The sequence below is a fragment of the Kitasatospora xanthocidica genome, assembly GCF_014656195.1.
Lineage (GTDB): Bacteria > Actinomycetota > Actinomycetes > Streptomycetales > Streptomycetaceae > Kitasatospora > Kitasatospora xanthocidica.
On record NZ_BNBY01000003.1, the window covers coordinates 1 to 56,302 of the forward strand.

Below are 56,302 nucleotides of genomic sequence, written 5' to 3' on the forward strand. Positions count from 1 at the left end.
GTCGGAGAAGGCGGACGGGCCGGTCAGGCCGTGGCGGCGAGGGTGCCGTCGAAGGTGGCGGCCGCGAGGCCGAAGGAGAGCGTCATGCCGACGCCCGAGGTCACGGTGACGGCCCGCACCCCCGGCGCCAGGTCGCGCACCAGCAGGGGGCCGCGCGGGCTGCTGGCGTAGACGCCCTGCCAGCGTTCGAGGATCCGCAGCCGCTCCACGCCCAGCACCCGGGCGATCTCGGCGGTCAGCAGCTCGTGGGTGCGCTCCTCGACGAACGGCGGGGTGGTGGCGTCGTAGTGGTGCGAGTCGCCGAGCAGCACCGTGCCGTCGGGCAGCCGGGTGAGCATCACGTTGGCGCCGATCTCCAGCAGGTCGGCGCTGTGCCCGAGGACCTCCTCGCGCAGCCGGGCGGCGGACGGGCGGCCGGCGAAGGCCTCGTAGCGGAGCATCGAGGTGGCCGTCAGCACCGCGGAGTCGGTGCGGAAGCCGGCCGGGGCCTCGGCCCGGGCCATGGTGAGGCGGCAGCGCTGGACCTCGTGGTCCTCGGCGACGTCGGGGAACAGGTAGTCCAGGTCGTGGCCGACGCAGACCAGGATCCGGTCGCCGTGGACCGGGCCGCGGGTGGTGTGGACCGTCCCGCTCTCGACGCCGGTGACGGCGGTGCCCCACAGCACCCGGCCGCCCGGCTGCCCGGCCACCCAGCGGGCCAGGCCGGGCGCGGCCTCGCGCGGGTTCACCCGCAGGTCGGCGGGCAGCAGCGCGCCGCCCACCAGGTCGCCGTCGGCGCCGTCGGCGCGCCCGAGCAGCGCGGCCGTCTGCGCGGCGGTGCGCAGCTCGACCTCGTCGCCGCCGCGCTCGGCGCGCAGTTCCTCCAGGACGGCCGCCTCGGTCGCCGACCGGGCCACCACCAGGGTGCCGGCCTCCTCGGCCCAGATGCCGGCGGCCTTCGCCGCGCGCAGCCAGCCGGGCCGGGAGCGCTGGGCGACGGCGAGCAGTTCGCCGTCCTGGGCGCTGATGCAGCAGTGGCCGAAGTTGCGGACCGAGGCGCCGACGGGCTGCCGGTCGCGCTCGACGACGGTGACGGACAGCCCGCTGCTCAGGGCTTCGAAGGCGTGGGCCAGGCCGATGATGCCGGCGCCGACGATCACCACGTCGCTGCGGCCGGGGTCGCCGGTCGGGTGCGTGCGGGAGGCGGCGGTGGCGGGTGCGGGTACGGTGCTGCTGCTCATGGCTCCAGATTCCGGGCTCGTCGACCTCGACGTCAAGAGGTGTCTATACAAGTTACCGTTCGTTCATCCACTCGACCACCATCGGAGGCGGGCGGTTGTTCTGGGAAACAACCAGGTCGTCCGCCTTGAGAAGTTCCGCCCCCAGGTGTCATAGTCGACTTGTGAAGACAAGTGAGGACCTTCCTCTCCACCAGCGGCTCGGCGCCGAGTTCCAGCGCCGCATCGAGTCCGGCGAGTGGCCCGAGGGCCGGCCGGTGCCCAGCGAGTCGCAGCTCTGCGCCGAGTTCGGCACCTCCCGCGGCCCGGTCCGCCAGGCCCTGGCCCTGCTGCGCAACGAGGGCAGCCTGGTCGGCGGCCGCGGCAAACCGCCCGTCGCCCGCCGTACGGCGCCCTCCCAGCCGTTCGGCACGTTCCTGTCCTTCACCCAGTGGGCCCGCACCATCGGCCGCGAGCCCGGGCAGAGCACCGTCGAGGTGGCCCGGCGCCGGGCCTCCCCGGAGGCGGCCGCCCGGCTCGGCCTCGCCGAGGGCGCGCCGGTCGTCGAACTCGTCCGGCTGCGGCTGCTGGACGACGTCCCGGCCATGCTGGAACGCTCCACCTTCATCCACGAGGTCGGCCGCATCCTGTTCGACTTCGACCCGGACACCGGCTCGGTCTACCAGGAACTACTGCGCCGCGAGGTCGACCTGCACCGCGCCCGGCACACCATCGACGCCGTCGCCGCCGAACCGCAGGACGCCGAACTGCTCCGGGTCTCCGTCGGCGACCCGCTGCTGCGCGTCCGCCGGCTCACCACGTCGAGCCAGGGCGTGCCGCTGGAGGACGCCGACGACCGCTACCTCCCGGCCATGGCCACCTTCACCATCGAGAACACCATCGAAGGCCGTACCGTCATCGGCCGCTACCGCACCGAAGAGGACTGACACCGTGATCGAGCTCGCCGCCCTGGACATGGCCGGTACCACCATCGACGAGGCCGGTGCCGTCTACCGGGCGCTGCGCACCGCCGTCGAGCGGACCGGCGTGACCGTCACCGAGGCCGACCTCCAGACCTGGATGGGCACCGACAAGCGCGAGGCCATCACCGCCCTGGTCCGCCTCGGCGGCGGCACCCCGACCCCGGAGCTGGTCGAGGAGGGCTACGCGGCCTTCGCCGGGTTCCTGCGCGAGGCCTACCGGACCACTCCCCCGCGGGCCATCGCCGGTGTCGAGGCCGCCCTCGCCGAGCTGCGCCGACGCGGCATCAAGGTGGCCCTGACCACCGGCTTCAGCGACGACGTCGCCTACCCGCTGCTGGAGTCGCTCGGCTGGTCCGTCGGCGAGGGCGGCAACCTGGACGCGGTCGTCACCTCGGACGAGGTCCCGCGCGGGCGTCCGGCCCCGCACATGATCCACCGGGCGATGGAGAAGACCGGCGTCATCGACACCCGCCGGGTGCTGACCGCCGGCGACACCGTCGTCGACGTCGAGGCCGGCGCCAACGCCGGGGCCGGGGTCGTCATCGGCGTACTGACCGGGGAACTCACCCGCGAGGCCTTCGACGGGCACCCCCACACCTACGTGCTGGACGGCGTCGCCGACATCCCCGCCCTCCCGGAGGCCCGGCCCGCGGCCTGACCCGACCGGGAGCCGGCCGGCTCCCGGCAGGACTGACGTCTCCTCAGCCGGGCCGCATCGACCCGGACCGGATCGGATCAGCCCGGACCGGCCCGGGGGCGGCCGGGTCAGGACGGGCTGGTGGCCAGCAGGGCGGTGGTGGTCACCTTGTTGTCGCACTCGGCGAAGAGGCCGTCGTCCAGGGCCACCTGGTGGGCGCCGGCGCCCGGCAGGCCGAGCACGAGGGTGGGGTAGGCGACCGGGGTCGCTCCGGAGACGCAGTAGCCGTCGGCCTCGCCCTGGACCTGGACGAAGGTGAGCTTCAGCCAGGCCTTCCCGCCCGGGCCCACCCGCACCGGGGCGGCGGCGCCGGAGTGGGTCACCGTGAGCGGGGCGTTGTGGTCCGGGGAGCCGTTGGCCGCCCCGGCCACCGTCGGGAAGCCCTGCGCGGTGCACGGGTGCGCGGAGGAGTTGGTGAAGGCGACGATCGCCGCTCCCACGCCGGTACCGTCGGGCCGCACCTTCGCCTGGTGGGCCTCCACCTTGAGGTCGCCGGCCGCGCAGGCCGGAACGGCGGTGCCGGAGGCGGACGGGCCACCGGTGGACGGTCCGCCGGTGGACGGGGCTCCGGCCTTGGTGGGGGCCGGGGCCGTGCTGCTCGGGGCGGTCGCCCCCGCACCGGGCGCGGCGCCGGGCGCCGAGGTCGGCGCCGCAGTGGGCGCCGCGGTCGGGGCCGCGGCCGTCCCCGCCCCGGCGTCGCCGGGCCCGCAGGCCGTGAGCAGCAGGGCCGCGGTGGCGGCCGAGACGGTGGCGACGACGGCTCTTCTGGCGTTCTTCCCGTACCGCGCGTTCAGCATGACGTTCCTCCGAGGGTGGGTGGTGCCGGGTCGGTGCCGGCATCTGCCCCCGATACACACCGCCGCCGCGGTGCCGGTTCCCGTCGGATCACGGTGATGACAGAACGGTGACGAAGCCCGAAAGCCCAGGTCCGGGCCACCGTCGAGCCGCCCGCGCCCGTCGCATGCTGACGAACGGTCGGCGGTGCGGACCGTTCGCTCAGGGGTGCGTCAGCTCGGCCCCGCAGCGCAGGTTCCACCGCCCCGAGCGCCCGGACAGTTCCGTGACGGAGAGCGGACGGACGTCGAGCCGCCAGAAGGCCGCCGCGGGGAGGTCGAGCGCGTGGACCACGGCCGCCCGGACCACGGCGGGCTCGGCCACCGCCAGCACCCGGCCCTGCTGCTGCCCGGCCACGGCCGCCAGCCAGCCGCCGACCCGGGCGCACAGGGCTTCGACCGACTCGCCGCCGTGGGGCGCCACCGTCGGGTCGGCCAGCCAGGCCGCGACCTCCGCCGGTTCGGTCGCGGCGAGCTCGTCGAGGCGGCGGCCCCGCCAGCCGCCGACGTCGAGGTCGGCCAGCGCCCCGTCCGGTTCGGCGGTGACGCCGAGCGCACCAGCGGTGAGCCGGCACCGGTTCGAGGGGGAGGCGAAGCCGCGGGGTACCGCCGGCAGCGAGCCGGCCGCCGCGCGGGCGGCCGCCAGGCCCGCCTCGTCCGGCGGCCCGTCGTCGCCGAACCGGGCCTCGCGCAGTTCCGCCCCCATCGCCGGTGCGACGAAGATCACCTGTACGGTCATTCGCCCTCCTCCTGTCCCCCAGCTGCAGCGTCGCGCGCATACGGACGAGAATTCGTGGCCCGTCGCGCGCCCGTCGCGCGCCCGCGAGCCGGTACGAAACCCTTGGCCGGGCACCCGCGACACGGTACCGTCCCTGCCACAACTCAAGACGACGGTACGTGGAAGCCCGGTGAGAACCCGGCACGGTCGCGCCACTGTGAACCCGTCCCCCGACGCCTCGTCCCCGGACCTGACGTCCCGGGCCGGTCGAGTCAGACCCACCTCCGTCGTCGGTGTGCTCCATCGAACGGGACGCGTGTTCCCCAAAGGAGGTCGGCCATGGCTCACCCCATCGCCACCGCAACCCCCGCCGCTCCGGCGATCACCCCCATCTCCGTCAAGGCGATCCTGCCCTGGGCCGTGTTCTTCGGCATCCTGCTGATGGCCCTCATCTACTTCGTCGGCGCCGAGCAGGGCGCCACCTCCCTCATCTCCGGCGAGGACGTGCACGAGTGGGTGCACGACGGCCGCCACCTGCTCGGTTTCCCCTGCCACTGATCAGGGGCCCCCGCACATGAACTCCGCAACCGTCAGATCCCTGCTCGTCCGCGGCATGCTGGCCGGCCTCGGTGCCGGCCTGCTCGCCCTGGTCGTCGCCTACCTGCTCGGTGAGCCCCGGGTGGACGCGGCGATCGCCTACGAGGACGCCCACTCCGCCGGCGAACCCGCGATGGAGATCGTCAGCCGCACCCTGCAGTCGACTGCCGGGCTGGCCACGGGCGTTCTCATCTACGGCGTCTCGCTCGGCGGCATCGCCGCGCTCGCCTACTGCTTCGCCCTCGGCCGGGTCGGCCGCTTCTCCCCGCGCGCCACGGCGGCCCTGCTGTCCGGCGTCGCGCTGGTCGCGGTCTACGTCGTGCCGTTCCTCAAGTACCCGGCCAACCCGCCGTCGGTGGGCGACCCGGAGACCATCGGCAAGCGCACCACGCTGTACTTCCTGATGATGGCGCTCAGCGTGCTGCTGGCGGTCGCCGCGGTGATCGTCGGCAAGCGGCTCGCGCCCCGTCTGGGCACCTGGTACGCGACCGTCGTCGCCGTCCTCGGCTTCGCCGTCGCGGTCGGCCTCGCCTACGCCTTCCTGCCCGCGGTCAACGAGGTGCCCGAGGACTTCTCGGCCACCCTGCTCTGGCAGTTCCGCCTCGCGGCGCTCGCCATCCAGCTCACCCTCTGGACCTCCTTCGGGCTGCTCTTCGGCCACCTCGCCGAACGTCTCCTCAACCCGAAGCCGGTCACCTCGGCCGTCCGGGAGACCAGCTCGGACCCGGCCCCCGAGACGGCCGCCTCGGCGAGCTGAGGCCCGTCACCGGTCCGACCGTCCGACCACGCCGGAGGCCGGTCGGGGCGACACCACGTCGCCCCGGCCGGCCTTCGGCGTTCCCCCAACCATGGCCCAGGGCAGCGGGGTTCACCTTTCTCCCGGTGCTTCGAGCGCGGCGTACGGGACGAAGGTGCTGGTGCCCTCGTCGACGGCCAGGGGGCGGCCGATGGCCGGGGCGGAGCGCTGGGGGCAGGCCGGGCGTTCGCAGACCTTGCAGCCGAGGCCGATCGGGGTGGCGGCGGCCTCGTCGCCGAGGTCCAGTCCGGCGGAGTACACCAGCCGTCCGGCGTGGCGGAGCTCGCAGCCGAGGCCGATGGCGAAGGTCTTGCCCGGGCGGCCCCAGCCGCCGGGTGAGCGGGTGACGGCGCGGGCGGTCCACAGGTAGCGGCGGCCGTCGGGCATCGCGGCGACCTGGACGTGGACCCGGCCGGGCGAGGCGAAGGCGTCGTAGACGTTCCACAGCGGGCAGGTGCCGCCCGTACGGGAGAAGTGGAAGGCCGTGGCGGACTGCCGCTTCGAGACGTTCCCGGCCCGGTCGACGCGCACGAAGGAGAACGGCACCCCGCGCAGGCCGGAGCGCTGGAGGGTGCTCAGGCGGTGGCAGACCGTCTCGTAGCCGACGCCGAAGTGGTCCGCCAGGTGCTCGATGTCGTAGCGGGCCGCCTCCGCCTGCGCGTGGAAGGCGGTGTACGGCAGCACGAGGGCGGCGGCGAAGTAGTTGGCCAGCCCGATCCGGGTGAGCGACCAGGTGGTGGAGGCCTCCGGGCTGTCCTGGGCGGCGAGTTCGGACAGCAGCCCGTCGTGTTCCAGGTAGGCGAGCTGGGTGGCCATCCGGAAGGCCTGCTGGCCGGGGCGCAGCCGGTCGGACAGGTGCAGGGTCCGGGTCTGCTCGTCGTACCGGTGCAGCTGTCCGCCGCCGGTGGCGATGCGGACCCGGTGCGCGCTGGCGAGCCGGTCGGCCAGCGCCTCCCTGACCCCGCCGCGCCTCAGCTTGATGCCCTCCGCCAACTCCTCGGCCGCCGTGTCGAGTTCGTGGAGGTAGTTCCGGCGGCGGTAGAAGAACTCGCGGACCTGCTCGTGCGGCGTACGGGCGTCGGCCCCGGGGCCGCGGTCCCCGACGAGGACGGCGAGCTGCTCGGCCGCGTCGCGGCGGCCGCGGGCCAGGTCCGTCAGCAGCCGTGCCACGGCGGGCAGTCGGGCCGCCAGTTCGTCGAGCTCACCGGTGCTGACCCGGCCGGCCGTCAGCTCCTCGCCGAGCGCGTCGCGCAGTTCGGCGGTGAGCCGGGCGCTGTCCGGCGGGGCGAAGTAGCCGGCCTCGACCCCGAAGGCCTCGGTGAGCCGCAGCAGGACGGGGACGGTGAGGGGCCGGGCGTCGTGCTCCAGCTGGTTGAGGTAGCTGGGCGAGAGGTCGATCAGCCGGGCGACCGCGGCCTGGCTGAGCCCGCGCTCCTCGCGCAGGCGGCGCAGCCTGGCGCCCGCGAAGGCCTTCCCCATGGCGTCGTTCTCCCCACTGTGCGTACCTGACGACCCGGTGCGGGCAGCCTAGCCGCACGACGGTCGGGCCGGCCTTCGCAGGCTTCGCAGATCCGCTGACGACCGTTCGCAGAAGTTGGCAGTGGTCCACCGGTGACGGCGGCTCCGGGGGCTGCCAGAGTCGGTGGTGCGGCCGGGAGGTGCGCAGGACAGCGGAGAAACACCTGGTCGGTCGCGGTCGGGTGGGCTGTCCGGGCGTCCACGTCCCGCGGTGTTCCACCGCCGCCCGGCACCACCCGGCCGCCCACTCACCCTCGCGGTGAGGTGCCTCACATCCTTCGCAACGAGCGCGCTTCACAGCAAGCACATCTCGCAACGAACACCCGGGAGCAGACCCATGACGCAGTCGGTTCGGCAGCAGCAGGAGCAGCAGGCGGCGGCGCTGGCCGCCCGGTGGGCCTCCGACCCCAGGTGGGCGGGCATCGAGCGCACCTACACGGCGGCCGACGTGGTCCGGCTGTCGGGCACGGTGCGCGAGGAGCACACCCTGGCCCGGCGCGGCGCCGAGCGCCTGTGGAACCAGTTGCACGAGCAGGACTACGTCCACGCCCTCGGCGCGCTGACCGGCGGTCAGGCGGTGCAGATGGTGAAGGCCGGGCTGCAGGCGATCTACCTGTCCGGCTGGCAGGTCGCCGCCGACGCCAACCAGGCCGGTCAGACCTACCCCGACCAGAGCCTCTACCCCGCCAACTCCGTTCCCCAGGTGGTGCGGAGGATCAACAACGCGCTGCTGCGGGCGGACGGGATCGACGCCGCCGAGGGCAACGACGGCCCGGACTGGCTGGTGCCGATCGTCGCCGACGCCGAGGCCGGGTTCGGCGGCCCGCTGAACGCCTTCGAGCTCACCAAGGGCATGATCGCGGCCGGCGCGGCCGGCATCCACTACGAGGACCAGCTGGCCTCCGAGAAGAAGTGCGGCCACCTCGGCGGCAAGGTGCTCGTCCCCACCGCCCAGCACATCCGCACCCTCAACTCCGCCCGCCTGGCCGCCGACATCGCCGACGTGCCGACCCTGATCGTGGCCCGCACCGACGCGCTCGCCGCCAACCTCCTGACCACCGACGTCGACGAGCGCGACGCCCGCTTCTGCACCGGTGAGCGCACCGCCGAGGGCTTCTACCGGGTCGAGCCCGGGATGGCCCCGGTGATCTCCCGCGGCCTCGCCTTCGCCCCGTACGCGGACCTGATCTGGGTGGAGACCGGCACCCCGGACCTCGCCCAGGCCCGGGAGTTCGCCGAGGCGCTCAAGGCGGAGTACCCGGACAAGATGCTCGCCTACAACTGCTCGCCGTCCTTCAACTGGAAGGCCGCCCTGGACGACGACCAGATCGCCAAGTTCCAGCGGGAGTTGGGGGCGATGGGCTACCGCTTCCAGTTCATCACCCTGGCCGGGTTCCACGCCCTCAACCACTCGATGTTCCAGCTGGCCCGCGGCTACGCCGAGCACGGCATGACCGCGTACGTCGACCTCCAGGAGGCCGAGTTCGCCGCCGTGCCGGACGGCTACACCGCGGTGAAGCACCAGCGTGAGGTCGGCACCGGCTACTTCGACCTGGTCTCCACCGCACTCAACCCGAACGCCGAGACCCTCGCGCTGACCGGCTCCACCGAGGCCGAGCAGTTCCACTGAGCCACCCCAGCGGCGCCCGACCGCCGACCCCGGCGGCCTCGTCGGAGACGAGCCGCCGTCCACCCGCCGCCCGGGGCCTCGTTGAGGGACGAGGCCCCGGGCGCCTTCCACCTGCCTCCCACCCTGCCCCCGCCTCCTGGAGAACCGGATGAGCCAGCCCAGCCGCGTCGAGATCCTCGGAGAACCCGAGGACCGCTTCGACGAGATCCTCACCCCCGCCGCCCTGGACTTCGTGGCCCGTCTGCACGAGGCCTTCGCCGACCGCCGCGCCGAACTCCTCGCGGAACGCCGTCGCCGTGCCGCGGCGCTGGCCGCCGGCGGCACCCTGGACTTCCTCCCGGAGACCCGCGCCGTCCGCGAGGACTCCTCCTGGCGGGTGGCCGGTGCGGGCCCCGGCCTGCACGACCGCCGGGTGGAGATCACCGGCCCGCCCGAGCGCCGGATGACCGTCAACGCCCTCAACTCCGGTGCGAAGGTGTGGCTCGCGGACTTCGAGGACGCCACCTCGCCGACCTGGCACAACCTCGTCTCCGGCCAGCTCAACCTGATCGACGCGATCGAGCGCCGGATCGACGACACCACCCCGGAGGGCCGGCGGTACTACATCGGGGACACCCCGGCCACCATCGTGGTCCGCCCGCGCGGCTGGCACCTGGACGAGCAGCACCTCCTGATCGACGGCCGCCCGGCCATCGGCGCCCTGGTCGACTTCGGCCTCTACCTGTTCCACTGCGGCCGGCCGCAGATCGCGGCCGGCTCCGGACCGTACTTCTACCTGCCCAAGCTGGAGAACCACCTCGAAGCCCGCCTCTGGAACGAGGTCTTCACCTTCGCCCAGGCCGAGCTCGGCATCCCGCACGGGACGATCCGCGCCACCGTCCTGATCGAGACCGTCACCGCCGCCTTCGAGATGGACGAGATCCTCCACGAGCTGCGCGACCACGCCGCCGGTCTCAACGCGGGCCGCTGGGACTACCTGTTCAGCCTGATCAAGAACTTCGCCCAGCACGGCCCCCGGTACGTCCTGCCCGACCGCTCCACCCTCACCATGACCCAGCCCTTCCTGCGCGCCTACACCGACCTGCTGGTGCGCACCTGCCACCGGCGCGGCGCCCACGCCATCGGCGGCATGGCGGCCGCGATCCCGCAGCGCGACCCGGCCGCCGACGCGGTCGCCCTGACCAAGGTGCGCGCCGACAAGGAGCGCGAGGCCGGCGACGGCTTCGACGGCTCCTGGGTCGCCCACCCCGGCCTGGTCGACACCTGCCGCACCGCCTTCGACGCCGTCCTCGGCGACCGCCCGCACCAGCTCGACCGCACCCGCGCGGACGTCGAGGTCACCGCCGCCCACCTGCTGGGCGTCCAGCGGCTCACCGCCGGGCTGCCCACCGAGCAGGGCCTGCGCGCCAATGTCGCGGTCGCCCTGCGCTACCTGGTGGCCTGGCTCGGCGGCTCCGGCGCGGTCGCCGTCTTCGGGCTGATGGAGGACGTCGCCACCGCCGAGATCGCCCGCTGCCAGATCTGGCAGTGGCAGCACCACTGCACCCGGCTGACCGGCGGCTCACTCGCCACCCCCGACCTGGTGCGCCGGCTGATCGACCGGGAACGCGCCGCGCTGCTCGCCGAGGGCTGCGACCCGGCACGGGTGGACGACGCCGTACGCATCCTGGAAGAGACCTCCCTCGGCGCCGACCTGCCCGCCTTCCTCACCACCGAGGCCTACGCCCGCCACCTCGTACGGATCCGCACCGCGGCCTGAGCCGCCCCACCACGGAGGCAGTGCACACCATGAACGAGATTCGCCGCGTCGCGGTCGTCGGCGCCGGGCTGATGGGCTCCGGCATCGCCGAGGTCTTCGCCTGCGCCGGGCTCGACACCGTCGTCTGCGAGAACGGCCGGGACGCCCTGCGCGCCGCCCGGGCCCGGATCGACTGCTCCCTGCACCGCGCCGTCGACCGGGGCCGGCTCAGCGAGCGGCAGCGCACCGACGCCTGGGCCCACCTGCTGTTCGCCGACGACCCGGAGGCGCTCGCCGACCGCCAACTCGTCGTCGAGGCCGTGGTCGAGGACGAGCGGGTCAAGACCGAGGTGCTCACCACCCTGGACAAGGTCCTCGTCGACGAGGACGCCGTGCTGGCCACCAACACCTCGGCCATCCCGGTCACCCGCCTGGGCATCACCACCGGCCGGGCCTCCCACGTCCTGGGCCTGCACTTCTTCAACCCCGCACCGGTGATGCCCCTGGTCGAGCTGGTCACCTCGCTGCACACCTCCCCCGCCGTGGTCGGCCGGGTCGAGGACTTCGCCGCGAACGTCCTCGGCAAGCACGTCGTCCACTCGCGGGACCGGGCCGGCTTCGTCGTCAACGCCCTGCTGGTGCCCTACCTGCTCGCCGCGATCCGGATGGCCGAGGCCGGCCACGCCAGCCCCGAGTCCATCGACGCCGGCATGGTCCACGGCTGCGCCCACCCCATGGGCCCGCTCGCCCTCGCCGACCTGATCGGCCTGGACACCGTCGAGGCGATCGCCCGCTCGATGTACGAGGAGTACAAGGAGCCGCTGTACGCCCCGCCGCCGCTGCTCTCCCGCATGGTCGAGGCGGGCCTCCTCGGCCGCAAGAGCGGCCGCGGCTTCCACGCCCACCGCACCGGCTGAACCGCCCGGCCACCGCACCTCGGCCTGACACCCCGGCGGACGCGCGGGTGACGCGTCCGCCGGGGTGTCAGGTCGTTCCGGTCGCGTCCGGGGCCTCGAACCGGACGGTCGGCTCGAAGTTGGCGCGGCGGGCCGCGCGGCGGAAGACGGTGAGGACGGCCGGTCCGACGACCAGGACGGCGGTGAAGGTGGTGACGGCGCGGCCGGTGTCCCAGCCGAGCGAGGTGGCGAGGTCGAACAGCAGGTAGCGGTGCCACTGCTCGGTGAACGGCAGGCCGGGGAGGTAGGCGATGGAGCTGTTCGGGTCGGTCGAGAACGGCCAGAAGGAGAGATTGAGCAGGAAGCCGAACAGGTAGCCGGAGAACGCCCCGTAGGCGGCCAGCATCGGCACCTCCCAGCGGCGCCGTCGGACCTTCGGTAGCAGCCCGGCGAGCATGCCGACGAAGGCGCAGCCGAACATCTGGTAGGGCATCCAGGGGCCGACGCCGCCGGTGAGCAGGGCGGAGGCGAAGAGGGAGGTGCAGCCGAGGGTGAAGCCGAAGCCGGGGCCGAAGACCCGGCCGGCCAGGACGAGGATGAAGAAGACGGTCTCCACCCCGGCCGTCCCGGCGCCGAGCGGGCGGAGTCCGGCGTTGACGGCGGAGAGCACGCCGAGCATGGCGAGGGCCTTGGCGTCGATGCCGCCGGCCGAGATCTCCGCGATCACGACGGCGAGCACCAGGACGAGCAGGGCGCCGAAGATCAGCGGCGGGGCGTAGGCGGAGCCGAACTTCCCGGGGGCGACGACGAAGGGCCAGGTGAAGGCGGTCAGTCCGATGAAGGCGGCGAGGGCGACCACGACCCGGGCCCGGCCCGGGATCCGGACGGCGGTCATCGGGGGGTCTCCGCGGTCTCCAGCACTCCGGCGACCTGACGTACCGTCAGATAGGCCAGGGGCGCGAGGATCTTGGCCGTCTGCGGGGCGAAGGTCGGTGAGGCGACGATGACTTCGGCGGTGGGGCCGTCGGCGACGACCTCGCCCTCCGCCATCACCACGACCCGGTCGGCGGCGGAGGCGACGAACTCGACGTCATGGGTGGACACCACGACGGCCCGGCCCTCAGCGGCGAGGGCGTCCACGATGCCGGTGAGCGCCTCCTTCGCCTGGTAGTCGAGCCCCCGGGTGGGTTCGTCCAGCAGCACCACCCGTGGTGCGGCGGACAGTTGGATGGCCAGTACGAGGGCCAGCTTCTGCCCCTCGGAGAGGTCCCGGGGGTGGGTGCCGTCCGGGATGCCGGGGGCGAGGCGGTCGAGGATCTGCCGTGCGCTCGGCCCGCCGGTGCGGCCGGCTTCGAGGTCGCCCTGGGCGAGCTCCTGGGCGACCGTCTCCAGGTACAGCAGGTCCGTGGGGGTCTGCGGGACGAGCCCGACCAGCTGCCGGGCCCGGGCCGCGGAGAGCCGCTTGGGGTCCTCGGGCTTCTCGCCCTCGGTGCCGGTGACCTTCACGCTGCCGCCCTGGCGGGGGCCGGAGCCCTGCAGGGCCCACAGCAGCGAGGACTTGCCGGAGCCGTTGCGGCCCATCAGCGCGGTGACCTCGCCCGCCCGCAGTTCCAGCCCGACCTCCCGGACGGCGGCCACCGGACCGTACCGGACGACCACCCCCCGGGCGTCCAGCACCCGTTCCCCCGCCACCGCTGCCCGGCGCGGCGGGGGAACGGGCACGTCGGTGAGCCGCTCCCGCAGCGGCGCGGCGGCGCGGCGCGCGTCCCGTACGGACAGTGGCAGCGGCTGCCAGCCCGCGAGCCGGCCGAGGTCGACGACGGGCGGCGCGATCGCGGTCTCCCGGAAGACCTCCGCCGGCGGCCCGTGCACGACGGTCCCGTCGCCGGGCAGGTGGACGACCCGGTCGGCGTACTGGACGACGCGCTCCAGCCGGTGCTCGGCGAGCAGCACGGTCACACCGAGGTCGTGCACCAGCCGGGTGACCGCGGCCAGCACCTCCTCGGCCGCGGTCGGGTCGAGCGCGGAGGTCGGCTCGTCCAGGACCAGCACGCGGGGGTGGGCGGTGAGGACGGACCCGATGGCGACGCGCTGCTGTTGCCCGCCGGAGAGCTCGTACAGGGCGCGGTGGCGCAGCTCGGCCAGGCCGAGCAGGTCCAGGGTCTCCTCGACGCGCTTGCGCATGACCTCCGGCGGGATGGCCAACTGCTCCATGACGTAGGCCAGTTCCTCCTCCACCGTGTCGGTGGTGAAGCCGGCCTGCGGATCCTGGCCCACCACGCCGACCACGTCGGCCAGTTCGCGCGGCGGGTGGTGGGCGGTGTCCCGGCCGTCCACCGTGACCCGGCCCCGCAGGGTGCCGCCGGTGAAGTGCGGCACCAGGCCGTTGACGGCGCCGAGCAGGGTCGACTTGCCGACGCCGGTGCGGCCGACCACCAGGCAGAGCTCGCCCTCCGGGATGTGCAGGTCGACGTCGCGCAGGACGGGCGTGGTCTCGCCGTCGTACACCACGCCGACCCGGTCGAATCGGATCACGTGCTCACCTCGGAGGTCGTGCGGTCGGTGCCGGTTCGGCGGGCGTCGGTTGCTCGTTCCGGCGTACGCCCGGGCGGCGGGGAGACGATCCCGGCGGCGCCCGCCAGCAGCAGGGCGAGCACCGGGACGAGCGGCAGCGCCGGCCAGGTCAGCGGGTAGAGCGAGGGGTTGAGGTCGGTCGCGTCGTAGCCGACCGTGGCGAACAGCAGAACGGCGGCGGTCACCCCGCACCCGGCGACCGCCCACTCGGCGGCCCGCCAGCGGTCCGGCCGGTAGGTGGTGCGCCGCACCCGCCGACCGCCGAGCAGCAGGCCCGCCACGCAGAGCACGGCACCCGCGACGAAGGCGGGCAGCCCGAGCGCAGCCGGGGCGGTCCCGTCCAGCAGCCCGTACACCCCGGCGCACAGGCCGCACATGCCGAGCAGCATCAGCGCGCCGGTGAGCCGGCGGGAGCGGCGCGAGGCGGTGCCGGAGCGGCCGTAGCCGCGCGAGTCCATCGCGGCGGCCAGGTGCAGCGAACGCTCCAGCGCGTCCTCCAGGACCGGCACCACGATGCCGCGCAGCGCGCGCACGCCCTTGCGCTGCCCGGCGCGCAACCGGCGTGCCCGCGCGACGCGTTGGACGCTCTGCACCAGCTGCGGCGCGACGCTCAGGGAGACCGTGACGGCGACGCCCAGCTCGTACAGGGCGCCCGGCAGCACGCGCAGGGCCCGCTTCGGGTTGGCCAGGGTGTTGGCGGCGCCGATGCAGCAGATCAGGCAGGCCAGCCGCAGCCCGTCGAAGGCCGCGGAGAGCGTGGCCTCCAGCGACACCGGGCCGCCGATCCGGATCCCCGCGTACCAGGCGGGCGTGGGGATGTGCGGCAGCGAGAAGAGCAGGTGGTCCTGCGGGGTGATGCCGGTCGCGAAGACGCACCGGAAGACCACCCGGATCGCCACCACGGTCAGGGCCAGCCACAGGTAGTAGGCGAACCCGCGCGCCCACGGGGCTTCGCTGCGGCGGGCGGTGACCACGTAGCCGAGCACGGCGAGGACGAGCAGGAGCAGCAGCGGGTTGGTGGTGCGGCTGGCCCCCGTCGCCAGGGCCAGCGCCCAGGTCCACCAGGCCAGCGGGTGCAGGTTGCGCGGGCTGCGCCGGCCTCCCCCGGTCCGCTCGTCGGGCACGGTCACGGGGTCGGGCACGGTCCGCTTGTCGAGCACGGTCACGCGATCACTCGGCCCGTCGGCGGCGGCGCGCGGTGACGACGGTGGCCACGCCGAGCGCCACGACCAGGACGGCGCCGACCACGGCGGGGAGCATCGATCCGGAGTCGTGCGGGGCGTCCGCCACCGGGGCGGCGTCCATCACCCCGCCGGGCACCGCGGGGCCGGCCGTCGGCGCGGCCGCCGCCGCCTGCGGGCCGGGCTGCTCGCTCGGGGTGTCCGTGGGCGGCGCGGCGGACGGCTCGACCGGCACCACGGTGGCGGGCACGGGCGCCGGCTCGGGCGCCCCGGGCGGGGTGATGCCGTCCTCGGGGGTGGCGGCGGTGCCGGGGGTCGTGGCGGGCGCGGGCGGACGGGCTCCGCCCGGCTGGGGCTTGGCGGGGGCCGGGGCGCGGCCGGTACCGCCGCCGGAAGCCGCCCCGGCGCCGGAGCCGCTGCCAGAGCCGGAGCCGCTGCCGCTGCCGCCGGTCGTACCGGTGGCACCCGTCGACCCGCCGCCCGCCGGCGGCTGGGGTGGCTGAGGCTGCTGGGCGCCGGTGCCCGAGCCGCCCGGCGTGGTGTCGTGGGCGCGCAGGCTGTCCGGCGAGACGGTCGGGCGGCCCTCGGTGCCCTCGATGTTCGTCCCGCCGAAGATCCACAGGTCGACGCTGCCGAGCTTGGGCTGGTAGAGCATCGCGCCGAGCTGGCTGTACGACCAGGTGGACTGCCCGGGGTCGGCGTGCCAGTACGACCAGTAGGCCGTGGCCGGGGGCGTCAGGACGCACTTCTCCTGGTCCGGGGTCGGGAACTGCTTGCCGCCCTGGAAGCCGCTGTACCCGATCCGGCAGATGAACGCCGGGCCGTCGTGGCTGGTGCCGGTGGTCTTCCAACCGCCCTGGTTGAGCAGGGCGTAGCCGGTGGTCGGGGTGCTCCCGCAGGAACGCAGCAGCGGGCCGCCCCACTTCCCGAAGTCCACGGCCAGCACCACGCCGGTGGTCGGGGTGCACTGGTCCATCGGCAGCGGCGCCGCGGACGCCGGGGCGGTGCCCCCCGCGACGCCGCCGCAGGCGAGGGCGAAGGTCAGCGCCGCCGCCCCGGACAGCCGCCCGGAGCGCGACCCCGGTCCCCGGCTCACCGGTGCCGCCCCGCGGCGCCACCGGCCCGGCGACGGGCGACCAGGACGGCCGCGGCGCCGAGCGCGGTCAGCGCACCGGCGCCGGCCGTCAGCGCCAGGGCCTGGCTCCCGGTGCTCGCGAGACTGCCGGAACCGGTCCGGGCCGGCGCGCCGTCGGCGGGGGCTCGGCCGTCCCCGGCCGGGATGTCGAGCCCATCGGGCCAGGTCGAGGGCGAGGTCGAGGGCAGAGTCGAAGGCGACGTGGACGCCGGGGCGGGCGCGGTCGTCGTGGCGGAGCCCGTCGGGCTCGGCGTGCCCGAGGGAGTCCCGCTGGGCGTCCCGGTCGGGGTGTCCGTAGGCGTACCTGTCGGTGTACCCGTGGGTGTGCCGGTCGGGGTGCCCGTCCCGGTGGGCGTCGGCGTCGGCGTCGGCGTCGGTGTTCCGTTCAGGTTCCGGGAGAGCGTGCCGAAGGAGATGCCGGTCGCACCGCCGAGCGCCTGCGTCGAGGCCCGGACGTCCGATCCCCGCTGCCCCGCTGCGGCGACGTTGAACCCGCCGTCGCCGTTCTGCTGGCCCGCGAGGAAGTCCAGCGCCTTGCCGATCTGCGCACCGTACGAGGACTGGCGCAGCGTCATGGCCTGGACGGCGAGGGCGGCCGAGTTGGTCGAGTCCCCGGCCGCGCCGGGGAAGCCGCCGTCGGGCAGCTGCCGGGCGGCGAGCCAGCCGAGCCCCTTCTCCACGGCCTGGGAGGCCTCGCCTCCGGGCACCAGGGCGAGGGCCATCACGGCCATCGCCGTGCTGTCGACGTCGGAGTCGCCGGTGGCGGGGATCAGGCTGGGCCAGGAGCCGTCCGGGTGCTGGAGGCCCTTCAGGTAGGCGATCGCGGGGGCCGCGCTGGTCGACTCCCCGGCCCGGAGCTGGGCCATGACGGCGAGCGCCTGGGAGAACACCGAGGTCGCGTAGGTGTAGTTCCCCGGGGCGTCGCAGCCGGTGTTCGCGTCGGCCTTGGTGCACACCAGGCCGGCGAGGGCGGCGATCAGGTCGTGGCCGCCGAAGGCACGCGGGTCGCGTCCGGCGATCTCGGCGAGCAGGGCCTCCTTGCCGATCGAGCCGCCGCCGGCGTACTCGGTGCCGATGGCCGTCCAGTCGTTGACCGTGCGCTCGCTGGCGTCCTTGCCCTGCTGGTCCAGGAAGTCGACGATCCTGCGCAGCGCGGCGTCGTCCGTGCCGGTGGCGGCGAGGGCGTAGGCCCCGTCGATGGTGAGGCCGAAGTCGGCGAAGGCCGGGAAGCCTTCGTAGTAGCGGCCGTCGATCAGGCGGGCCGGGTCGGTGAGGTAGGCGCTGCCCTTGGCAGCGTCGGGGGTCCTTCCGGCGGACGTGGCCGCCGGGGCGCCGTTGGTGGCGGTCGGCGCCGGGGCGGCGGTCGCGGCGCCGGGGTGCCCGAGCAGGACGGTGCCGCAGGCGGCGGCCGTGACGGCGCCGGCGGCCACCAGCGACGCGAGGTCCCGGTTCCTGTGACGTGTGCGACTGGTGCTGACCCTCACGACGACTCCCTGGTCGGTCGACGCGGGAGACAACGGCGCAGCCTGCGGTCACCCCGGGAAGGGGGGACCGCCCTGACCGCGTCGTAGTCCGCGACGACGCAAGTGCTCTGTGAACAGGCCCCCGGTCCAGGCATTCCGGCTCACCCACCGGGTGGTGGGCCTACGGTTGCGGGTCAGCGCCGGAGTCGGACCGGCTTCCCCTGAATGCCGAGGGCAAAAATCGTTTCATCAGACCACAGTGCTGGATCCGGAGTCAACGGACCGTCAAACCCCTGTCCGGGCTCCGGCGGCACCCGCGTCGCCACGGTGCCGCCGGTCCGGAACGTCGGCGGGCGCGCCGGCGCCCCGGGACGGCCGAGAGCCTGCCGGCGGGCGGGTGTCAGGGCGCCGTGACGCCCGGCTGGGCGCCCGCCCCGAAGGACCAGCCCTCGACGTCGCCGGGCGCCGGGTTGTAGCTGCCCGCGCCCAGGTTGCTGTACGACCAGAGGCCGCCGTGCTGGGCGTGCCAGTACGACCAGTAGGCGCTGCCGGTCGGGTTGGTGCAGGTCGTCGGCAAGGCGTTGATCTTGCAGACGAAGCCCGGGAAGCGCGGGTGGAAGGCGTACGAGAATCCGGCGCCGGTCAGCGCGGCGAGCCCGCTGGCCGGGTCGCCGGGGGCGCAGCCGGTCTCGATGCCGCCGCCGACGGCGGTGAAGTCGACCACGACGGTGACCCCGGTCGTGCCGTCGCAGGCGGCGGCCCGGGCCTGCGGGGCCTGGACGGCGGAGACGCCGAGCAGGCCGGCGGTGAGAGCCGCGACGGCGGCGACGGAGCCGAGCGCACGGCGGGCCGCACGGGCCCGGGTGAAGGTACCAGTCATGAGTGAAGTCCTCCTGATGTCAGGCGAGTTCAGCGTGCGGCCGGGGCCGGGGCCGGGCAGGCGAGGGTGGGCGCGTCGGGGCGCGCCCCGGCGGCCGAGAGGGTGGCCAGCGGGGTGCCGGCCAGGCCGAGGACGGCCTGGGCGGTGGCCCGGGCACCGGTGGCCCCGTTGAAGCCGGACGCGTCGTAGGCGACCGCGCCGCGCACCGCCGGGTCGGCGGAGCAGCCCTGCTGGAACTTCACCAGCCGGCTCCAGCCCTTGAGGCCGGTGCCGTAGTGTCCGCCGGCCAGCAGCGTCTGCGTTGCCAGGCCGGTGGTGTTGGCGTTGGAGGCGGTCGCCCCGGCCGCCGCGAAGCCGCCGTCGGCGTTCTGGTGCGCAACGAGCCAACCGAGGCCGGTGTTCGCGTTGGCGGTGCGGCCGGTGGCGGCGAGGGCCTGGACGGCCAGCGCGGTGGCGTCCGGGTCGCTGGTGCAGGCGGTCTGGCCGAAGGAGAGTGGGTAACCGCCGTCCGCGCACTGGCTGTTGGCGAGGAAGTCCACGGCCGCCGCCGGGGCGTCACCGGGCGTGCGGTGCAGGGCGATCAGGGCCAGCGACTGGCCGAAGGCGTTGCTGTAGTCGCCCCACTGCGAGCGGTCGGAGAAGCGGCCCTCGGCGGTCTGCAGCGAGCGCAGCCGGGCCGGCAGGTCGACCCCGCCGAAGCCCGCCGGGTTCCCGCCGCGCACCTCGACGGCCAGCAGCAGCTTGGCGGTGGCGCCCGCGTAGGCCTCGTTGGTGCCGTCGCCGAGGTAGCCGCTGATCACCTCGGGCTTCGCCAGCCAGGCGGTGGCCTTGGCGGCGGCCTGGTCGGAGCTGTGCGAGGCGGCGAAGGCGAGCACGGCGTCGACGGTCAGGCCCTGGTCGGGGTAGGCGGTGCCGTTGAACACGGACTCGAAGTGGTCCCCGTCGACGAGCTGCCGGGCCAGCCAGCCGGCCGCGGCGGCGTCCGGACGGACGGTCCGGGACGACGTCGCATCGGCCTGGGCGGCGGTGGCGGCCGGAAGCGCGGTGGCGAGGGCGAGGGCGGGTATCGCGAGCAGACCGAGCGGGCGGAGGAGGGTGCGGCGGAGCGCGGGCATGGAGTGCCTTTCCGGGCCTGGCCGCAGGGGCCCGAAGGACGTCGGCAACGTGCCGGGGCAGCCCTCGGAGCTCCGGCCCGCAGACCACGACGGGAGGAGGGGACGACACACCTCCGCCGACGGGTACTCGGGCTCGCCACCGACGCGGGTCGGCGGCCTACCGTTGCGGGTCAGCGCCGGATTCGGACCGGACTTCCCCCGACGGCGGAGTCAGAACATGACGGCTCATCATGGCGAAACCGCAAAGATCCGGTCAAGGGATCGTGCGCCACATCACGACCCGGCCGACTGGTGCGGAGTCCAGGTCGAACCGCGCGGAACCGGGTGATCGACCAGCGGCGCGTGCCCGGTCCGGGGTGCCACGGCAGCGTCCGGGCGCCGATCGGCGGAGACGGACCGGTTGGCCGGTGGCGTGCGGCGGCGGGAGAATGGGGTGGAGCCCGCTCCTGCCCGACGACGCACGGGACTGGACCGTGTACGGGACCGGGCCACGCACGGGGCCCGACCGCCTACGGGAGCCGATGTCGCACGGGCCCGCCCATGCACGGGAGCAGGGCCGTCGAGCGTGCCGGGCGCAGCCGATCCGGCGCGCGGACAGGACCACCATGACACAGCCACCTGCGGACGAAGCCGAAGGCGGCGCACGGCTGCTCGCCGGGCGTTACCGGCTGGTCGAGCAGCTCGGCCACGGCGGCATGGGCACGGTCTGGCGGGCCCACGACGAGCTGCTCGACCGCGAGGTCGCCGTGAAGGAGGTCATCAGCGGCGCCGGCCCGACGGAGAGGGAACTGTCAGTACTGCGCGCCCGACTGCGGCAGGAAGCTCGGGCCGCCGCCCGGATCAGGCACCCGGGCGTGGTCACCGTCTTCGACGTGCTGCAGGAGGACGGCAGGCCCTGGATCGTCATGGAGCTGATCGACGGCCGGTCGCTCGCAGACATCCTCGCCACCGAGGGTGCCCTGCCGCCGCGGGACGCTGCCCGGATCGGCCTGGCGGTCGTCTCCGCGCTGGACCAAGCCCACCAGCTGGGCATCCTGCACCGCGACGTCAAACCCGCCAACGTGTTGATCGAGCGCGGCGGCCGGGTCGTGCTGACCGACTTCGGCATCGCGCTGCTGGAGAACTCTCCGGGCCTCACCCGCACCGGCGACCTCGTGGGCTCGCCCGACTATCTCGCCCCGGAGTGCGCGACCGGCCGACGGCCCGGGCCGCCCGCCGACCTGTGGTCTCTCGGCGCGACCCTGTACACCGCCGTCGAGGGCCGCTCGCCGTTCGGGCGTGCGTCCACACTGGGCACCCTCCAAGCCGTGATCTCGGACCCGCTGCCCGAACCGCGACACGCCGGCTCGCTCGCCCCCGTGCTGGAGGCGTTACTGCGCAAGGACCCGCAGGAACGGCCGACGGCGACCCGGGTGCAGCGGATGCTCGACGAGGTGGCCGCGGGGGCGGCGGCCCCGCGGCGGGACCACCCCGCTACGTGGGTGGTCCCGCCGCAGGGGGCGACGGCCACGCACCAGCCCGCGCCACCGCCGACCGCCGCCTCCCGCGCCGAACACCCGGGCCGGACGAAGCTACTGGTCACGATCGGCGGCCTGCTGGCGGCGCTCGCCATCGCCGGGCTCGCCTGGGCCCTGGCCGCTGGAGACGGGAGTACCCCGGCCTCGCACCCCCCGTCGTCAGCCGTCACCGGCACCGCCCCGGCGCAGCCGACAGCGCAGAACCCCCAGTCGGCGTCCGGCCAACCGAGTCCGATCATCACCGAATGGTCGACCTATCGGGAGGGGCAGCTGGTCTACCTCAGCGTCCGCTACTCCGCTCCGGGTGCGGACGCCGCCGGGTTCGGCTTCACCGGGGCCAACGGCTCCGGTTGGGGCGAGGAGGAGCACGACTTCGCGCACCCCTCCTTCGGGCGGGTGAGTACGAGACGCGTCGACTACCCGTTCAACCTCGCCTGCGGCACAGCCCAGCAGTACCAGACCGACGTCCAGTTCTGGATCTACACCTCGCACAACGAACGAGGCACGATCATCGCCCACCTGACCTGCTAGCCCTGCGCGAGCGGCTCGAAGCCTCGAGGAGACCGACCTCGGCGACCAGGTGATCGGGGAAGGCGCCCGCGCCGTGGCCGGGGTGGGCAGGCGGAGCCCACCCCGGCGGCGGTGCTACGCCCGCAGCAGCGCCTGGTAGGCGTGCAGCGGCGCGTCGTCGTCCAGCGGGGCGATCGCGGCGACGTAGCCGTCCGGGCGGACCATGATCCGGCCGCCGTTCGGCAGGCCGTAGCGGGCGGCCGCGTGGCCGTCGGGGTCCTGGAGCGCGGCGTCGTAGCCCGTCGGGGCGGTGGCGGCGGCTCCGACCAGCAGTTGACGCACCGTCATACCGCTCACCGGTGCGGGTGCCGAGCCGTCGACCGCCACGGTGAGCAGCACGTGCTCGTGGGCTCCGGCGAGCGCCGCGCGCAGCTCCGGGCCGGCCGCGGGGAGGTGGTCACCGGCGTGCAGGTCGCCGCCGCCCCGGCCCCGGACCACGATCGGGCTCCTGCGGTACGCGACCGCGGTCTCCTCGGTGCGGTCGGCCATCGCCTGGCGGACCGGGGCGAGGCCGGTGAGCAGGTGCATCCCCTTGTTGCGCAGCTTCTGCGCGATCGGGTTGGCGAGGGTGGCGACCCGGGTGAGCGTGCCGGCGAACTGGATCACCTGGGCTCCGACCGGGTGGCGCTCCGCGTGGTAGCTGTCCAGTACGGCCGGGCCGGCCTGGCCGGTGCTGACGAGGGCGAGCTTCCAGGCCAGGTTGTGGGCGTCCTGGATGCCGGTGTTCATGCCCTGGCCGCCGGCCGGGCTGTGCACGTGCGCCGCGTCGCCGGCCAGCAGGACCCGGCCGACCCGGTACTCGGGCACCTGGGCGTGGTGCACTTCGAAGACGGTGAGCCAGCGGGAGTCGCGGATGCGGATCGGGCGCTCGGCGCGCTCGTCCACCACCTGCTGCAGCCACTCCCGGGTGGCGGTGCGCTGCTCGTCCGTGGGGATGTTCGCGATCAGTCGCAGCCGGTCCCCCTCCATGGGGAAGACCAGCAGCGGGCCGTCGTGCGGCGAGAAGAAGGTGTACATGCTGTGCGGGTCGAGGTCGTGGTCGGCGTTCACGTCGCCCATCAGGAACTTCTCGCCCTTGAACTTCCCGGCGAGGGCGCTGCCGACCAGCTTGCGTGCCCGGCTGTGCCCGCCGTCGGCGCCCACCAGCCAGCCCGTACCGGCGGCCTCCTGACGCCCGTCGGCGTGCTCCAGCACCGCCTGGACGCCGTGCTCGTCCTGCGTCAGGCCGGTCAGGGTCACCTCGCGCTCGACGGTGACGCCGTGACCGGCGAGCGCCGCGGTGAGGATGCGCTCGGTCTCGGTCTGCGCGACGGTCACCGAGTACGGGAACGGGCTGTCCACCAGGTCGAGGGCGATCCGGGCCACCACCTCGCCGTCCGCGTGCATCTCCATCCCCGTGGTCCGGACCCCGGCCCGGATCAGCTCGTCCACCAGGCCCAGCCGCTCGAACATCTCCAGGCTGCGGGCGTGCACGACGATGGCGCGCGACTCCGTGGTGGGCTCTGCCAGCCGGTCGACGATCCGCACCGGCACCCCGCGCCTGGCCAGCTCCAACGCGGCGGTCAGCCCCACCGGGCCCGCACCCACGACGATGATCGGGTCGCTCATCAGTAGTCCTCACGTTCGTGCCGACGACGACGGACCGGTCGAACCGGACGGACCGGACGGACCGGACGGATCGTCAACCACCTTGTGTGTCAGCTTGATCGGCGCGAAGCCTATCGATCACACGTGCGATCGCCACCCCATTTCCCGTACCCGGCGGGGAACGCCAGGCCTTACGGATCGCTGACGCCGTCCCGTGGCGACGGCCCGGTGGGCGGGCCGGCCGGTAGCGTCCCAGGTCATGAGGATTCTGGTCACCGGCGGCGCCGGGTTCATCGGTTCGACGGTCGTGCGCGCCCTGGCCACCGCGGACCACGAGGTCCGGGTGCTGGACGCGCTGCTGCCCGCGGTCCACCCGTCGGGTTCGGCTCCCGAGCTGCCGGCCGGCGTCGACTTCCGGCACGGCGACGTACGGGACGCGGCCACGGTGGAGCACGCCCTGGCCGGGGTGGACGCGGTCTGCCACCAGGCGGCGATGGTCGGCCTCGGGCTCGACCTCGACGACGCGCCCGCGTACGCCGGCTGCAACGACCTCGGTACGGCGGTGCTCCTGTCCGCGATGGCCCGCGCACGGGTGCGGAACCTGGTCCTGGCCGGATCGATGGTGGTCTACGGCGAGGGCCGGTACGCCTGTCCGGAGCACGGGGCCGTGGCGCCCGGTCCGCGGCGGCCGGAGGACCTCGACGCGGGCCGGTTCGAGCCGCCATGCCCGGTGTGCGGGGCCCCGCTCCGGCCGGGCCTGGTGGCGGAGGAGGCGCCCGGCGACCCCCGGAACGTGTACGCCGCGACCAAGCTCGCCCAGGAGCACCTGGCCTCCGCCTGGGCCCGCGCCTGCGGCGGATCCGTCCTGGCGCTGCGCTACCACAACGTCTACGGCCCGGGCATGCCGCGCGACACCCCGTACGCCGGGGTGGCCTCGCTGTTCCGCTCGGCGCTCGCCCGCGGTGAGGCGCCCCGGGTGTTCGAGGACGGCGGCCAGCGCCGGGACTTCGTCCATGTCGACGACGTCGCGGCGGCCAACCTCGCCGCCCTGGCGGACGTCGGCGGCCGGCCTCCGGGCCACGCCCGGGCGTACAACGTGGGCAGCGGGGAGGTGCGCACCATCGGCGAGATGGCCCGGGCCCTGGCGGACGCCCACGGCGGACCGGAGCCGGTGGTGACCGGCGAGTACCGGCTCGGGGACGTCCGGCACATCACCGCCGACTCCTCCCGGCTGCGGGCGGAGCTGGGCTGGCGGGCCCGGGTGCCGTTCCGTGCGGGGATGGCCGAGTTCGCCGCCGCGGGCCTGCGGGCCTGACCGCCCAGGGGCCTGCCCGCCTACCTCACAGACCCGCCCCCGGCCCGCCTACCCGCGCGCCGCCGGGAGCGCGATCTCGAAGCAGCAGCCCCCGGCGACGTTGTGCACCCGGGCCCGGCCGGAGTGGGCCTCGACGATGCCGCGGACGATGGCCAGGCCGAGCCCGGCCCCGCTGTCCCCGCCCTCACCGGGATCACGCCGCGGCGTCCGGGCGCTGCTGCCGCGCCAGCCGGTCTCGAACACCCGGGAGAGGTCCTGTTCCGGGATCCCTCCGCAGCCGTCGGTGACCGAGAGGACGACCTCGTCCACCTCCCGGCGGGCCGAGACCGCCACGACGCCGTCCTCGGGCGTCGAGCGGATCGCGTTGACGAGGAGGTTGCCCAGCACCCGGGTGATCTCGCGGCTGTCCACCTCGACCGGCTCGGCGGCGACCTGACGGCCCTCCAGCCGGACGCCGCGCCGGCGGGCCAGCGGGTGGGCGCCGGCCAGCGCGTCGTCGACCAGGTCGTAGACGGACACCCGGGACACCGTCAGGGACAGCGCGCCGGCCTGGATGCGGGAGAGTTCGAAGAGGTCGTCGACCATGCCGGTGAGCCGCTCCACCTCGGCGCGGATCCGCGTCAGGTACTGCTCCGGCTCGTCGGCCACCCCGTCCTCCAGGGCTTCGGCCATGGCGCGCAGCCCGGCGAGCGGGGTGCGCAGGTCGTGGGAGATCCAGGCGATCAGCTCCCGCCGCGAGGCGTCCAGCGCCTGCGCCCGGGCCCGGGACTCGGCGAGCCGGGCACTGGTGGCGGCGAGTTCCTCGCTGAGCTGGGCCAGTTCGAGCCCGAGGGGGTGGTCGGGCGCGGTGAAGCCGGTGTCGCTCCCGACCGTGCGGGCCGCCGCGGTCAGGGCGCGGCTGCCCGCCACCACCTGGCGTCCGAGCAGCGCGGCGGTGAGCAGCGAGACCACGGACGCCATGCCGAGGACGGTTATCACCACCCCGAGGTCGTGCCCGGACAGGAACATCGCCTGGGCGACGGCGAAAGTCCCGGAGGTGACGGCGAGGACGGTGACGACGGCCACGCAGAAGAGCGAGAGCGCCACCGAGCGCCGGCGCAGCAGCCGTACGGCCAGCCAGCCGAGCAGGCCTGCGCCGGTGGCGCCGAGCCCCGCGAACAGGGCGATCAGCAGCAGGTCCTTCACGCCGGGCCGTCCTTCTCGTCCGTCGCGGGGTCGTGGCGACCGTCCGTCGCGGGGTCGTGGCGACCGTCCGTCGCGGGGTCGTGGCGACCGTCGGTCATCGGGTCGCGGCGACCGTCCGTCGCGGGGTCGTAGCGGTATCCGACGCCCCAGACCGTGGTGATCAGGGTCGGTGCGGCGGGGTCGTCCTCGATCTTCTCGCGCAGTCGGCGGACGTGGACGGTGACGGTGGACAGGTCGCCGAAGTCCCAGCCCCAGACCCGCTGCATCAGCTCCTGCCGGGCGAAGACCGTCCGGGGGTTCCGGAGGAGGAACGCGAGCAGGTCGAACTCCCGCAGGGTGAGCAGGAGTTCACGCCCCTTGCGGTCGGCCCGGCGGGCCCGCGGGTCGAGCGTGATGTCCCCGGACACCAGCCGCACGGGGGCGGGCGTCGTGGCGGCGCCGGCGCCGGCGCGGGAGCGGCGCAGGACGGACTGGACCCGCAGGACGAGTTCCCGTGGGCTGAAGGGCTTGGTGACGTAGTCGTCGGCGCCCAGTTCCAGGCCGAGGATGCGGTCGGCCTCGTCGCCCCGGGCGGTGAGCATGACCACCGGGAGGTCGGCGCCGTCCTCGGTCGCGCGCAGCCGGCGCAGGATCTCCAGCCCGTCGATCCCGGGGAGCATGAGGTCCAGGACCAGGAGGTCGGGGCGGTGGGCGCGGGCCAGGTCGAGGCCCCGGTTGCCGTCGACGGCCCGGTCGACGTGGTGGCCGGCCCGGGTGAGGTAGCCGGCGACGACCTCGCCCACGGTGAGGTCGTCGTCGATCACCAGGATGCGGGCGGGGTCCGGCGGTGCGGCGGAGGCGGGGCTGTCGTTCACCCCGCCGAGGATACGAGCCGTGGGCCGTCCCGGGGTGCCGCACCGGGGTCGACGTTCGCGTTCCGTAAGATCGCGGCTCAAGCCGGACGCCGCTCCCTCCGGCCGAACACCGGCTTCCTCCGCCGGCGAGCTGACGTACGACTTCCGTAAGGGCGCGGTTCGGCCGCCACGGGCCCGCCCGCCCCTAGCGTGGCCGACGTGATCTCTCCGACTCCCCCGCTGCCACGTGCCGATCTGATCCTGCCCTGCCTCGACGAGGCCGAGGCCCTGCCCTGGGTGCTGCGGCGCGTCCCGCCGGGCTGGCGGGCCGTCGTCGTCGACAACGGCTCCCGTGACGGCTCCGCCGAGCTGGCCCGCTCGCTGGGCGCGACCGTCGTCGAGGAACCGCGACGCGGCTTCGGCGCCGCCTGCCACGCCGGGCTGCTCGCCGCCACCGCCGAGTTCGTCTGCTTCATGGACTGCGACGGCTCGCTGGATCCCGCCCAGCTGCCGCGGGTCACCGCCCCCGTCCTCGCCGGCGCCGCGGACCTGGTGCTGGGCCGGCGCCGCCCCGCGACCGTCGGGGCGTGGCCGCTCCACGCCCGCCTGGCCAACGCGTTCCTGGCCCGCCGGCTGCGGGCGAGGACGGGAGCGCCACTGCACGACCTCGGGCCGATGCGGGCCGCCCGCCGTGACCGGCTGCTGGCCCTGGGCCTGGGCGACCGCCGCTCCGGCTACCCCCTGGAGATGGTGCTCGCCGCGTCGGCGGCCGGGATGCGGATCGCCGAGACGCCCGTGGACTACCTGCCGCGCGCGGGCCGCTCCAAGGTCACCGGCACCGTGCGCGGCACCCGGCAGGCCGTCCGCGACATGCGGGCCGTCCTGGCCGCACCGGCCCCGACCCTGCTGGTGATCGCCAAGTCGCCGGTCCCGGGGCGGGTGAAGACCCGCCTCACCCCGCCCTGCACGCCCGAGCAGGCGGCGGCGCTGGCCGAGGCCGCCCTCGCCGACACCCTCGCCGCCCTGTCCCGGATGCCGGCCGGACGGCGGCTGCTCGTCCTGGACGGCGCCGTCGGCGACTGGCTCCCACCCGGCTGGCAGGTCGTGCCGCAGTCGGGCGGCGGGCTGGACGCCCGGCTCGCGGCGGCCTTCGCGGCGGCCGCCGTCCTCGCCCCGGACGCGCCCGCCCTGCTGGTCGGCATGGACACCCCGCAGCTGGACGCCGCGCTGCTCGCCGAGTCCCTGTCGCCCGCCGGGCGTACGGGCGTCGACGCCTGGTACGGGCCGGCCGCCGACGGCGGGTTCTGGGCGCTCGGGCTGGCCAGGCCCACCGAGCGGCTGGCCCGGCGGCTGCTCCTGGGCGTGCCGATGTCCACGCCGGACACCGGGCGGGCCCTGCTCGACCGGCTGGCGGCGGAAGGCCTGGCGGTCGGCCGGCTCCCGGTGGTCACCGACGTGGACACCGTCCTGGACGCGCGGCAGGTCGCCGCCGAGGCCCCGGACGGCAGGTTCGCGGCCTGCCTGCGGTCGATCGGGACCGCCCGGGAGGTGGCGGGGTGACCGTCGCGTCCGAGGCGTGGGTGGACGACCCGTTCGCCGAGGCCGTCCGCGCCGGCCGGGGCCCGTTGTGGCTCCGCGGCGAGGACGGCCGCCGGATCCCGCTCGACGTCGAACGCTGGTGCGCACCCGCCGCCGGAGCCGATCACGGGCTGCTGCTGCGCTGCACCCGGCTGGCCGCGCCGGTGGTGGACCTCGGCTGCGGCCCCGGCCGGCTGGTCGCGGCCCTGCTGGGCCTGGGCGTGCCGGCGCTGGGTGTCGACGTGACCGGAGCCGCGGTGGCCCGGACCAGGAGCCTCGGCGGGCCGGCCCTGCGCCGGTCGGTGTTCGACCGGCTCCCCGCGGAGGGCCGCTGGGGTGGCGCGCTGCTCGCCGACGGCAACCTCGGCATCGGCGGCGACCCGGGGCTGCTGCTCGGCCGCAGCGCCGAACTCCTCGCCCCGGGGGCCGTGTTGCTGGTCGAGGTGGAGCCGGCCGAGGTCGACGAGCGGATCACCGTACGGGTCGAGGGCGCCGACGGGCGGGTCGGACCGCCGTTCGCCTGGGCCCGCTGCGGTGCGACGGCCACCACCCGGCGCGCGGAGCGGGCCGGGCTCGTCGAGACCGAGCGCTGGTCCTCGCACGGCCGGCACTTCCTCGCCTTCCGGAAGGCGGCCCGTCCGCGCTGACGAGAAGCGTCCCCCCGGTAGGCGCCCCCCGGGCCGGAGGACGCCCGCCCGGGGGGACCCGCTACTCCCGCGCCCCCACGCGGTCCCCGCCCGGCACCGGCCACTGCGGGTGCTCCCGCTCGGCCCAGCGCCGGTCCACCAGCCCCGTCCGCATCCCGCGCCGGGCCTCCGGGTCCCGCAGGGCCATCCGGACGTGCCCGGCGGTCACCACGGCGATGGCCACCGCGAGCCAGTCGTGGACGAAGGTCGCGCCGGTCCGCCAGACCGTCGGCGTGAGGTGGGTGAACCACATCAGCAGGCCCGTGCCGAGGATCGTCAGCATGGCGCCGAGCGTCCACTGGGCGTAGAGCTTCTGCCCGGCGTTGAACTTCCCCGCCGGCCGGTGCGGCACCCGGGCCCGGGCCGCCCGCAGCCACTGCCGGTCCACGGGGTGGAAGCGGCTCAGCCTGGTCACGTCCGCCCGCACCGCCCGGAAGGCCAGCCCGAGCAGCAGCGGTACCGGCAGCGCCGAGCCGCACCACACGTGCACGGTGACGACGAGCCGCCGGCGCCCGACCAGTTCGGCCAGCGGCGCGAGGTAGAGGCAGGCGGCGGTGGCCAGGCAGATCAGCATCAGGCCCGCGGTGGCGCGGTGCACCCAGCGCTCGGCGCGGGTGAAGCGGAGCACGCGGTCAGGCGGTCGGCGCATCGTCACGTCCGTTCGAGCGGCCGACCCAGGCGTCGACGTCATAGCCGTTCTGCTCCCAGTACCCCGGCTCCACCGTGCGGGTGACGGTGATCCCGGACAGCCACTTGGCCGACTTGTAGAAGTACATCGGCGCCACGTACAGCCGCACCGGGCCGCCGTGGGAGTGCGGGATCGGCGCGTCCTGGAGCTTGAGCGCGACCACCACGTCGTCACGCCGGGCCTGCTCCAGGGTGAGGCTCTCGGTGTACTCGCCGTCGAAGCAGTCGAACCGCACCGCGGCGGCGCCCGCCCTGACTCCGGCGGCGTCCAGCAGGTGCGCCAGCGGCACGCCCTCGAACGGGGTGTCCGGCACCCGCCACCCGGTCACGCACTGCACGTCCCGGACGATCCGGCGCTGCGGCATCGCCTGGAGGTCGGCCAGCCGGTAGCTGCCGGGGCGGTCCACCAGCCCGTTCACCGTCAGGGTGTACGTGTCCGGGCCCTTGACCGGCACCGAGCCGACCACGGAGTAGTACCGGAAGCCGCCGCCTCCCGGCAGCAGGCCGGCCAGACCTGTCGGGTCCTTCCCGGCCACCGCTTCCTGGGCTCTCTGCAGGTACGGGCCGGCCACGACTCCCGCCGCGCCGAGCCCGAGCAGGCCCAGCACCGTACGGCGGCCGACCGGCGTTCCCCGGTCCTCTTCGATTTGTTCGCTCACGCCGCCGATTCGACCAGCCGGGAGGCGGCACGGCCAGGGCCGGCGCCGGTCCGTCAGACTTCCGTCACTTCTCGGCGCCCACCGCCACGGCCGCCCGCCCCGTGCGGCGCTGCCGCAGCAGCGGGACCAGGAGGACGACGCACAGCGCCGTTCCGTAGGAGAGCTGCTGCGCCTCCTGGCCCCCCGTCAGGTAGAGCGCCTGCCCCGCGGCCGGGACGGCCAGCCACTCCCAGCGGCCGTCGAGCGCGACCATGGCGACCACCAGCAGCCCGTACCACGGGTAGGAGGGCGCGACGAGCAGCAGCGCCGTGCCCGTCACCAGCAGCGCCCCGGACCACGGCCGCCGCGGGTCGCCCCGGCGCAGGACGGCGGCCACCACCGCCGCGAGGACCAGGGCCGCCGCCCAGGGCAGCAGCCGGTCGGGCAGCACCAGCCGCAGCAGTCCGAACCGGTCGATGTGCCCCTGCTCGTAGCCCTCCTCCCGCAGGTAGCCCGGCAGGTAGCCCAGTACGGAGGTGCCCGAGGCCAGCACGTACGGCAGGTAGGACAGCGCGAAGGCGCCGAGCGCGGATCCGAGGAGCAGCACGTCGTTCCGGTCCGGGCGCCGGGCGAGCAGACCCGACAGCGCGCCCGGGAGGGCGAGGGCGGGCAGCAGCTTGGCCGCGACCGCGCCGCCCAGCAGGAGCCCGCTGCGGACGGCCCGTCCCCGCACCGCGCAGCCCAGCCCGGCGACCGTGAGCAGGACGCCCAGCGTGTCCACGTGCGCGTCGTTGACCGCCCACACCGTCAGGCCCGGGAACCACCCCCACAGCGCGGCCCGCCACTTCTCCCGCCCCACCGCCAGCAGCAGCCAGGTGGTCGCCACCGCCAGGACCGCCCCGCCCGCCTGCACCCCGCGGACCCCGCCGCCGAACGGGTGCACCGCGAGGAACCACGCCTGCGCCACCGGCGGGTAGACGGTGTGCACGGCCGGCCGGTTGATCCGGGTGCAGTCCCCCGCCGTGGTGCGTCGCTCGTCCCAGCCCGCGCACCCGTCCCCCACCGGGAAGAGCCCCGGATCGCGCAAGCGCGCCAGCGCCGGATCGTCCGGGGTGTGGGCGTACGGAGAGATCCCGGCCGCCTGGACCCGGCCGTCCCAGACATAGCGGTAGGCGTCGTCGCTGGTGCGCGGCGGGGCCAGCAGCCCGACGGCGGCCACGGCGACGGAGCCGGCCAGGACCAGCGGCACCACCGCCCCGCCGGGCACCTTGCGCAGCAGCAGCACCGCGACGGCGAACAGGGCGACATCGAGGACGTACCAGCCGGCGAGCGGCAGGGCGGCGCTCCGGTCGACGGTCAGCGCCAGGGCGGTGACCAGGGCGGCGAGAGCGAGGAGGCAGGGCGGGACGGTACGGGAGATCACGCCGCCCACCCTCCCACCGGCCCGCCTCCCCGGCGCCGACGGCGAGGCCGCCGTTCGGAATCCGTAAGCACGTCGGAGCACCGGCTGGAGGTGCCGGGGCGCTTCGATGGACGGGTGGAAACCGAACCCGCCGACTCCGGCACTCCTGCCAGCCGCCGCCGCTACGACCCGCCGCTGCCCGCTCCCCCGGCGTTCCTGCGTCGCGGGCCGTTGCGGGAGGGGGTGTTCACCTCACCGCTGCACGAGCCGCGGACCGTGGTCGTCCTCGGCCGCTGGCTGGGCGCGGCCCTTCTGGTCTGCTTCCTGACCGGCCTGACCAGCCATCTGCTCCAGGACCCGCCGGGCTGGCTCGCACCGCACCTGCCCGCGCGGCCGGTGAACGGCTACCGGGTCACCCAGGGCCTGCACGTGATCAGCGGCCTGGCCGCGATCCCGCTGGCCGGCGCGAAGCTGTGGGCGGTCTACCCCCGGCTGATCGAGTGGCCGCCGGCCCGCAGCGTGCTGCACGCCCTGGAGCGGCTCGGCATCGCGCTGCTCGTCGCGGCCGTCCTGCTGGAGCTGTTCACCGGCCTGCTGAACACCCTGCAGTGGTACCCGTGGCCGTTCCCGTTCCGGCAGACCCACTTCTGGCTGGGCTGGCTGGCCACCGGCGGGCTGCTGGTCCACCTGGCCGTCAAGGCGCCGCTCATCGCCGCGCACTGGTGGCGCCGGGCGGTTCCCGCTCTGGCGCAGCGCCGCGCGTTCCTCGCGGCGACCACCGCCGCCGTCGGTACCGTCACCCTCGTCACCGCCGGGCAGAGCGTGCCCTGGCTGAGCGGCCTGGACCTGCTGGCCCCGCGCCGTCCCGACCTCGGCCCGCAGGGCCTGCCGGTGAACCGCACCGCCGCCCAGGCCGGCACGGTCACCGTGCCCGCCGACTGGCGGCTCCTGGTGGACGGGCCGCGGCCGTACCGGCTCACGCTCCTCGAACTCGGCGAACTCCCGCAGCACGACGTCGAGTTGCCCATCTCCTGCGTGGAGGGCTGGAGCGCCTCGGCCCGGTGGACCGGGGTCCGGCTGTCCGAACTGGTGCGGCGGGCCGGAGCCCCGCCCGGCTCGGCGGTACGGGTCACCTCGCTGGAGGCCGAGGGACCGTACCGGGTGATGGCGATGCCCGCACCGTACGTCGACGATCCGCTCAGCCTGCTCGCCCTGCGGGTCAACGGCGAGGTCCTGGCGGCGGACCACGGGTTCCCGGCCCGCGTCATCGCGCCGAACCGGCCCGGCGTCCTGCAGACCAAGTGGGTCACCCGCATCGAGGTGATCGTATGACCGCCACCGTCCGCGGCCTGCTCCTGGCCGCCGGCCTCGCCGTGATCGGCTACGGCCTGTACGGGCTGCTCGGCGACCCGTACATCACCGACCCGGTGGAGATCCTGGTCTGGGCGCTCGGCGGGCTGGTGATCCACGACGGGCTGTGGGTGCCGCTGGTGTGCCTGCTCGGCGCGTTCCTGGTGCGCGGGCCGGTGCTGCGCGGCTGGCTGGTCGTCGCGGCGGCCGTCACCGCCGTCGGCCTGCCGGCCGTCCTGCGCGCCGACGACGACCACGGCAACCCCTCGGTGCTGCCGCTGCCATATCTGCGCAACTGGCTGCTGGTGCTGGCCGCCACCGCCGGTGTCGCGCTGCTGCTCGCGCTCGCCGGACGGTGGCGGCGCCGGGACCGGGCGGCCAGGCACCGGCCCCGGCCCGTCGGGCGCAGGCCCCGGCCCGTCAGGCGCCGGGCACCCCGGGAAGACCCGTCGTGAGACCGTCCAGGGCGTGACCGCACGGGCACTCCCGCACCACCGGAAGCCGCTCGACCGCCTTGAACAGCACCGTGCGCAGCCGGTCGACGTTGCGGGCGAACGCCTTCAGCACCTCGCCGTGGGTGACGCCCTCCCCGCTCTCCACCCCCGCGTCGAGATCCGTGACCAGGGCCACCGAGGTGTAGCAGAGCCCGAGTTCACGGGCCAGCACCGCCTCGGGGTGCCCGGTCATGCCGACCACCGACCAGCCGTTGGCGGTGAACCAGCGGGACTCGGCCCGGGTGGAGAAGCGCGGCCCCTCGATCACCACCAGGGTGCCGCCGTCCACCGGCTCCCAGGCCGCCTCCCGAGCGGCCTCCATCGCCGCCTGCCGGCCCGCCGGGCAGTACGGGTCGGCCATCGACACGTGCACCACCTCCGGCACCGTGCCGTCCGGCAGCGGCAGCCCGTCGTAGAAGGTCTGCACCCGCCCCGAGGTCCGGTCGACGAACTGGTCCGGCACCAGCAGCGTGCCCGGCCCGTACTCCGGCCGCAGCCCGCCCACCGCGCACGGCGCCACCACCTGCCGCACGCCCAGCGAGTGCAGCGCCCACAGGTTGGCCCGGTAGTCGATCCGGTGCGGCGGCAGCCGGTGGCCGCGCCCGTGCCGGGGCAGGAAGGCGACCCGCCGCCCGGCCACCTCCCCCACGAACAGCGCGTCGCTCGGTTCGCCGTACGGGGTCTCCACCCGCACCTCGGTCACGTCGTCCAGCAGCTCGTAGAGCCCGGAGCCACCGATCACGCCCACCTCGGCACTCGGCAGGACGTCCTGGTCGACCGTCATCCCGGCCCACCTCTCTTCTCGTCTTCTCGGGAACAACCTCCCGGCCACTGTAGGAACGGACGGCGGCGGAACCGGTGCGGCAGACCTTACGAATCGTGAACGTCCGGCCGGGACGGCGGGACCGGCCCGACCGGTTCGCGAGGCGGCCGCGAATCGTCCGCCCTAGAACCGTCGACGGGCCGCGACCCCCGCTGCCCGCCCCGCACTCCGTGCCAGCTGTTCGACGTCCCCGTGCCCCGTGCCCGTCCGGGCCATCACCCTGGGAGAGCCATGCCCACCGCACGCACCCGCCCAGTCCGCCTGCTGTTCGCCGCACTGGCCGCCCTCGCCCTCCTGCTCTCGGGCGCGGCCACCGCGACCCCCGCGAGCGCCACCACCACCGGGCTCGACGGCGTCTGGGCCTGCACCGTCCCGTCCGGCTACGTCTACGACCAGGTGTCGATGAACCGCACCTGCAGCTCCGGCAGCTGGAACGCCCCGCAGTTCCACCTGCGCACCCCCGTCGACGGTCTGACGGCCTGCCAGAGCTCGCCCGGCTTCGTCTACGACGCCATCACCTGGGGCAGCGCCTGCAGCCAGCAGCCCGGCGTCCAGTCCAACGCCTACCACCTGCGCACCCCGGTCGACGGCCTCACCGCCTGCATGGGCACCCCGGCCTTCACCTACGACCTGATCACCTGGGGCAGCGCCTGCAGCCTCCAGCCCGGTGTCCAGTCCAACGCCTTCCACCTCCGCAAGCCCGCCAACGGCATCTGGGCCTGCGAGATCCCCAAGGGCTTCACCTACACCATGACCACCCAGAACACCGACTGCAGCCTCTACCAGGGCGTCCCGTCCACCAAGTACCTGCTGCTCGGCTGATCCCCCCGCACCCGCACCACCGGGCGGGAGTGGGAAGTCGGCCGGGCCGACTTCCCACTCCCGCCGTCGCCCGCTCGTTCAGCCCGTCGGCCGGGGGAGCGTACGCGCACGGCAGTGCGCGGTCGTGCGCCCGGGGGACGCGGCCCCGGGCACGCCCCCCACCGCACTCCGGACCGCGCTACTCCTGTCGAGTGGGAGGCCACGGCCCGGCGCACGACACTGCCCGGACGATCATGGTCCGTGCCCTATCCAGGTCTCGCGCGGTGCGCATCGGCGCACCGTTCCCGGCGGATCCTGGAGGCGCGGGCATGGACTCGACCGTGACGGACGGTGGCGGGCAGGGACTGCCCGAGGAGGTCGGCGGCCCGCCGGCCGGGGCGGCGGCCCGCCGCACCCCGGAACGGACCGTCGGCGACGGCCTCCGGCGCCTCCTCGGCCACCGGACGGACGCCTCCCGGGGCCACCCCACCCACGGCGGCACCGTCGCCAACCTGGAAGCCGCCTGGTCCGCCCGCGACCTCACCTACACCCCGGTGGCCGTCGCCGAGGCGGTCCGCCGGGAGCCCGGCCTCGCCGTCGCCCGCCGGCTCACCGTTCCGCTGCCCGACGGCACCGAGCAGCCGCTCGCCGACCTCTCCCCCTGGCAGCTGGTGAACCTCCGGCCGGCGACCGTCCTCGGCCTGCCCGCCCGGCTGCGCACGGCGTACGGGCTCACCGACGCCCAGCTGTCCCTGGTCGGCAAGTACACGCTCCAGCACCTCGGCTACGACGCCTTCCGGGACTTCCTCCGCGGCGAGGTCGCCCCCGGCGTGATCCTCGCCCCGGCCACCATGCACCCCTCCTGGCCCAAGACCGCCGCCGTCCTCGGCCTGGGCCGCGACAACCTGCGCGCCGTCGCCGTCGACCTCGACGCGCGGGCCGACCCGGACGCCCGCCGCGAACTGCTGGAGGAGTGCCTCGGCGAGCACGAACCCGTCCTCCTCGACGTAGCCGTGCTGGGCGGCGGCGACCTCGGCGCCGTCGACCCGCTCGCCGCGATCCTCGACCTGCGCGAGGAGTTCGGGCGCCGCGGCCTGTGCTACCCCGTCCACGCGGATGCCGCCCGGAGCGACGTCGCCGCCACCGGGGAGCTCGCGCGGAGCGCCTACGTCACCGAGCAGCACGACGCCCTGGACCGGGCCGACTCCGTCAGCATCGCCGCCCACCGGGCGGGCCCCGCCCCCCAGCCGGCCGGCGGCCTGCGCTACCGCGACCGGCGGCAGCGGGACCAGGCCCTCCTCGGCACCGGTGCCGGCTCCTTCGGACTCTTCGGCCTCTTCGGCCTGTTCGGACCCTCTGGCCTGTTCGGACCTTCCGGCCTGTTCGGCACCGAGGACTCCGGGGGCACCGGGGACTCCGGGGGCATCGGGGACTCCGGGGGCATCGGGGACTCCGAGGGCACCGGGCCCACCCCCGGCCGGGCCCTGTTCGCCGCCAAGCGCCTCTACGCCGCCCTCCTCACCATGGCCCGCCCCGGCGACCCCTTCACCGTGACGACGGTCCACCGGCTGCCCGCCGAACGCGCTGCGGGCGCCGTGGGCGCCGGGCAGCGCCGTGCCGTCGAGGAGCAGCTCGCCTTCATCCGTGACCGCATCGTGGCCAGGAGCGACGAGGAGCTGCTGCGGGACCGGGAGGCGCTCGCGCTGCTCCGCGAACTCGGGCCGGACCAGCTCCCCGTCGGCTACGCCTTCAACCCGGTCGTCTCCGGCGAGCCCAACACCGTCCTCAGGACCGCCAACGAGCTCAACGACCGGGTCCGCGCCCGGCTCGGCGTCGCGCCCCTCGGCGCCCCTCCGCTCCTCGTCACCGCTTCCGCCCTCGACCCCGCGGCCTACGGCCGGCCGTTCGTCGACGCCTTCCGCCGCAGGCTCGGTGTCCCCGCCGGGGACGAACACGTGCCGGTCACGTACCTGATCTGCACCCCCGCCGACCCCCGACCGACGGACCCCGCCACCGACGACCTCGTCCCCCGGATCATCGAGACCCTGCGCGAGGCCGTCACCGGCTGCGTCGAGGAGATGTTCCCGGCCTCCTGACCCCGCCTTCCCCCACCTGACCCGCCCCGCCCCCGGCCGTCACCGCTTCGGCACACGGCGTTTGCGACGTCCACCGTGCTCGAACAGGCTCTGCCCAAGGGCACTTCGCCGACGAACGAAAGGTGTCACGGATCATGGAACGCAGAGGAACCCGCTCACGCCTCGCCGCGCTGGCCGCGGTGATGACCGTCGCCGGCCTTCTACACCACCGTCTCCCCCGCGGTCGAGGGCGACGGCGTGGCCGGCATCTACTGGTACGTCGGCTACCCCAACTGCAACCCCACCGCCGCCGATCCGGCGGAGAAGCTGTTCCAGATCTACGGTGACGTCCAGATGCAGCCGGCCTACCAGGACGGCAGCCGCGGGCCGCTGAGCAAGATCAACGGCTACCAGGCCGACCGCTGAACCCGCGCCCCACCTGAGCCGAGCCGGTGGTCACGGCGGCTCGGGTGCGGCGGCGGTCTGCCAGTGCGGGTGCTCGCGCTCGGCCCACCGGCGGTCGACCAGACCGGTCCGCATGCCCAGCCGGGACTCCCGGTCGCCGATCGCCATCCGGATGTGGCCGGCGAGCACGGTGGCGATCGCCAGGGCGAACCAGTCGTGGACGAAGGTCGCCCCGGTCCGCCAGGCGGGCGGCGCGAGGTGGGTCAGCCACATCAGCAGGCCGGTGCCCAGGACGACCAGCATCGATCCGAGCGTCCACTGCGCGTACAGCTTCTGGCCGGCGTTGAACTTGCCCGCCGGGCGCAGCGGTAGGCGCCTGCTCACGGCGCGCAGCCAGGCCCGGTCCGCCGGGGTGAAGCGGCTCAGCCGGGACGCGTCCGTCCGCAGCGCCCGGGAGGTGAGCCCGAGCAGCAGCGGTACCGGCAGTGCCAGTCCGCACCAGACGTGCACGGTGACCACCAGCCGCCGGCGCCCGACCAGTTCGGCCAGCGGGGCCAGGTAGAGGCACGCAGCGGTGGCCAGGCAGATCATCATCAGGGTGGCGGTGGTGCGGTGCACCCAGCGCTCGGCGCGGGTGAACCGGAGGACCAGCTCAGCTCGTCGGCGCATCGTCCCGCCCGTTCGACCGGCCGACCCAGGCGTCGACGTCGTAGCCGTTCTCCTCCCAGTAGCCGGGCCGCACCGCGTCCGTGACGGTGATGCCCGAAAGCCACTTGGCCGACTTGTAGAAGTACATCGGCGCGACGTAGAGCCGCACCGGACCGCCGTGGGCGTGGGTGATCGGGGTGTCCTGCAGCTTGAGCGCGACCAGGACGTCCTCACGCCGGGCCTGCTCCAGGGTGAGGCTCTCGGTGTACGCGCCGTCGAAGCAGCTGAACGACACCGCCTTCGCCCCGGGCCGTACCCCGGCCCGGTCCAGCAGGTGGGCGAGCGGAACGCCCTCGAACGGTGTGTCCGGGACGCGCCAGCCGGTCACGCACTGGACGTCCCTGACCAGCCGCCGCTGGGGCATCGCCCGCAGGTCGGCCAGCCGGTGGGTCGCCGGGCGGTCCACCAGGCCGTCCACCGTCAGCGTGTAGGTCTCCTCGGTGCGGTTCGGCACCGAGGCGGTCACGGAGTAGTACCGGAAGCCTCCGCCGCCCGGCAGCAGGCCGGTCAGCCCGGTCGGGTCGGCGGCGGTGACGGCGTCCTGGGCCCGCTGGAGGTACGGGCCGACGGCCACCCCGGCGGCCCCGAGCCCCAGCAGGCCGAGCACGACCCGCCGTCCCACGGGGGTGCCCCCGCGGGGTTCTTCGCTTCCGTCCACGTCCACTTCCACGTCCACGACTGGGATTCGACCAGGTCGAGGGGGAAATGGCCAGCCCCGGGAGCATTCCACCGGGTTCCGCCGGGTTTCGCGGTCCCGGGATACGGCCGCGCGCAGGACCCCCCTCGGGAGGGGAGCCCTGCGCGCGGGTTCGGTACCTGTCGGGTCGCGGTCAGTTGCCGCCGTGGATCAGGCGCAGCGAGAAGTTGTCGTCGGTGGGCTGGGACGGCGTGCGGATCTCCGTCACCCCGGTCGCGGCGTCGAAGTACCAGCCGGAGCCGGCCGAGTCGAGCGCGGCCGCCGAGTCGCGCCGGGGCAGCGGGCCGTCGTCGCCGACCACCAGGCGCGGGGCGGGGCGGCCGTGCACGGTGAAGCGGTACGACCGCTCGGCGGGCTTGCCGGCGTAGCTGCCTTCGCTGGCGCCGACGTCGACGGTGGTGACGGCGCGGTTGGTGTGCACGTCGACCCGCTGGGTGGCGGAGGAGCCGGCGGTGAACTGCCGGGTGACGCCGTCGTCCTCGTACAGGGTGTAGGAGGAGTCGCCCTTCGCCTCCGGGTAGAGGTCGTAGTCGAGTTCGGAGCGGTCGCGGTTCTCCCAGGACAGCGTGCCCTTGGGCCACATCGGCACGATCGCGCCGCCGCGGACGAACAGCGGCAGGGTGTCGAGCGGGGCGGAGTAGCCGTTGATGGTGGTCGGGCCCTGGTAGGTGCGGCCGGTCCAGTAGTCGGTCCAGGTGCCCTCGGGCAGGTGGATGCCGTCGCGCACGGAGGTGTCGGAGTAGACCGGCGCGACCAGGAAGTCGGGCCCGGCCAGGAACTCGTACGTCGCGTTCGGGCCGAGGGCCTCGGGGTCGTTCGGATACTCCAGGGCGAGCGGGCGGACCGCGCCGATGCCGGTGCGGGTGGCCTCCTCGGAGAGGGTGTACATGTAGGGCAGCAGCCGCTCCTTGAGCTGCAGGTACTTGCGGTTGATCGAGGTGTACGGCTCGCCGTCCAGCCAGGGCTGCTGGTCGCGCTGCTGCTTGCCGGTCATGTCCTTGGCCCAGCCGTCCATGGTCATGACGGCCGGCAGGAAGGCCTTCCACTGGAGGTCGCGGGCGTACATCTTCGGGTCGCGGCGGTAGATCGAGCCGACGTCGCCGGTGTTGTAGGCGATGCCGGACATGGTGGCGCCGGCGTAGGTGGGGATCTGCCAGCGGATGTAGTCCCAGGACAGGCTCTGGTCGCCGCTCCACAGCACGCCGCAGCGCTGCGCGCCGGCCCAGGAGACCGGCAGCCAGACGAAGCCGCGGGCGTCGCTGCTGTCCTCGATGCCCGCCTTGGCCTGGTCGCAGGCGTTCAGCGCGAAGTCGTAGCCGTTGCCGACCCAGGCCACGTCGAGCTTGCGCACCCGGACGCCCGCCTTGACCTCGGTGGCCTGGTCGGGCAGGCCGTTCTGGGTCCAGAGGCCGAGCTGGGCGTGGTCCTTGCGCAGGCCCTGGCCGGTCTGCGCGAGGTTCTCGTAGCCGCAGCCGTAGCCGTCGTTGACCAGCATCCAGCCGAGCGGCATCTGGTTGGCCACGTAGCCGTCGGCGACCTTCAGCGCGTCCAGGGTGTGGCGCTCGCCGCGGTTGGCGTTGTGCAGGTAGCAGTCGGAGTCGCCGGGTTCCAGGCCGTAGACCGGCGGCATGAAGGGCTTGCCGACGAGCGCGGTGTAGCGGCCGACCACCGACTTGACGTCGCCGGTGAAGAAGTAGGCGTCCAGGCGGCGTTCCTGCTGCCCGGTGCGGACGGGCGAGCCGAAGGAGTAGATCCCGGGCGCGAAGGTGTTGCGGAAGACGCCGTAGCCGGCCGTGGAGACGTAGAACGGCTGGGAGTTGTTCCAGCCGCCCTCGTTCCAGTCGAAGCTGTTGGCGACGTGGATGGTCTTGTCGCGGTGCGAGAAGGAGCCGTTCTGCTCGCCGCCGCCGAAGAACTGCTCGTCCGCGCCGCGCACCAGGCTCTGCCGCAGTCCGCCGGTGCTCCAGCGCAGCGGGGCGTCCTCCTGCCAGAGGGCGGTGCCGTCGGCCTTGTACAGGCCGAACCGCAGGGGGTGCTTGTAGACCCGCAGCACCAGGTCCTTGGAGCGGATGCCGTAGTACGCGCCGGCGTCGAAGGTGCTGGTGTCGCGCTGGGGTTCGGGCTGCTTGCGGATGATCGTGCTACCGGCCGGGTCGGTGAGGACGCCGTCGGGGGCGGCGCGCAGGCGCAGCTGGTCGTCGGCGAGGAAGTCGACCTCGGCCTTGAGGGTGCCGGCGGTGATGTCGTAGCTGCCCTGGGAGCCGCCGAAGGAGGTCAGGTCGCCCGCGTCGGCGGTCTGCGGCAGGTAGGCCGTGCCGGTGTAGGAGCCGCCGTGGACGTCGTACGGGACGACCAGGACCCGGTAGGTGCCCGAGGCCTTCGGGATCACCGTGGCCTCCGGGTCGGCGGTGCCCGCGCTGCTGGCGACCTGCTTGCCGGCGGCGTCGTAGATGTAGAGGTCGAAGTCGTCGGTCTGGTTCTGCCAGCGGACGGAGACCGGGACGCCGCCCTCCGGGTTGTCGTCCCAGTAGCCGGCCGGCACGTTGACGGTCAGGTCGAAGTGGTCGCAGACCGCGCCGCCCGGGTCCTGCGCGGCCGGCGGGCAGGACGCGGCGTCCCCGAGGGTGCCCTTGGCGTACTGGGGGCTCTGCCAGGTGACGCTCTGGTGGCCCTGGTCGAGGACGGCGGAGCCGGGGGCCGCGGCCCGGGCCGGAAGGGCGGGCCCGGCGAGGGCGGTGATGCTGCTCAGGGCCACGGCGAGGGCGGCCGGGCGGAGCCGGGGGCGGGGTCGGGGTCGGTGTAAGCGCATGGTCGGTTCTCCTGTCGACGGAAGGGGGGGTCGGATCGTGGTCAGGAGGTTCGTGTCAGGTGGGACGTGATCAGGAGGAGGAACCTGGGTCCGGCAGCACGACGGAGCGGGTGAGGTGGCGCGGCCGGTCGGGGTCGCAGCCGCGCGCCTCGGCGACCGCGACGGCCAGCCGCTGGGCCCGGATCAGGTCGGCCAGCGGGTCCAGGTCGGTCGCGGCCTCGCCGGATCCGGCGACGAGCAGGCCGCCGGCCCGGGCGATGGATTCGGAGAGCCCGGCGGGCAGCGGGCCGAGGGCCCAGGCCACCCGGCCCGGTCCGGCGACGGCGATCGGCCCGTGCCGGTACTCCATGGCCGGGTACGCCTCGGTCCAGGCCCCGGCCGCCTCGCGCAGCTTCAGCCCGGCCTCCAGCGCCAGCCCGTACGTCCAGCCCCGGCCGAGGAAGGTGAACTGCTCGGCGCCGTCCGCCCCGGCGGGCAGCGGCTGCGCGAGGGCCCGTTCGGCGTCGCGCACCGCCCGGGCCAGCGGGCGGACCCCGGCCGGCCGGGCGTCCTCGGCCTCCAACTGCGCCCGGAGCAGGGCCAGTACGGTGGTGGCGAAGCGGGTCTGCACCACCGAGCGCTCGTCGGCGAAGTCCAGCACCGCGACGGTGTCGGCCAGTGCCATGACGGGCGTGGCCGGGTCGGCGGTGAGGGCGCCGGTGGGCACCCCGGCCGCGCGGGCCCGGGCCAGCAGCTCCAGGACCTCGGTGGTGGTCCCGGAGCGGGTGACGGCCAGCACCCGGTCGTAGCCGCGCCCGTCGGGGAACTCGGAGGCGGCGAAGGCGTCCGTCTCCCCGTGGCCGCCGCCCTCGCGCAGCGCCGCGTAGGCCTGGGCCATGAACCAGGAGGTGCCGCAGCCGGTGACGGCGACCCGCTCGCCCCGGCGGGGCAGCACGTCGGCGTACCGGGGCAGGGACTCGGCCGCCCGGCGCCAGCACGCGGGCTGCGAGGCGATCTCGGCGGCGGTGTGGGAGGTCATGCGGCGACTCCTTCGGAAGAGGGGGTGGCGACACAGCCCCGGCGCCCGACCGGGGGACGGCGTCGGCTACTTGACCGATCCGGCGGTCAGCCCGGACACCACCCGGCGCTCGATGAGGGCGAACAGCACCACGACCGGCACGATCGCGACGACCGATCCCGCGAAGAGGTAGTTCCACTCCACGGTGTAGTTGCCGATGAAGCCGTTGATGCCGACGGTGAGGGGCTGGCGTTCCGGCGCGGTGGTCAGGGTCAGGCCCATCACGAACTCGTTCCAGGCGGCGATGAAGGTGAAGATCAGCGCGGTGACCACGCCGGGCAGGGCCAGCGGCAGGACCACCCGGCGCAGCGCCCCGAGCCGGCCGAGGCCGTCCACCATGGCGGCCTCCTCCAGCTCGACCGGGATCGAGCCGATGTAGGCGGTGAGGATCCAGACGGCGAAGGCCAGGTTGAAGGCGGCGTTGCAGAGGATCAGCGTCCAGACCGAGTTGAGCATGGACAGCTGGTAGAACTCGCGGTACAGCCCGACCAGCAGGGAGGTCGGTTGGAACATCTGGGTGACCAGCACCAGGAGCAGGAAGAGCCGGCGCCCCCGGTAGCGGACCCGGGCGGTGTGGTAGGCGGCGGGCAGGGCGACCAGCAGCACCAGCACGGTGGAGCCCGCGGCGACCAGCAGGGTGACCCGCAGGTTGGCACCGAGGGTGGAGTCCCGCCAGACGTCGACGAAGTTGGACCAGGCGAAGTGCCGTGGCAGGTAGGACGGGTCGCGCAGTTCGTCGGCCGGGCGCAGCGCGGTGACCACCATCTCCAGGTACGGGAGCAGGAAGACATCGGCCAGCAGCCAGGCCGTCGCCGCGACCAGCAGGGTGCGCGGGCGGAGCTTCCGCGCCGCCTGGCGTCCCGTCATCTCCGCTCCCCGTTCGTCCATCCGCTGACCTTGAGGAAGACCAGGACCATCACCACGACCAGGGCGAAGTTGACCACCGACATGGCGGCGGACTCGCCGATGTCGGTGCTCTTCAGCTGGTACATGAACACCGTGGTGGTGGCCGTGTCGCTGCTCGGGCCGCCCTGGGTCATGCCCCAGATGACGGGGAAGGAGTTGAAGACGTTGATCAGGTTGATCACCAGGCCGACCAGGAAGGCCGGGCGCAGCAGCGGCAGGGTGATCCGCCGGTAGACCTGCCACCGGGAGGCACCGTCCACCCTGGCCGCCTCGTACACCTCCCCGGGGACCGTCTGGAGGCCGGCGAGCAGGGTGTAGGTGGTGAAGGGCAGCGAGACGAAGACCGCGACGGCCACCATCCAGGGCCAGGCGGTGGCCGGGTCGCCGAGCCAGTCGCGGGGCCCGTCGATCAGGCCGAGGTCCGTCATCGCGGTGTTGAGGACGCCGGCCGTCCGGTCGAGCATCCACCGGAAGCCGATGGCGGTCATCAGGACGGACGCGGCCCAGGGCGCGATCAGGGCCCAGCGGGCGAACCGGCGGCCGGGGAAGCGCTGGTCGAACAGCTGGGCCAGGCCCAGCGAGAGCAGCATCGTCAGACCGACCACGGCGACGGTCCAGAGCACGGTGGAGAGCAGCACGTGGCCGAGGTCGGTCTCGCCGAAGAGCTTGCGGTACTTGTCCGACCCGGCCGAGCCGCGGACGAATCCGCTGGTGCTGACGCGCAGGAACGAGGTGCGGACCATCTCGTACACGGGCCACAGGACGACGAACAGGATCAGCAGGACGGCCGGGGCGATCCACGGCAGCGGGCCGAGGCGGCCGCGGTGCCCGCGCGGACGGGCGGCGTGCGGTGCGGGAGGGTCGAGGGTCACTGCGGGTGCCTTTCGCGGGGCACGAGGGGGAGCCGGGCACGAGGGGGGAGCCGGAAGCCGGGGCTACTTGTCGGCGGTGGCGGCCTTGGCCTTCTTCTGCAGGTCGCCGAGCACCTTGGCCGGGTCGCCCGCGACGGCGCCGCCGACGGACTTCTTCAGCTCGGCCGAGACCGCGTCCCAGCTGGTGTCGCCGAGCGGGTAGAAGGTGGCCTGCGGCAGCAGGGCGAAGAACGGTTCGAGGTCCTTGTGCCGTCCGCTGGCGGTCATGGCGCTGAGGGCGTCCTTGGTGACCGGCATCAGGTTGTAGGTCTCGTAGAACCGGAGCGTGTTCTCCTCGGTGTAGACGAAGTCGAGGAACGTGCGGACCTGGTCGCGGTGGCCGTTCTTCTTGAAGGCCATCATCCAGTCGGCCACGCCGAGGGTGGAGGCGAGCGGGCCGGCCTTGCCGGGTACGGGGGCGACGCCGTAGTCGACCTTGCCGTCCCGGGCCATGGTGATCAGCGAGGGGTGCCCGTTGAGCATGGCCGCCTTGCCGGCGGCGAAGTCGGCGAACGCGGTCTTGCGGTCGGTGGTGGCCGGGTTGGCGTAGGTCAGGCCCGGGCCGACGAGGTTGGTCCTGAGCCACCCGAAGGTGTCGACGTTGGCCTGGCTGTCGAGGGTGTACGCGCCGTCCTTGCCGGTGGGCCCGCCGCCGTTCCCGAGCTCCCAGAGCATGCTCTCGCCCTGGGCCTCCTCCGGTCCCAGCGGCAGGGCGTACGGGGTGACCCCGGGCACCTTGGCCTTGATCAGCTCGGCGTCCTGGCGCAGCTCGTCCCAGGTGGCGGGCGGGCGGGTGATGCCGGCCTGCTGGAAGACGGCCCGGTTGTAGAAGAAGGCGCGGGCCGAGGAGACGAACGGGATGCCGTACTGCACGCCCTTGACCCGGCCGGCGTCGGCGAGGCTGTCGATGAGGTCGGCCCGGGTGGCGGCGGACAGCACGTCCTCGGCCTTGTAGAGGAGGTCGTCGGCGACCTTGTCGGCGTAGCCGCCGGTCTGCAGGACGTCCGGCACGTTGCCGCTCTGGATCATCGTCTTGACCTGCTTGTCGATGTCGTTCCAGTTGACCACCTGGACGTCGACGGCGATGTCGGGATGGGCCGCCGTGAAGGCGGAGGTGACGCCCTTCCAGTAGGCCTTCGAGCTGTTGGACTCCTTGTCGCCGTAGTCGGCGGCGACCAGTTTGAGCGTCACCTTGCCGCCGGGGCCCGGTCCGCCGTCGTCGCTCCCGCCGCCACCGCCGCTGCCGCAGGCCGTGAGGGCGAGCGCGCCGAGCACGCACACGGTGGCGAGGGCCAGCACAGGTTTGTTCACCGCAACTACCGCCTTCGTACGCGCTTGATTCGCTGATCCGAATTGCTTGAAGCGAGCTGGTTCCGAGCAGTTCCGAACGAGCTTCCTGCCTCGGACAGTTCATGTCAACGGGCGGGGCAGCAGAAAACCCGGCCGGGCGGGCCCGGCCGGGCATCAGGGGTGCGCGGCGAACGACGGAGCGTCGAACGGTTCAGGCCCGCAGGACCCGGACCCCGCAGCCGGCGACGGCCTCCTCCTGGGCCACCGTCAACTCGTCGTCGGTGACCAGGTCGTGCACGTCGGAGAGCGGGCAGATCCGCGCGAAGGTGACCCGGCCGATCTTGGTGCTGTCCGCCAGGACCACCGACCGCGCGCTGCTGCCCAGGAACGCGCGGTCGGTCTGCGCCTCCATCTCGTCGTGCGTGGTGCAGCCCTCCTGGGCGGTCAGGCCGTCCACCCCGATGAAGGCGATGTCCAGGTGGTACTGGCCGAGCATCCGGTCGGCGGCCGGCCCCACCAGCTCGTAGCTCGTGGTCCGGGCGATCCCGCCGACCACCACCAGCCGGACCTCCGGCCGGACGATCAGGTCGGCCGCGATGTTGACCGCGTTGGTGACGATCGTGAGCCCGCTGCGCTCCGCCAGCACCCGGGCCAGCTCACTCGTCGTGGTGCCGCCGGTCAGGCCCACCACCGCGCCGTCCGGCACCAGCCGCTCGGCCGCCAGGGCGATCCGCCGCTTCTCCGCCTGGCGCTTGCCGTGCTTGTGCCGCAGCGGCAGTTCCAGGTTGACGGCCCCGGTCACGGCCCCGCCGCGGGTGCGGTGCAGCAGCCCCTGGTCGTGCAGCTCCTGCAGGTCGCGCCGGACGGTGGCCGGGGAGACGTCGAGCAGCCCGGCCAGCTCGTGCACGTCGGCGCTCCCCGCCTCGGTGATGTGCGCGAGGATCCGGGCGGTACGGTCAGCTTTGAGCATGGCGGAAGTCTAGTGCCGCCGGTGCGGTCGGCGGGCCCGAGCAGAACCGATCACCGGCGACCGGTGCTGTCGAGGAAGTCCGCCGAGGATCTTCCTACCGGCCAGGCAACCCGGAGCGCCGCCCACCGCGTTGAGCTGCCGTGAGAGAAACGACGACACCGCGGCCCGAACGGCCGCCCGGGCAGATGGGGACGGCACGAGAAGCATGGCGGGGACGACGGCAGGATGACGAACGCGACACCGCCGGACTTCGAGGAGTTCGTCGCCGCCTGCGGGCCGAAGCTCCTGCGGGTGGCCTGGCTGCTGACCGGCGACCCGCACCAGGCCGAGGACCTGCTGCAGACGGCACTCGCCAAGGTCTGGCCCAAGTGGGCGCGGATCGCCCCCGACCGCCCCGAGGCGTACCTGCGCAAGGTCCTGGTGAACTGCCACATCTCCTGGTGGCGGCGCCGCTGGACCGGGGAGCTGCCGCACGGGGAACTGCCGGAGCCGCCGACCGGCCACGACCCGTACGACGGGGTGGTGCTCGGCCAGGTGGTCGCCGAGGCCGTGCGGTCGCTGCCGCCGCGGCAACGGGCCGTGGTGGTGCTCCGCTTCTTCGAGGACCTCAGCGTCGAGGAGACCGCCGAGGTGCTGCGCTGCACCACGGGCACCGTCAAGAGCCAGACGCACCGGGCGCTCTCCGCGCTGCGCGGCCGGCTGCCCGCCCGGGAGCTCCTGCTGGACGGGGGACGTCGTGACTGGAACTGACCTGCTCGGCCCGGACGACCCGCGGCGCGACGGGGCCGACGAGGAGGAGCTGCGGATCCTGCTCCACCAGGCCGTGCCGGCTCTCGCCTCCCCCGAGGACCGGATGGAACGCGTCCTCGCCCGCGTCGACCGGAGCAGGCGCCGACGGCGCGCGGCCGGGCTCGCCGCGGGGCTGAGCATCGGGCTCACCGCCGCCGTGCTGGCCGCCGCGCCCGCGATCGCCCCCGGCGCGGGGCGGGACGGCGGCCTGGGGCCGGCCGGGTCCGTCTCCGCCCCGGCCCCGGCGGCGACGGCTGCGGAGATGGCCACGCCGACGGCCGAACCCACCGTCTCCTTCAGCCCGACGGGCACATCGATCCGGTTCCCGCTGTTCCCGACCATGGTCGTGGACGTGCCGGCGGGCTGGCACACCCGGACCGCCGTGACCGACGACCCGCAGGACCGGTTCGGCTACCTCGGCACCCAGGCGCTCCAGCCCGCACCGTCCTGCAAGCTGGAGGCCTCCCGCTGTCCGGTCTCCGGGCCGCTCGTCCTCGGCGGCGCCGTCCTCACGTTCCGGCTGGTGGAGGACCCGGAGCTGGCCGACAAGATGACCGGGGACCGCTCCAAGCTCCTCCCCCAGGTCGTCGACAAGGCCTGCCTGGCGCTCGGCGGCGACCGCCAGATGATCGGGGTGCGCGTCGTCGAGCGCGACGGCCCCAAGGCGGCGGTCGAGATCACGGCCTGTCTGCGGAAGCCCTCCGATCCCACGCTGCGGCAGGTACAGCAGGTGGCCGACTCCGTCCGGTCCGTTCCGCTGAGCCCCCGGACGCCCGACCCCACCGAGGGCTGAGCCCGCTCCACCCGGCCCGGCCCGACCGAGTCGGGCCGGGCCGGGCCGGCCGCCGCCGCGCGGGTCAGGACAGGTAGTCCTCCAGACCGCCGTCCCGCCGGATGTCCAGGGTGACGCAGTGGAAGCCGCCGCCGAGCACCCGGGAGTGCCGCAGCCGGTGCGGCAGGACGGTGATCCCGGCGTGCTCCAGCTGCTTGATCAGGGCGTCCTGCCCGGACTCGACGATCGCCGTGTCCGGGGAGACCATCAGCAGGTTCATGCTGATCCAGCTCTCGCTGAGCGCGTTCTCCAGCGCGTCACCAGAGGGCTCGGCCGGCGGGCACCACAGGATGTCCCAGCCCCGCAGCGGCTCCGGCACGGTGTCCGGGTTGACCCGCTCCGGGTTCAGCAGCACCAGTCCCGGCCGCAGCAGCGCGATGGTGCTGTCGATGTGGGTGTACCCGTAGATGTCGCGCAGCGGGTGCAGCCGCAGACCGCCGTCGCCGAGCAGGCCCAGGGTGGACTCCAGCCACCGCAGGCCGAGTTCGTTCCCGCTGCGGGAGACCTGGTAGAACACGTCCCGGCCGAGCCGCAGCACGTTCGCGGCGTCGAAGACCGGCTCGCTCTCACCCAGCAGCGGGAGCCCGTCCGCGTCGAACTCGAAGAGCTCGTCCCTCAGTTGCGGCCGGGGAGCGGAGATCCAGCGCGCGCCGCGGCGCAGGTAGTCCTGGAAGAGTCCGCGCAGCCCGAAGACCTCGAAGTAGCGCTGGCGCATCGGGCTGGCGACCTCGATGACCGTCTCGCCGACCACCAGGGTGAGGTCACGCGGGCAGTAGGAGTGGAAGCCGCCGTCGGCCTTCCACAGCGGGGAGGCGAACTCGGCCGCGTGGTCGATCACTTCGGGCTGGTGGACGGTGACGCCGAGACCCCGCAGGGTGGCCACCAGCGCGTCCAGGTCCTCCTCGGTCTCCTCCACGACCTGCGGCGAGTACGGCCCGACCTGGATCGAGCCGAGGTCGGCGGCACTGGTCTTCGGGAAGCAGGACAGCCAGGAGGACGGCTCGGTCTGCTCGGGCAGCCGGGCGCCGACGGCGCTGCCGACCACGACCTCCCGCAATGTGCTGAACTCGTCCCAGCTGTGCACCGGACGGGCCGAATTGGACATGACTCCCCCTTGACACGGGTTTAGGGAAACGCGGAAACGGCGCGGACACGGCGGCGCGAGCGTACGGAACCGGCCACGGGAATTCGGGTGCGGATGAATCGCCGGACGGTCTCCGGCCGGCCACGGCGTACGGGAAATCCCCGGCCGGGCAGCCGAATTCGCCTTTCGACGGGCCGGGATCGATCGTCAAGCTACCCGGCCGGTCGACGGCGGCGCAAGGACCGTGATCGGCACCGAGAACGCCGCCGCGACCGGACTCCGGTTGATCAACCGGTTGTTCGACTCACCCGTTCCGGTGCCGATCAATGCCCCGGCTGGACGTCCCGGCGACCGGCGGTGGTCCGGGCCCCAGCAGCCCTACGTCGTGCCCGGCCCGCCGGTCACCACCGCCAGGCCCGGCGGATCCGGCTCCCGCCCGCCAGGGCCAGCAGGGCCCCGCTCGCCGCGGCGAGCCCGGCCACCGTCAGGTGCTGGCGCTGGGACCGGCGCCGGTCGGCGACGGCGGCCCGGGCCGAGGCCGCCAGGAAGGCCCGTTCGACCCCGGCGGTGGCCAGCTCCCCGGCCGCCACCCGTCGCATCAGCTGTTCCAGCCGGACGCCCCGGTACAGCAGTTCCGGGTCCCGGTCGGCGGCTGCCCAGCCCCGGGCGGCCGCGGTGAGCCTGCGCTGTTCGCCCAGTGCCTCGCGGCCCTCGCCCAGCCACCCGCGCAGCCTCGGCCAGGCCTGCGGAAGGGCGTGGTGGGCGAGTTCGACGGTGTCCCGGTCGACCACCACCAGCCGGGCCCGGACCAGCCGTTCCATCACCTCGGGGACACCGGGACCGTCGAACTCGGCCCGCCGGACCGGCTTCCGGGTGCCCTCGTCACCGCCGCCCACCAGCTCGCCGCCCACCGTCAGCCCGTCGCCCAGGGACACCGGGGCGGCCGTCTCCTCCCCGGCCCCGGGCAGCTCGCCGTCGAGCAACTCCCCGCCCAGCCGCAGGAACACGGCCCGCGCCGCCGCCCGGTCCGCGGCCTCCAGCCCGTTGTACAGCGTCTCCGCCGTCCGGGCCAGCGCCCCCTCGAAACCGCCCGTGGCCTGGAACCCGGCCAGGGTGAGCGCGTTGCCGCTGCGCCGCCGCCAGGTCTCCAGCAGCGCCGCGGACAGCAGCGGGAGCGCGCCCGGCTGTTGCGCGGCGGTCGAGATGAGGACGGCGAGCAGGGCGCCCTCGACGGTGCAGCCCGCCCGTAACGCCGGTTCGGTGATCGCCCGCCGCAGCTCGTCCGGCGCCGGACGCCCCACCGTCAGCACGCCGTGGCGGCCGACGTCGGCCAGCCCCGGGTGCTCGGCGAACAGTGGCCCGCTCTGGTCCGAGCGCACCACCAGCACCACCCGGCACCGGGCCGGCGCCGCCACCGGCAGCCCCGCCAGGGCCTCCCCGGGACCGCCCGCGGCCGTCGCCACCAGCGCGTCCAGGAAGCGCGCCCGCTCGGCGGCGTTCCGGCAGCGGGTGCGCAGCTGCTCGCCCTGGTCCACCACCAGCACCGGATCGCCGGCCGTCGGCCCGGACGTGTCGCGCGTCGTCTCCCCGGCTCGCTGCCCGAGCCGGGCGAGCGCGAGCGCGTACGCCTCCATCGGTCGTTCGCCGGGCGTCAACAGCGCCACCGGCACACCGCCGCCGGCCGGGGACCGCCCCGCTCCGTCCCCGGCCCCGGTTCTCCCGGCGGCCGCCCCGACGACCGCCGGGGCCCAGCCGAGCCTGGCCAGCAGACCGGCCCTGACCAGCGAGGACTTGCCCGATCCTGACGGCCCGGTGACGATCACCAGCCGCCGCTCGGCCAGCACCGACACCAGCCGGTCCAGCAGCGCCTCCCGGCCGAAGAACCGCTCCGCGTCGACCGCCTCGAAGGCCGCCGCGCCCGGGTACGGCGCCCGCCCGGCGTCCAGGGCGCGCCGCCGCGCGGCGGCGTCGGCGGCCAGCTCGGCGGCCAGCAGCTGCCAGCGGTGCCGCCACTCCCGCACGTCCCCGCCGCAGGCCTGCACATAGGCGAGGGTGACGGCGAGGCTGGGCAGCCGCCGCCCGCCCGCGGCCACCGACAGACTGGCCGCCGAACAGTGCGCCCGCACAGCGAGCTGGCGGTACGGCGGACTTCCGGCGCGCTCCCTCAGCGCCCGCAGATCGCCCGCGAACCGCAGCAGCGACCCGTCCCCAGGGTCCAGTGGACTTTCCCGACGCGGCACTACGGCCCCCTTCTTCGTTGAAGCGGTGTGCTGACGCCCTTGCGCCCCACGCGTCCACGCGTGCGACGCGTGTAGCGAGGCGTGTCTCCTGTCCATCCCCCGGTGATTCATCATGCACAGGGCAGTTGGCGTCAAACAATGGTGCGTGCGGGTCGGTTGTTCCGAGTTGATGTTCAATGTCCAGCCGTACGGCGCCGAACAAAGCCGGTGGGATAGAACCGGGACCCGCAGCCTTCGCTGACTTCGGAGACATCCATGAAGTTCACGCGGTACTGCCGTTCCCTGCTGTCCACACCCGCGATGGCCGTGGAGCGGTACACCAAGAGCCACCAGTCCGGGGCCGACATCGCCATGGTCGATCTGGAGGATTCGGTCCCGCCCGCCCGGAAGGAGGAGGCCCGCCGGCTCGCCGAGGAGTTCTTCGCCCTCCCGTCCACCAAGCTCGCGCGCAGCGCGGTGCGCATCAACGCGCTGTCCGGGCCGGACGGCCTGCGCGACCTGATCGCCATCACCCGCTACCGGGTCAAGCCGGACCTGGTGCTGATCCCGATGGCCGAGTCCCCCCGGGACGTCGAGATCGCCGCCGGCGCGCTCGGCCCGGACTGCCCGGAGACGGAGTTCCTGGCCGTCGTGGAGACCCCGCTGGGCATCGAGCACGCGCCCGCGATCGCGGCCGCCGGGCACCGGCTGCGCGGGCTGGTCTTCGGCTCGGCCGACTACGCCTTCGCGGTCGGCGCCCGGCTCTCCTGGGAGGCCCTGGCCCACGCCCGCGGACGGATCGTCAACAGCGCCCGCGCCGCGGGGGTGGAGGCGATGGACGCGCCGTTCTTCGAGGTCGCCGACCTGGCCGGGCTGCGCCGGGAGGCCGGTCTCGCCCGGGACTTCGGCTTCAGCGGCAAGATCGCCGTCCATCCGCGCCAACTGGCGCTGATCAACGAGACGTTCAGTCCGGACGAGGAGCTGCTGGCGCGCGCCCGGCGGGTCGTCGCGGCAGGCCTGGAGAACGGCCGCTCGGTCACCGTGGTGGACGGGGTGATGGTCGGCATGCCGTTCTTCGAGGCCTCGCAGCGGCTGATCGAGCAGTTCGACCCGCCTCGGCCGGACGGCTCGCCCCGACCCGACGGCGCGCCTCAGCCGGACGGCCCGCCCCGACCCGAGAGCAAGCCCCGACCCGACAACACCCCGAACCACGCGACGGAGACGTGACGATGACCGAAGAATCGATCCTGGGCCCGCGCCGGTACCGCAACGCCGAGGCCATGCTGGCCGCCGCCGACCCGGTCTGGCAGGCCGCCGCCGCCAACGGCCTGATCGGCATCACGGTGGACTCGGAGTCCAACAACCGGCTGATCGTCCGCGAGACCGGCCACGAGTTCGCCAACATGGTCTCCTGCGCGTACCTGGGCCTGAACAACCACCCCTCGGTCGCGGCCGCCGCCGTGGACGCGCTGGCCGAGTCCCGCAGCACCTGGCTGGTCACCTCCACCACCCGGATCCGGCACAACCTGCTGGTGCGCCTGGAGGAGGAGCTGGGCGAGCTGTTCGGCGCGCACGTCCTGCCGGGCGCGTCCTGCACCTCGCTCACCGCCGGCATCCTGCCGCTGATCGCCTCCGGCCACCTGGACGGCACCTGCCAGGGCGGCGGCGGCCCGCGGGTGATGGTCTTCGACCGCTTCTGCCACTTCTGCATGGCGTACGTGAAGCCGATCTGCGCGGACGAGTCGCTGGTGCTCACCTGTCCGCACAACGACCTGAACTACCTGGAGGACATCTGCCGCAAGTACCCGCGGGTCGCCTACGTGGCCGACGGCGCGTACTCGATGGGCGGCGCGGCGGCCCTCGACGGGCTGCTCGAACTCCAGGACCGCTACGGGCTGTTCCTCTACATCGACGACTCCCACTCGCTGTCCATCATGGGTGAGCGGGGCGAGGGCTTCGTCCGCTCCCGGCTGGAGATGAACCCGCTGACGGTCATCGTCGCCAGCCTCGGCAAGGGCTTCGGCACCGGCGGCGGGGTCGCGATGCTCGGCAACCGCGAGCAGTTCGAGTTCCTGCACCGGCACGCCGGCCCGGTCGGCTGGTCGCAGAACGTCGCCCTGCCGCTGGTCGGCGCCTCGCTCGGCAGTGCCGCCATCCACCGCTCCCCGGAACTCGCCGACCTCCAGGCCACCTTGAACCGCAACATCGACCTCTTCGACGAGCTGCTGCCGACCACCTTCGCGGGCAACGGCCTGCCGGTGCGCCGGGTCGACGTCGGGGACGCCGAGCAGGCGGTCAAGCTGTCCGCCCAGCTCTTCGAGCGCGGCTTCTACAGCTCGGCGGTGTTCTTCCCGATCGTGCCCAAGGGCGAGGCCGGGCTCCGGCTGATGATGCGGGCCGACATGGACGAGCGGCTGATCCGCGAGTTCGCCGGGCACGTCAAGGAACTCACCGCCGATCTCTAGGACTTGGGGGAACGCCGTCATGGACGGAACCGAACCGGCCGGCTACCGGCGGATCGGCGAGCGCCGCTACCGCGAGGTGGTCGGGCGCTACTACGAGGAGTTCGAGGTCGGCGAGGTGGTCGAGCACCGCCCCGGGCGGACCGTCACCGAACTCGACAACGTGCTGATGAGCATGCTGAGCATGAACGACGCCCCGCTGCACATCGACGCCGCCTACAGCGCGCACACCCCCTGGGGGCGGCCGATCGTCTCCAGCCTGGTGACCCTCAGCATCGTCGGCGGGATGACCGCCCGCTCGACGAGCGGGCGCACCATCGCCAACCTGGGCTGGGAGAACATCCGGATGACCCACCCGGTGTTCACCGGCGACACCCTCTACGCGGAGACCGAGACCCTCGCCAAGCGGCTGTCCAAGAGCCGGGACGGGCAGGGCATCGTGAGCTGCCGCACCACCGGCACCAAGTCCACCGGCGAGACCGTGGTGGTGTTCGAACGCAGCTTCCTCGTCCCGCTGCGCGGCCACGGCCTGGACGAGGTCGCGGGGTACTGAACGGCGACCGGGCCCGACGACAGATCGTCGGGCCCGGTCCTCATGGCAGCTCAGTCCACACGCCGGCTCAGTCCTCGCGGCGGACGTCCACCAGCACCTTGCCCATGGTCTCCCGCCCGGCCAGCGCCCGGTGCGCCCCGGCCACCCCGGACAGCGGTACGGTCCGGTCGATCCGCGCCACCAGCCGCCGCTCGGCGGCGAGCCCGAACAGCCGCTCCGCGACACCGGCGAACAGTGCCCGGTCCGCCAGGACGTGCTGGAGCCAGAACCCCAGCAGCCCCGCCGAGCGGTCGGCCAGCTCGTCCACCGAGAAGCTCTCCTCCGCCCCGCCCCGGGCCCCGACCGACAGCAGCCGCCCGAACGGCGCCAGGGCGTCCAGTCCGGCGCGCAGCACCCGGCCGCCGACCAGGTCCACGAACAGGTCCACCCCGCCCGGCTCCGCGGCCAGCCGCTCGGCCAGCTCCGGGTCCCCGGGGTCCAGGACCCGGTCCGCGCCCAGCGAGCGGGCGAACTCCCGCTTCGCCGGGGTGGAGGCCAGGGCGAGCACCCGGCCCGCGCCCAGCTCCCGGGCCAGCTGCACCGCCAGGTGCCCCACCCCGCCGGCGGCGGAGGTCACCGCGACGGTCTCGCCCGGCCGCAGCCGTCCCGCCAGGGTCAGCGCGCCGTAGGCCGTCGCCCCCTGTTCCAGCAGCGCGAGCGCCTGCTCGTCGGCCACGCCGTCCGGCAGCTCCACCGTGTGGGCCGCCTCGGCGCGGGCCACCTGGGCGTACCCGCCGCCGGAACGCAGCAGCGCGGCGACCCGCCGGCCGTCCCCGCGCCGCCGGCCGACCACGTCGGCGCCGAGCACGGCCGGCAGCGGGTAGCGCGCGTACTCGCCGGTGCGGCAGTGCAGGTCGGCGTAGTTGAGCCCGGCCAGGGTGACGTCGATCAGCACCTGGCCCGGGCCGGCCACCGGCTCCGGCACCGTCTCGGTGCGGAACTCCTCCGGCCCGCCGTAGCGGTGGATCACCGCCGCCCGCATCCCGCCGTCGGCCGTGTCGGCTCTCATCCGGCGAAGAGCGCGAGCAGCGCGGTCTCCAGGGCGCGGGTGCCCTCCGGGCTCTCGGCGATCGTGCAGTA

The 56,302-nt window shown here is 74.4% G+C and carries 51 protein-coding genes, 1 pseudogene and 1 riboswitch (1 of these 53 cut by a window edge); of the genes and pseudogenes, 22 read left to right on the forward strand and 30 right to left on the reverse strand.

The features are described from left to right. Positions 1-23: 23 nt before the first annotated feature. Positions 24-1,220 carry a TIGR03364 family FAD-dependent oxidoreductase gene (locus IE332_RS06285; protein ID WP_189914142.1) on the reverse strand — a complete coding sequence of 399 codons (1,197 nt, stop codon included), beginning with the start codon at positions 1,218-1,220 and terminating at the stop codon, positions 24-26. A 161-nt stretch (positions 1,221-1,381) separates the two neighbouring features. Here IE332_RS06285 and IE332_RS06290 point away from each other — a divergent pair, with 161 nt between their 5' ends. Together IE332_RS06290 and IE332_RS06295 are read left to right on the forward strand one after the other, a co-directional pair. Further along, positions 1,382-2,143 carry a GntR family transcriptional regulator gene (locus tag IE332_RS06290; protein ID WP_189914143.1) on the forward strand — a complete coding sequence of 254 codons (762 nt, stop codon included), beginning with the start codon at positions 1,382-1,384 and terminating at the stop codon, positions 2,141-2,143. Between the two features lie 4 nt (positions 2,144-2,147). Beyond that, a complete protein-coding gene (locus tag IE332_RS06295) occupies positions 2,148-2,837 on the forward strand; it encodes a phosphonatase-like hydrolase (RefSeq protein ID WP_189914144.1) in 690 nt (229 codons plus the stop codon). Positions 2,838-2,944: 107 nt separating this feature from the next. Here the strand turns inward: IE332_RS06295 and IE332_RS06300 are convergent, their stop codons facing one another. Further along, complete coding sequence (locus IE332_RS06300; protein ID WP_189914145.1) at positions 2,945-3,673, reverse strand: DUF4232 domain-containing protein; 729 nt, start codon at positions 3,671-3,673, stop codon at positions 2,945-2,947. 199 nt (positions 3,674-3,872) lie between these two features. Then, a complete protein-coding gene (locus IE332_RS06305) occupies positions 3,873-4,448 on the reverse strand; it encodes a histidine phosphatase family protein (RefSeq protein WP_189914146.1) in 576 nt (191 codons plus the stop codon). A gap of 318 nt (positions 4,449-4,766) precedes the next feature. Between IE332_RS06305 and IE332_RS06310 the strand changes: the two genes are divergently transcribed. Further along, positions 4,767-4,985, forward strand: coding sequence for a CbtB domain-containing protein (locus IE332_RS06310; protein ID WP_189914147.1), 219 nt, complete (start codon positions 4,767-4,769; stop codon positions 4,983-4,985). Between the two features lie 16 nt (positions 4,986-5,001). Next, positions 5,002-5,781: a CbtA family protein gene (locus tag IE332_RS06315; RefSeq protein WP_189914148.1), complete on the forward strand. Its 780-nt coding sequence runs from the start codon at positions 5,002-5,004 to the stop codon at positions 5,779-5,781. A gap of 111 nt (positions 5,782-5,892) precedes the next feature. On the opposite strand, the gene IE332_RS06320 is transcribed toward IE332_RS06315, so the two are convergent. After that, the gene (locus IE332_RS06320) at positions 5,893-7,299 is read right to left on the reverse strand and encodes a short-chain fatty acyl-CoA regulator family protein (protein ID WP_189914149.1); all 1,407 of its coding nucleotides are present in this window, start codon (positions 7,297-7,299) and stop codon (positions 5,893-5,895) included. Positions 7,300-7,675: 376 nt separating this feature from the next. On the opposite strand from IE332_RS06320, the gene aceA reads away from it, so the two are divergent. The 3 genes from aceA to IE332_RS06335 all read left to right on the forward strand — a co-directional run bounded on the left by aceA (position 7,676) and on the right by IE332_RS06335 (position 11,623). Beyond that, on the forward strand, positions 7,676-8,968 hold the full coding sequence (gene aceA / locus IE332_RS06325; RefSeq protein WP_189914150.1) for an isocitrate lyase: 1,293 nt from the start codon (positions 7,676-7,678) through the stop codon (positions 8,966-8,968). 148 nt (positions 8,969-9,116) lie between these two features. Further along, positions 9,117-10,727, forward strand: coding sequence for a malate synthase A (gene aceB / locus IE332_RS06330; protein ID WP_229928370.1), 1,611 nt, complete (start codon positions 9,117-9,119; stop codon positions 10,725-10,727). A gap of 29 nt (positions 10,728-10,756) precedes the next feature. Further along, positions 10,757-11,623: a 3-hydroxybutyryl-CoA dehydrogenase gene (locus tag IE332_RS06335; protein ID WP_189914151.1), complete on the forward strand. Its 867-nt coding sequence runs from the start codon at positions 10,757-10,759 to the stop codon at positions 11,621-11,623. A gap of 67 nt (positions 11,624-11,690) precedes the next feature. Here IE332_RS06335 and IE332_RS06340 read toward each other — a convergent pair whose 3' ends face one another. From IE332_RS06340 to IE332_RS06370, 7 genes are all read right to left on the reverse strand, one after another. Continuing rightward, positions 11,691-12,497 carry an ECF transporter S component gene (locus IE332_RS06340; RefSeq protein ID WP_189914152.1) on the reverse strand — a complete coding sequence of 269 codons (807 nt, stop codon included), beginning with the start codon at positions 12,495-12,497 and terminating at the stop codon, positions 11,691-11,693. Continuing rightward, positions 12,494-14,137, reverse strand: coding sequence for an ABC transporter ATP-binding protein (locus IE332_RS06345; protein ID WP_189914153.1), 1,644 nt, complete (start codon positions 14,135-14,137; stop codon positions 12,494-12,496). Before IE332_RS06345 ends, IE332_RS06340 begins: the two co-directional genes overlap by 4 nt. Further along, positions 14,134-15,336, reverse strand: a complete 1,203-nt coding sequence (locus IE332_RS06350) for a CbiQ family ECF transporter T component (RefSeq protein WP_189914536.1) — start codon at positions 15,334-15,336, stop codon at positions 14,134-14,136. The genes IE332_RS06345 and IE332_RS06350 overlap by 4 nt, the downstream gene beginning before the upstream one ends. Before the next feature lie 10 nt (positions 15,337-15,346). Continuing rightward, positions 15,347-16,453, reverse strand: coding sequence for a hypothetical protein (locus IE332_RS40685; protein ID WP_373313681.1), 1,107 nt, complete (start codon positions 16,451-16,453; stop codon positions 15,347-15,349). Further along, positions 16,450-17,976, reverse strand: coding sequence for a prenyltransferase/squalene oxidase repeat-containing protein (locus IE332_RS06360; protein ID WP_229928371.1), 1,527 nt, complete (start codon positions 17,974-17,976; stop codon positions 16,450-16,452). Before IE332_RS06360 ends, IE332_RS40685 begins: the two co-directional genes overlap by 4 nt. A gap of 379 nt (positions 17,977-18,355) precedes the next feature. Then, positions 18,356-18,835: an SCO2322-related protein gene (locus tag IE332_RS06365; RefSeq protein ID WP_189914155.1), complete on the reverse strand. Its 480-nt coding sequence runs from the start codon at positions 18,833-18,835 to the stop codon at positions 18,356-18,358. Positions 18,836-18,864: 29 nt separating this feature from the next. Further along, positions 18,865-19,950 (reverse strand): prenyltransferase/squalene oxidase repeat-containing protein, encoded by a 1,086-nt coding sequence (locus IE332_RS06370; RefSeq protein WP_189914156.1) that lies wholly within the window; start codon positions 19,948-19,950, stop codon positions 18,865-18,867. 101 nt (positions 19,951-20,051) lie between these two features. Beyond that, positions 20,052-20,171: riboswitch (cobalamin riboswitch) on the reverse strand. 384 nt (positions 20,172-20,555) lie between these two features. Between IE332_RS06370 and IE332_RS06375 the strand changes: the two genes are divergently transcribed. Then, on the forward strand, positions 20,556-21,998 hold the full coding sequence (locus tag IE332_RS06375; RefSeq protein ID WP_189914157.1) for a serine/threonine-protein kinase: 1,443 nt from the start codon (positions 20,556-20,558) through the stop codon (positions 21,996-21,998). 114 nt (positions 21,999-22,112) lie between these two features. Here IE332_RS06375 and IE332_RS06380 read toward each other — a convergent pair whose 3' ends face one another. Further along, positions 22,113-23,645: an FAD-dependent monooxygenase gene (locus tag IE332_RS06380; RefSeq protein ID WP_189914158.1), complete on the reverse strand. Its 1,533-nt coding sequence runs from the start codon at positions 23,643-23,645 to the stop codon at positions 22,113-22,115. A gap of 238 nt (positions 23,646-23,883) precedes the next feature. On the opposite strand from IE332_RS06380, the gene IE332_RS06385 reads away from it, so the two are divergent. Then, positions 23,884-24,939 carry an NAD-dependent epimerase/dehydratase family protein gene (locus tag IE332_RS06385; RefSeq protein WP_189914159.1) on the forward strand — a complete coding sequence of 352 codons (1,056 nt, stop codon included), beginning with the start codon at positions 23,884-23,886 and terminating at the stop codon, positions 24,937-24,939. A gap of 48 nt (positions 24,940-24,987) precedes the next feature. Here the strand turns inward: IE332_RS06385 and IE332_RS06390 are convergent, their stop codons facing one another. Together IE332_RS06390 and IE332_RS06395 are read right to left on the reverse strand one after the other, a co-directional pair. Continuing rightward, the gene (locus IE332_RS06390; RefSeq protein ID WP_189914160.1) at positions 24,988-26,124 is read right to left on the reverse strand and encodes a sensor histidine kinase; all 1,137 of its coding nucleotides are present in this window, start codon (positions 26,122-26,124) and stop codon (positions 24,988-24,990) included. Beyond that, positions 26,121-26,978 carry a response regulator transcription factor gene (locus tag IE332_RS06395; protein WP_229928372.1) on the reverse strand — a complete coding sequence of 286 codons (858 nt, stop codon included), beginning with the start codon at positions 26,976-26,978 and terminating at the stop codon, positions 26,121-26,123. Before IE332_RS06395 ends, IE332_RS06390 begins: the two co-directional genes overlap by 4 nt. Before the next feature lie 189 nt (positions 26,979-27,167). Here IE332_RS06395 and IE332_RS40690 point away from each other — a divergent pair. The 3 genes and pseudogenes from IE332_RS40690 to IE332_RS06405 form a co-directional block, all read left to right on the forward strand. Next, positions 27,168-27,893, forward strand: a pseudogene (locus IE332_RS40690) (glycosyltransferase family 2 protein); the annotation flags it as partial. A 96-nt stretch (positions 27,894-27,989) separates the two neighbouring features. Continuing rightward, a complete protein-coding gene (locus IE332_RS40695; protein ID WP_229928428.1) occupies positions 27,990-28,517 on the forward strand; it encodes a DUF2064 domain-containing protein in 528 nt (175 codons plus the stop codon). Then, the gene (locus IE332_RS06405) at positions 28,514-29,182 is read left to right on the forward strand and encodes a class I SAM-dependent methyltransferase (RefSeq protein WP_189914162.1); all 669 of its coding nucleotides are present in this window, start codon (positions 28,514-28,516) and stop codon (positions 29,180-29,182) included. The genes IE332_RS40695 and IE332_RS06405 overlap by 4 nt, the downstream gene beginning before the upstream one ends. A gap of 61 nt (positions 29,183-29,243) precedes the next feature. On the opposite strand, the gene IE332_RS06410 is transcribed toward IE332_RS06405, so the two are convergent. From IE332_RS06410 to IE332_RS06420, 3 genes are all read right to left on the reverse strand, one after another. Continuing rightward, complete coding sequence (locus IE332_RS06410; protein WP_189914163.1) at positions 29,244-29,912, reverse strand: cytochrome b/b6 domain-containing protein; 669 nt, start codon at positions 29,910-29,912, stop codon at positions 29,244-29,246. After that, positions 29,854-30,567 (reverse strand): molybdopterin-dependent oxidoreductase, encoded by a 714-nt coding sequence (locus tag IE332_RS06415; RefSeq protein ID WP_189914164.1) that lies wholly within the window; start codon positions 30,565-30,567, stop codon positions 29,854-29,856. Before IE332_RS06415 ends, IE332_RS06410 begins: the two co-directional genes overlap by 59 nt. 64 nt (positions 30,568-30,631) lie before the next feature. After that, complete coding sequence (locus IE332_RS06420) at positions 30,632-31,969, reverse strand: glycosyltransferase 87 family protein (protein WP_189914165.1); 1,338 nt, start codon at positions 31,967-31,969, stop codon at positions 30,632-30,634. 222 nt (positions 31,970-32,191) lie between these two features. Between IE332_RS06420 and IE332_RS06425 the strand changes: the two genes are divergently transcribed. Both IE332_RS06425 and IE332_RS06430 read left to right on the forward strand, forming a co-directional pair. Then, positions 32,192-33,280 carry a molybdopterin-dependent oxidoreductase gene (locus IE332_RS06425; protein WP_189914540.1) on the forward strand — a complete coding sequence of 363 codons (1,089 nt, stop codon included), beginning with the start codon at positions 32,192-32,194 and terminating at the stop codon, positions 33,278-33,280. Then, the gene (locus IE332_RS06430; protein WP_189914166.1) at positions 33,277-33,753 is read left to right on the forward strand and encodes a hypothetical protein; all 477 of its coding nucleotides are present in this window, start codon (positions 33,277-33,279) and stop codon (positions 33,751-33,753) included. The genes IE332_RS06425 and IE332_RS06430 overlap by 4 nt, the downstream gene beginning before the upstream one ends. Here the strand turns inward: IE332_RS06430 and IE332_RS06435 are convergent. Then, a complete protein-coding gene (locus IE332_RS06435) occupies positions 33,719-34,576 on the reverse strand; it encodes an S-methyl-5'-thioadenosine phosphorylase (protein ID WP_189914167.1) in 858 nt (285 codons plus the stop codon). The two genes, IE332_RS06430 and IE332_RS06435, sit on opposite strands and share 35 nt — an antisense overlap. A 270-nt stretch (positions 34,577-34,846) precedes the next feature. Here IE332_RS06435 and IE332_RS06440 point away from each other — a divergent pair, with 270 nt between their 5' ends. The 3 genes from IE332_RS06440 (at position 34,847) to IE332_RS06450 (ending at position 37,917) form a co-directional block, all read left to right on the forward strand. Beyond that, a complete protein-coding gene (locus tag IE332_RS06440; RefSeq protein WP_189914168.1) occupies positions 34,847-35,437 on the forward strand; it encodes a hypothetical protein in 591 nt (196 codons plus the stop codon). Positions 35,438-35,745: 308 nt separating this feature from the next. Next, positions 35,746-37,512 (forward strand): pyridoxal-dependent decarboxylase, encoded by a 1,767-nt coding sequence (locus IE332_RS41795; protein ID WP_189914169.1) that lies wholly within the window; start codon positions 35,746-35,748, stop codon positions 37,510-37,512. A 237-nt stretch (positions 37,513-37,749) separates the two neighbouring features. Continuing rightward, a complete protein-coding gene (locus IE332_RS06450; protein ID WP_189914170.1) occupies positions 37,750-37,917 on the forward strand; it encodes a hypothetical protein in 168 nt (55 codons plus the stop codon). Positions 37,918-37,947: 30 nt separating this feature from the next. Here the strand turns inward: IE332_RS06450 and IE332_RS06455 are convergent, their stop codons facing one another. The 8 genes from IE332_RS06455 to IE332_RS06490 form a co-directional block, all read right to left on the reverse strand. After that, positions 37,948-38,565, reverse strand: a complete 618-nt coding sequence (locus IE332_RS06455) for a cytochrome b/b6 domain-containing protein (RefSeq protein ID WP_189914171.1) — start codon at positions 38,563-38,565, stop codon at positions 37,948-37,950. Further along, positions 38,549-39,280, reverse strand: coding sequence for a molybdopterin-dependent oxidoreductase (locus tag IE332_RS06460; protein WP_189914172.1), 732 nt, complete (start codon positions 39,278-39,280; stop codon positions 38,549-38,551). Before IE332_RS06460 ends, IE332_RS06455 begins: the two co-directional genes overlap by 17 nt. Positions 39,281-39,434: 154 nt before the next feature. Then, complete coding sequence (locus IE332_RS06465) at positions 39,435-42,110, reverse strand: glycoside hydrolase family 31 protein (RefSeq protein ID WP_229928373.1); 2,676 nt, start codon at positions 42,108-42,110, stop codon at positions 39,435-39,437. A gap of 70 nt (positions 42,111-42,180) precedes the next feature. Further along, positions 42,181-43,128: an SIS domain-containing protein gene (locus IE332_RS06470; RefSeq protein WP_189914173.1), complete on the reverse strand. Its 948-nt coding sequence runs from the start codon at positions 43,126-43,128 to the stop codon at positions 42,181-42,183. A 66-nt stretch (positions 43,129-43,194) separates the two neighbouring features. After that, a complete protein-coding gene (locus IE332_RS06475; protein ID WP_189914174.1) occupies positions 43,195-44,034 on the reverse strand; it encodes a carbohydrate ABC transporter permease in 840 nt (279 codons plus the stop codon). Then, the gene (locus IE332_RS06480; RefSeq protein WP_189914175.1) at positions 44,031-44,945 is read right to left on the reverse strand and encodes a carbohydrate ABC transporter permease; all 915 of its coding nucleotides are present in this window, start codon (positions 44,943-44,945) and stop codon (positions 44,031-44,033) included. Before IE332_RS06480 ends, IE332_RS06475 begins: the two co-directional genes overlap by 4 nt. Before the next feature lie 63 nt (positions 44,946-45,008). Beyond that, on the reverse strand, positions 45,009-46,295 hold the full coding sequence (locus IE332_RS06485; RefSeq protein ID WP_189914176.1) for an extracellular solute-binding protein: 1,287 nt from the start codon (positions 46,293-46,295) through the stop codon (positions 45,009-45,011). A gap of 190 nt (positions 46,296-46,485) precedes the next feature. Continuing rightward, entirely contained in the window at positions 46,486-47,244 is a 759-nt protein-coding gene (locus tag IE332_RS06490; RefSeq protein ID WP_189914177.1) for a DeoR/GlpR family DNA-binding transcription regulator, read from the reverse strand. A 225-nt stretch (positions 47,245-47,469) separates the two neighbouring features. Between IE332_RS06490 and IE332_RS06495 the strand changes: the two genes are divergently transcribed. Together IE332_RS06495 and IE332_RS06500 are read left to right on the forward strand one after the other, a co-directional pair. Then, on the forward strand, positions 47,470-47,994 hold the full coding sequence (locus tag IE332_RS06495; RefSeq protein ID WP_189914178.1) for a SigE family RNA polymerase sigma factor: 525 nt from the start codon (positions 47,470-47,472) through the stop codon (positions 47,992-47,994). Further along, a complete protein-coding gene (locus IE332_RS06500; RefSeq protein WP_189914179.1) occupies positions 47,981-48,826 on the forward strand; it encodes a hypothetical protein in 846 nt (281 codons plus the stop codon). The genes IE332_RS06495 and IE332_RS06500 overlap by 14 nt, the downstream gene beginning before the upstream one ends. 64 nt (positions 48,827-48,890) lie before the next feature. Here IE332_RS06500 and IE332_RS06505 read toward each other — a convergent pair whose 3' ends face one another. After that, entirely contained in the window at positions 48,891-49,970 is a 1,080-nt protein-coding gene (locus tag IE332_RS06505; RefSeq protein ID WP_189914180.1) for a scyllo-inosamine-4-phosphate amidinotransferase, read from the reverse strand. 380 nt (positions 49,971-50,350) lie between these two features. Beyond that, positions 50,351-52,189: an ATP-binding protein gene (locus IE332_RS06510; RefSeq protein ID WP_189914181.1), complete on the reverse strand. Its 1,839-nt coding sequence runs from the start codon at positions 52,187-52,189 to the stop codon at positions 50,351-50,353. A gap of 255 nt (positions 52,190-52,444) precedes the next feature. Between IE332_RS06510 and IE332_RS06515 the strand changes: the two genes are divergently transcribed. The 3 genes from IE332_RS06515 to IE332_RS06525 are packed head-to-tail and all read left to right on the forward strand — an operon-like array spanning position 52,445 to position 55,183. Next, the gene (locus IE332_RS06515; protein WP_189914182.1) at positions 52,445-53,395 is read left to right on the forward strand and encodes an HpcH/HpaI aldolase/citrate lyase family protein; all 951 of its coding nucleotides are present in this window, start codon (positions 52,445-52,447) and stop codon (positions 53,393-53,395) included. 2 nt (positions 53,396-53,397) lie between these two features. Then, positions 53,398-54,633, forward strand: a complete 1,236-nt coding sequence (locus IE332_RS06520; protein WP_229928374.1) for an aminotransferase class I/II-fold pyridoxal phosphate-dependent enzyme — start codon at positions 53,398-53,400, stop codon at positions 54,631-54,633. Positions 54,634-54,652: 19 nt separating this feature from the next. Beyond that, a complete protein-coding gene (locus tag IE332_RS06525; RefSeq protein ID WP_189914184.1) occupies positions 54,653-55,183 on the forward strand; it encodes a MaoC family dehydratase in 531 nt (176 codons plus the stop codon). A gap of 67 nt (positions 55,184-55,250) precedes the next feature. Here IE332_RS06525 and IE332_RS06530 read toward each other — a convergent pair whose 3' ends face one another. Next, entirely contained in the window at positions 55,251-56,231 is a 981-nt protein-coding gene (locus IE332_RS06530; RefSeq protein WP_229928375.1) for a quinone oxidoreductase family protein, read from the reverse strand. After that, a protein-coding gene (locus IE332_RS06535) for a preATP grasp domain-containing protein (RefSeq protein ID WP_189914185.1) crosses the window boundary here: on the reverse strand, positions 56,228-56,302 show its end. The gene runs 1,251 nt beyond the window's last position; the window shows 75 of its 1,326 coding nt (coding positions 1,252-1,326); the start codon falls outside the window, past its right edge; its stop codon occupies positions 56,228-56,230. Before IE332_RS06535 ends, IE332_RS06530 begins: the two co-directional genes overlap by 4 nt.

Coding starts and splice junctions, on each gene's coding strand:
- IE332_RS06320 (WP_189914149.1), bottom strand. CDS start 7,299: ATGGGGAAGGCCTTCGCGGGCGCCAGGCTGCGCCGCCTGCGCGAGGAG.
- IE332_RS40695 (WP_229928428.1), top strand. CDS start 27,990: ATGCCGGCCGGACGGCGGCTGCTCGTCCTGGACGGCGCCGTCGGCGAC.
- IE332_RS06315 (WP_189914148.1), top strand. CDS start 5,002: ATGAACTCCGCAACCGTCAGATCCCTGCTCGTCCGCGGCATGCTGGCC.
- IE332_RS06410 (WP_189914163.1), bottom strand. CDS start 29,912: ATGACGTCGACGCCTGGGTCGGCCGCTCGAACGGACGTGACGATGCGC.
- IE332_RS06340 (WP_189914152.1), bottom strand. CDS start 12,497: ATGACCGCCGTCCGGATCCCGGGCCGGGCCCGGGTCGTGGTCGCCCTC.
- aceB (WP_229928370.1), top strand. CDS start 9,117: ATGAGCCAGCCCAGCCGCGTCGAGATCCTCGGAGAACCCGAGGACCGC.
- IE332_RS06370 (WP_189914156.1), bottom strand. CDS start 19,950: ATGCCCGCGCTCCGCCGCACCCTCCTCCGCCCGCTCGGTCTGCTCGCG.
- IE332_RS06380 (WP_189914158.1), bottom strand. CDS start 23,645: ATGAGCGACCCGATCATCGTCGTGGGTGCGGGCCCGGTGGGGCTGACC.
- IE332_RS06365 (WP_189914155.1), bottom strand. CDS start 18,835: ATGACTGGTACCTTCACCCGGGCCCGTGCGGCCCGCCGTGCGCTCGGC.
- IE332_RS06455 (WP_189914171.1), bottom strand. CDS start 38,565: ATGCGCCGACGAGCTGAGCTGGTCCTCCGGTTCACCCGCGCCGAGCGC.
- IE332_RS06435 (WP_189914167.1), bottom strand. CDS start 34,576: ATGACGGTCGACCAGGACGTCCTGCCGAGTGCCGAGGTGGGCGTGATC.
- IE332_RS06470 (WP_189914173.1), bottom strand. CDS start 43,128: ATGACCTCCCACACCGCCGCCGAGATCGCCTCGCAGCCCGCGTGCTGG.
- IE332_RS06465 (WP_229928373.1), bottom strand. CDS start 42,110: ATGCGCTTACACCGACCCCGACCCCGCCCCCGGCTCCGCCCGGCCGCC.
- IE332_RS41795 (WP_189914169.1), top strand. CDS start 35,746: ATGGACTCGACCGTGACGGACGGTGGCGGGCAGGGACTGCCCGAGGAG.
- IE332_RS06520 (WP_229928374.1), top strand. CDS start 53,398: ATGACCGAAGAATCGATCCTGGGCCCGCGCCGGTACCGCAACGCCGAG.
- IE332_RS06475 (WP_189914174.1), bottom strand. CDS start 44,034: ATGACGGGACGCCAGGCGGCGCGGAAGCTCCGCCCGCGCACCCTGCTG.
- IE332_RS06305 (WP_189914146.1), bottom strand. CDS start 4,448: ATGACCGTACAGGTGATCTTCGTCGCACCGGCGATGGGGGCGGAACTG.
- IE332_RS06385 (WP_189914159.1), top strand. CDS start 23,884: ATGAGGATTCTGGTCACCGGCGGCGCCGGGTTCATCGGTTCGACGGTC.
- IE332_RS06375 (WP_189914157.1), top strand. CDS start 20,556: ATGACACAGCCACCTGCGGACGAAGCCGAAGGCGGCGCACGGCTGCTC.
- IE332_RS06285 (WP_189914142.1), bottom strand. CDS start 1,220: ATGAGCAGCAGCACCGTACCCGCACCCGCCACCGCCGCCTCCCGCACG.
- IE332_RS06430 (WP_189914166.1), top strand. CDS start 33,277: ATGACCGCCACCGTCCGCGGCCTGCTCCTGGCCGCCGGCCTCGCCGTG.
- IE332_RS06495 (WP_189914178.1), top strand. CDS start 47,470: ATGACGAACGCGACACCGCCGGACTTCGAGGAGTTCGTCGCCGCCTGC.
- aceA (WP_189914150.1), top strand. CDS start 7,676: ATGACGCAGTCGGTTCGGCAGCAGCAGGAGCAGCAGGCGGCGGCGCTG.
- IE332_RS06300 (WP_189914145.1), bottom strand. CDS start 3,673: ATGCTGAACGCGCGGTACGGGAAGAACGCCAGAAGAGCCGTCGTCGCC.
- IE332_RS06505 (WP_189914180.1), bottom strand. CDS start 49,970: ATGTCCAATTCGGCCCGTCCGGTGCACAGCTGGGACGAGTTCAGCACA.
- IE332_RS06530 (WP_229928375.1), bottom strand. CDS start 56,231: ATGAGAGCCGACACGGCCGACGGCGGGATGCGGGCGGCGGTGATCCAC.
- IE332_RS06335 (WP_189914151.1), top strand. CDS start 10,757: ATGAACGAGATTCGCCGCGTCGCGGTCGTCGGCGCCGGGCTGATGGGC.
- IE332_RS06310 (WP_189914147.1), top strand. CDS start 4,767: ATGGCTCACCCCATCGCCACCGCAACCCCCGCCGCTCCGGCGATCACC.
- IE332_RS06490 (WP_189914177.1), bottom strand. CDS start 47,244: ATGCTCAAAGCTGACCGTACCGCCCGGATCCTCGCGCACATCACCGAG.
- IE332_RS06515 (WP_189914182.1), top strand. CDS start 52,445: ATGAAGTTCACGCGGTACTGCCGTTCCCTGCTGTCCACACCCGCGATG.
- IE332_RS06525 (WP_189914184.1), top strand. CDS start 54,653: ATGGACGGAACCGAACCGGCCGGCTACCGGCGGATCGGCGAGCGCCGC.
- IE332_RS06440 (WP_189914168.1), top strand. CDS start 34,847: ATGCCCACCGCACGCACCCGCCCAGTCCGCCTGCTGTTCGCCGCACTG.